Here is a 56,163-nt window from a genome sequence, read left to right on the forward strand (position 1 = left end):
GCGCCCCAACGAGCTGCTGGGGTCCTGGTTCGTGCGCAGCGGCTGGTCGAAGGGCGAGCTGGCCCGTCAGGTCAACCGCCGCGCCCGCCAGCTGGGCGCCAACCACATCTCCACCGACACCTCGCGGGTCCGCCGCTGGCTGGACGGCGAGAACCCCCGCGAGCCCATCCCCAGGATCCTGTCCGAGCTGTTCTCCGAGCGCTTCGGCTGTGTCGTCTCCATCGAGGACCTCGGCCTGCGCACCGTGCGCCCGTCGCCGTCCGCCACGGGTGTCGACCTGCCCTGGACGGGCCCGCAGACCGTCGCCCTGCTGGGCGAGTTCTCGCGCAGCGACCTGATGCTGGCGCGGCGCGGCTTCCTCGGCAGCTCGCTGGGCCTGGCCGCGGGTCCCGCCCTCATCGAGCCGATGCAGCGCTGGCTGGTGCCCACGCCGGCGCTGCCCGGCCAGCGCCTGGAGGCCGATCCGCAGCCGATCCCCACCAGCCGCGCCCGAGGCCGGCTCTCCAAGCCGGAACTGGACCTGCTGGAGTCCACGACCGTGATGTTCCGCCAGTGGGACGCCCAGTGCGGCGGCGGCCTGCGCCGCAAGGCGGTCGTCGGCCAGCTGCACGAGGTCACCGACCTGCTCCAGGAACCCCAGCCCGAGACCACGACCCGGCGCCTGTTCAAGGTCGCCGCCGAGCTGGCCGAGCTGGCCGGCTGGATGTCGTACGACGTCGGGCTCCAGCCGACCGCGCAGAAGTACTTCGTCCTCGCGCTGCACGCCGCGAAGGAGGCCGGCGACAAGCCGCTCGGCTCCTACATCCTGTCCAGCATGAGCCGCCAGATGATCCACCTCGGCCGGCCCGAGGACGCCCTGGAACTCATCCACCTCGCCCAGTACGGCAGCCGCGACTGCGCGAGCCCGCGCACCCAGGCGATGCTGTATGCGATGGAGGCCCGCGCCTACGCCAACATGGGCCAGCCCGGCAAGTGCAAGCGGGCCGTCCGCATGGCCGAGGACACCTTCGCCGACGCCGACGACTGGGACGAGCCGGACCCCGACTGGATCCGCTTCTTCTCCGAGGCCGAGCTGTACGGCGAGAACAGCCACTCCTTCCGCGACCTCGCCTACGTCGCCGGCCGCAGCCCCGCCTACGCCTCGCTGGCCGAGCCGCTGATGCAGCGGGCCGTGGAGCTGTTCGCCGACGACAGCGAGCACCAGCGGTCGTATGCGCTGAATCTCATCGGCATGGCCACCGTCCACCTGCTGCGGCGCGAGCCCGAGCAGAGCACGGTGTACGCCGGGCAGGCCATGCGGATCGCCCGGAAGGTGCGCTCCGAGCGGGTCAACACCCGGATCCGCAAGACCGTCGACACCGCCGCCCGCGACTTCGGCGACCTCGCCGAGATCGTCGACCTCACCGACAAGCTCGCCGCCGAGCTGCCGGAGGCCGCCGAGGCGGTCTGACCCGCACCGTTGCACCCCTGAACCCCGGCCGCGGCCGGCCCTCCCGAACTGCCCGACTCGGCTCCCCCGCCAGGTCATCGGAAGGCCGGCCGCGGCCGGTCCCGTCCCCCCGGCAATTCATCGGGGCGTAACACGCCGGGCGCCTTCGTCACCCCGGCGAAACAACGCGGGGCGCCCACCGAAACGGCGCTGCGTCACTCTCGTCGCCATAACCGGCCCACCCCTCATGCCGCTGAGGCATTCCGCTCAGGCTTCGCCCGCACGGGGCCGTACAACGACGAGGAGACGCCGATGGCACCAGCAGCCATCATGCTTGCGGCGGACGCGCCCAAACTGTCGTCCGCCAACACCGGCTTCATGCTCATCTGTTCCGCCCTGGTGATGCTCATGACCCCGGGCCTGGCCTTCTTCTACGGAGGCATGGTCCGCGTCAAGAGCACCCTGAACATGCTGATGATGAGCTTCATCAGCCTCGGGATCGTCACCATCCTGTGGGTGCTCTACGGCTTCTCCCTCGCCTTCGGCACGGACTCCGGCAGCCTCATCGGATGGAACTCCGACTGGCTGGGCCTGAGCAACATCGGGCTGACCCAGCTGTGGGACGGCTACTCCATCCCCGTCTTCGTGTTCTGCGTGTTCCAGCTGATGTTCGCGATCATCACACCCGCCCTGATCAGCGGCGCGCTCGCCGACCGCGTGAAGTTCAGCGCGTGGGCGCTGTTCATCACGCTGTGGGTGACGATCGTGTACTTCCCCGTCGCGCACTGGGTCTGGGGCGCGGGCGGCTGGGCCTACGAACTGGGCGTCATCGACTTCGCCGGCGGGACGGCCGTGCACATCAACGCCGGTGCCGCGGCGCTCGGCGTGATCCTCGTCATCGGCAAGCGCGTCGGCTTCAAGAAGGACCCGATGCGCCCGCACAGCCTGCCCCTGGTCATGCTGGGCGCGGGGCTGCTGTGGTTCGGCTGGTTCGGCTTCAACGCCGGCTCCTGGCTCGGCAACGACGACGGCGTGGGCGCGCTGATGTTCGTGAACACGCAGGTCGCGACCGCTGCCGCCATGCTGGCCTGGCTGATCTACGAGAAGATCCGGCACGGCGCGTTCACCACGCTGGGCGCCGCCTCCGGCGCGGTCGCCGGCCTGGTCGCCATCACGCCCTCCGGCGGCGCGGTCTCCCCGCTCGGCGCGATCGCCGTCGGCGCCATCGCCGGTGTGCTGTGCGCGATGGCCGTCGGCCTGAAGTACCGGTTCAACTACGACGACTCGCTCGACGTCGTCGGCGTCCACATGGTCGGCGGCATCGCCGGCTCGCTGCTCATCGGCTTCTTCGCCACCGGCAAGGGCCAGTCCACAGCGACCGGCGTCCTCTACGGCGACCACTCCTTCACTCAGCTGTGGAAGCAGTGCGCCGGCGTCGGCGCCGTCCTCGCCTACTCCCTCGTCGTCTCCGCGATCCTCGCCTTCCTCCTCGACAAGACCATCGGGATGCGGGTCACCGAGGACGAGGAGGTCCGCGGCATCGACCAGAGCGAGCACGCCGAGACCGCGTACGACTTCAGCGGCGCCGGAGGCGGAGCCGCCCGCACCAGCGCCGTACAGGCCGCCGTCGAGGCCGCGACCCGAAAGGTGGACGCATGAAGCTCATCACCGCCGTCGTCAAGCCGCACCGGCTCGACGAGATCAAGGAGGCCCTGCAGGCCTTCGGGGTCCACGGGCTGACGGTCACCGAGGCCAGCGGCTACGGTCGGCAGCGGGGCCACACCGAGGTCTACCGCGGCGCCGAGTACACCGTCGACCTGGTCCCGAAGATCCGTATCGAGGTGCTGGCCGAGGACGACGACGCCGAGCAGCTCATCGAGGTCGTCGTGAAGGCGGCCCGTACCGGCAAGATCGGTGACGGCAAGGTCTGGTCGATCCCGGTCGACACGGCCGTCCGGGTCCGCACCGGCGAGCGCGGCCCCGACGCGCTCTGACCGCTTGACGAACAGGAGTCGCTGGGTGACGACGACCAACGCGCGCGACGAAGCAGAGGACTCCGGCCCCAGCGGCTACGTGGCGGCCCGGCTGCACCTCCTCACCGAGGGGGAGCAGTCCGGGCCGCCGCGCCGTGCGGCCCTGTCCCAGCTCACCGACGACTGGCTCGCGGAGCTGTTCGCGGCGGGCTCCGGCGACCTCACGGGTGTCTCCCTGGTCGCGGTCGGCGGGTACGGGCGCGGCGAGCTGTCGCCGCGCAGCGACCTCGACCTGGTCCTGCTGCACGACGGCGCCGACCCCAAGGAGGTCGCCGCGCTCGCCGACCGCCTCTGGTATCCGGTGTGGGACCTCGGCCTCGCCCTCGACCACTCCGTGCGCACCCCGGCGGAGGCCCGCAGGACGGCCGGGGAGGACCTGAAGGTGCAGCTGGGCCTGCTGGACGCCCGCCACCTCGCCGGCGACCCCGCCCTGACCGCTTCCCTGCGCACCGCCGTCCTCGCCGACTGGCGCAACCAGGCCCCGGGGCGCCTGCCCGAACTCCAGGAGCTGTGCGCCGAACGGGCCGAGCGCCACGGCGAGCTGCAGTACCTGCTGGAACCGGACCTCAAGGAGGCCCGCGGCGGACTCAGGGACGCCACCGCCCTGCGCGCCGTCGCCGCCTCCTGGCTCGCCGACGCGCCCCGCGAGGGCCTCGCCGACGCCCGCCGCCGCCTCCTCGACGTCCGCGACGCCCTGCATCTGACCACCGGCCGGGCCGCCGACCGGCTCTCCTTGCAGGAACAGGACCAGGTCGCCGCCGGCCTCGGCCTGCTCGACGCCGACGCCCTGCTCCGGCAGGTCTACGAGGCGGCCCGCGTCATCTCCTACGCCAGTGACGTCACCTGGCGCGAGGTGAGCCGTGTGCTGCGCTCCCGCGCGGTACGGCCCCGGCTGCGCGCCATCCTGGGCGGCGGCAAACCGGTCACCGAGCGCTCGCCGCTGGCCGAGGGCGTCGTCGAGCAGGACGGCGAGGTGGTGCTCGCCCGTGCCGCGCGTCCCGAACGCGACCCCGTGCTGCCGCTGCGCGCCGCGGCCGCCGCCGCCCAGGCGGGCCTGCCGCTGTCCCTGCACGCCGTGCGCCGGATGGCCGCCACCGCGCGCCCGCTGCCGGCGCCCTGGCCCGCCGAGGCCCGGGAGCAGCTGGTCACGCTGCTCGGCTCGGGCCGCCCCACGGTCGAGGTGTGGGAGGCGCTGGAGGCCGAGGGGCTGATCACCCGGCTGCTGCCCGACTGGGAGCGGGTGCGCTGCCGGCCGCAGCGCAACGCCGTCCATGTGTGGACCGTCGACCGGCACCTGATCGAGACGGCCGTGCGCGCCTCGGAGTTCACCCGCCGGGTCGGCCGGCCCGACCTGCTGCTGGTCGCGGCCCTGCTGCACGACATCGGCAAGGGCTGGCCCGGCGACCACGCGGTGGCCGGCGAGATCATCGCCCGCGACGTCGCCGCGCGCATCGGCTTCGACCGCGCGGACGTCGCCGTACTCGCCGCCCTCGTCCGCCATCACCTGCTGCTGATCGAGACCGCCACCCGGCGTGACCTGGACGACCCGGCCACCGTGCGGCTGGTCGCCGAGGCCGTCGGCACGCCGTCCACGCTGGAGCTGCTGCACGCCCTGACCGAGGCGGACGCGCTGGCCACCGGCCCGGCCGCCTGGTCCTCGTGGCGGGGTTCGCTCGTCGCCGACCTGGTGCGGCGGGTGTCGGCCGTGCTCGCCGGCGACGCGCCGGAGGACCCCGAGCCGGCCGCGCCGACCGCCGAGCAGGAACGGCTCGCACTGGAGGCCGTCACCACCGGCGGGCCCGTGCTGGCGCTGCGCGCGCAGGCGGAGCCGCCCGGCGAGGGAGCGGCCGGTGAGGCGCCCGCCGGCGAGGGCGATCCCGAGCCGCTCGGGGTGGAGCTGCTCATCGCCGTACCCGACCAGCCGGGTGTGCTGCCCGCGGTGGCCGGTGTCCTCGCCGTGCACCGGCTCACCGTGCGCACCGCCGAGCTGCGGGCGCTGGACCTGCCGGACGGGGTGGACGGCTCGGTGCTGCTGCTGGACTGGCGGGTCGCGGCCGAGTACGGCTCCCTGCCGCAGGCCGCCCGGCTGCGCGCCGACCTCGTGCGCGCGCTGGACGGCTCGCTGGACATCGCCGCCCGCCTCGCGGAACGCGACGCGGCCTACCCCCGCCGCCGGGGCGTCCTGCCGCCCCCGCCCCGGGTGACCGTCCACCCGGCGGCCTCCCACCTCGCCACGGTGATCGAGGTCCGCGCCCAGGACGCGCCCGGCCTGCTGTTCCGTATCGGGCGCGCCCTGGAGGACGCGGGAGTGCGGGTGCGCAGCGCGCATGTGTCCACGTTGGGCTCCAACGCGGTCGACGCCTTCTACGTGACGAACGCCGAGGGCGCTCCGCTGCCCGAGGAGGAGGCGGCCTCGCAGGCCCGGAAGCTGGAAGAGATGCTGAAGGCGTGACCCCCGTCCGTGATGCAGCGGGCGGGGACGATTGTCTTGCGGAGCCGGATACCCTGGAAGACGCTCATACTGCCCCCGACTCCGAGGACCGACGCCGCCGTGTTCGATACTCTCTCCGATCGCCTCTCAGCGACCTTCAAGAATCTGCGCGGCAAGGGGCGTTTGAGCGAGGCGGACATCGACGCCACCGCGCGCGAGATCCGCATCGCGCTCCTCGAGGCCGACGTGGCCCTGCCCGTCGTCCGCACGTTCATCAAGAACGTCAAGGAGCGCGCGCTCGGCGCCGACGTCTCCCGGGCCCTGAACCCGGCCCAGCAGGTCCTCAAGATCGTCAACGACGAGCTGGTCACGATCCTGGGCGGCGAGACCCGGCGTCTGCGCTTCGCCAAGCAGCCGCCCACCGTGATCATGCTGGCCGGTCTCCAGGGTGCCGGTAAGACCACCCTCGCGGGCAAGCTCGGCCGGTGGCTCAAGGAGCAGGGCCACTCGCCGCTGCTGGTCGCCTGTGACCTCCAGCGCCCCAACGCCGTCAACCAGCTGAGCGTCGTCGCCGAGCGCGCCGGCGTCGCGGTGTACGCGCCGGAGCCGGGCAACGGCGTCGGCGACCCGGTCAAGGTCGCCAAGGACTCCATCGACTTCGCCAAGTCCAAGGTCCACGACATCGTCATCGTGGACACCGCCGGCCGCCTGGGCATCGACCAGGAGATGATGCAGCAGGCCGCGGACATCCGCGACGCGGTCAGCCCCGACGAGATCCTCTTCGTCGTCGACGCGATGATCGGCCAGGACGCGGTCAACACCGCCGAGGCCTTCCGCGACGGCGTCGGCTTCGACGGCGTGGTGCTCTCCAAGCTCGACGGTGACGCCCGCGGTGGCGCCGCCCTGTCGATCCGGCAGATCACCGGCAAGCCGATCATTTTCGCGTCGAACGGCGAGAAGCTCGACGAGTTCGACGCCTTCCACCCCGACCGGATGGCCTCCCGCATCCTCGACATGGGTGACCTGCTCACCCTGATCGAGCAGGCCGAGAAGACGTTCAGCCAGGAAGAGGCCGCCAAGATGGCCTCCAAGCTGGCGTCGAAGAAGGGCCAGGACTTCACCCTGGACGACTTCCTGGCTCAGATGGAGCAGGTCAGGAAGATGGGCTCCATCTCCAAGCTGCTCGGCATGCTGCCCGGCATGGGCCAGATCAAGGAGCAGATCAACAACATCGACGAGCGGGACGTCGACCGCATGGCCGCGATCATCAAGTCGATGACCCCGGCCGAGCGTCAGGACCCGACGATCATCAACGGCTCCCGCCGCGCCCGTGTCGCCAAGGGCTCCGGTGTCGAGGTCAGCGCGGTGAAGGGGCTCGTCGAGCGGTTCTTCGAGGCCCGCAAGATGATGTCCCGCATGGCGCAGGGCGGCGGCATGCCCGGTATGCCGGGCATCCCGGGCATGGGCGGCGGCCCCGGCCGGCAGAAGAAGCAGCAGAAGAAGGCCAAGGGCAAGCAGCGCTCCGGCAACCCGATGAAGCGCAAGCAGCAGGAGCAGGAGGAGGCCGCCCGCCGCGCGGCCGCCGCCGAGAACGGCGGCGCCTTCGGCCTGCCGGGCCAGCAGGCCGGTCAGGACTTCGAGCTGCCGGACGAGTTCAAGAAGTTCATGGGCTGACCAGCCCGTCGTACGTCCGCTGGGGGCGCCCCTCATCAGGGGGCGCCCCCGGCGTCGTACACCCGCATGCCTGCCGGGCTTTCCTGTCGTAACGTCCCGGTATGACCAACCCTGCGCCGCCGCGGAAGTCTCCCGACCAGCCCTGGCGTACCGAGGGCACCCCCGAGGAGCCGCCGAAACCGCCCTCCGGCGGGCGGCGGATGGGGGGCGGCTGGTGGCGGCTGATCGTCGCCGCGCTCGTCGTGTACCTGATCGCCAACCTCATCCTGTCCTTCCAGGACGAGGCGACCGAGCCGACGATCTCCTACACCGAGTTCAGCAAGCAGGTCGACGCCGGCAACGTCAGCAAGATCTACGCCAAGGGCGACGCGATCCAGGGCCAGCTGAAGAAGGCCGAGGACAACCCCGAGGGCTCCGGCACCTACACCAAGTTCAAGACCGAGCGCCCGACCTTCGCCGACGACAAGATCTGGGAGTCCCTGACCAAGCACAACGTCACGGTCACCGCGGAACCCGTCGTCCAGCACCGCAGTTTTCTGGCCAACCTGCTGATCTCGCTGGCGCCGATGCTGGTGCTGGTCGCGGTGTGGGTGTTCGTCGCCCGGCGGTTGCGCTCGGGGCTCGGCGGCGCCGGCGGCATGCTGGGCCGCAAGGCGCCGCCCAAACCGGTCGAGCTGGAACCCGGGCAGCAGCGCACCACCTTCGCGGACGTGGCCGGTATCGACGAGGTCGCGGGCGAGCTCAACGACGTCGTGGACTTCCTGAAGAACCCCGACGCCTATCGCCGCATGGGCGCCAAGATGCCACGCGGTGTGCTGCTCGCGGGACCGCCCGGCACCGGCAAGACACTGCTCGCGCGGGCCGTCGCCGGGGAGGCTGGGGTGCCGTTCTTCTCGGCGTCCGCCTCCGAGTTCATCGAGATGATCGTCGGCGTCGGCGCGTCCCGGGTGCGCGAGCTGTTCGCGGAGGCCCGCAAGGTCGCTCCGTCGATCATCTTCATCGACGAGATCGACACCATCGGCCGGGCCCGCGGCGGCGGCGCGAGCGTCGGCGGGCACGACGAGCGCGAGCAGACCCTCAACCAGATCCTGACCGAAATGGACGGCTTCTCCGGCTCCGAGGGCGTCATCGTCGTCGCCGCCACCAACCGCGCCGACGTCCTCGACCCGGCACTCACCCGGCCCGGCCGCTTCGACCGGGTCGTCCAGGTCTCACCCCCGGACCGCGGCGGGCGCGAGGCCATCCTGCGCATCCACACCCGCGAGATCCCGCTCGCCGCAGACGTCGACCTCGCCCAGGTCGCCAGGACCACCCCGGGCATGACCGGCGCGGAACTCGCCAACCTCGCCAACGAGGCCGCCCTGCTCGCCGTCAAGCGCGGTCGGCGGCAGGTCACCCGGTCCGATGTGTCCGACGCCCTGGAGAAGGTGCAGCTCGGCGCGGAACGCGCACTCGTCATGCCGTACGAGGAGCGGCGGCGGACCGCCTACCACGAGAGCGGGCACGCGCTGCTCGGCATGCTGCAGCCCGGCGCCGACCCGGTCCGCAAGATCACCATCGTGCCGCGCGGCCGGGCCCTCGGCGTCACGCTGTCCACACCGGACGCGGACAAGTACGCGTACACCGAGGAGTACCTGCGCGGCCGGATCATCGGCGCCCTCGGCGGCATGGCGGCCGAGCAGGTGGTGTACGGCATGATCACCACCGGGTCGGAGAGCGACCTGGAGCAGGTCACCCGCATCGCCCGCGGGATGGTCTCCCGGTGGGGCATGAGCGCACGCGTCGGCCGCCTCTCCGCGCTGCCCGACGACGCCCAGCAGGCCTACGGCCTGGCCGCCGCCCCGCAGACCCTCGACGCGATCGACGAGGAGATGCGCCGGGTCGTCGACGAGTGCTACGAGGAGGCGCGCCGCAAGCTGCGCGACCACCGCGGGCAGCTGGACGCCCTGGCCGAGGCGCTGCTGGACCGCGAGACGCTCGAGGAGGCCGACGCCTACCGCATCGCGGGCATCTCGCGGCTGACGAAGGACGAGCCGTGAGGACCGCTCACGGCACCCGGGCTATCAGATAGCGGAAGACGTTCGGCATCCATACCGTGCCGTCGGCCCGCCGGTGCGGGTGCAGCGCCTCGGTGAGCTCCTTGCCGACCTGCTCCTGGTCGGTGGCCGCGGTCGCCGCGTCGAACAGCCCGGTCGACAGCAGCCCGCGCACCGCGCTGTCCACGTCGGCGTACCCGAAGGGGCAGGCGACGCGTCCGGAGCCGTCCGGGCGCAGTCCGGCGCGCTGGGCGACCTCCTCCAGGTCGTCGCGCAGCGCGGGACGCCAGCTGCCCGGGCTGCGCAGCGGATCGGACAGCTTCCCCGCCACCCGCAGCACCGAGGAGGTGGCGCACCGCTCCGGCGGGCCCCAGCCGGCCAGCACCACGGGGGCGCCGCGCTCGGCGACCCGTACCGCCCCGGCGAGCAGTTCGGCGAGCCCGTCGGAATCACCGGCCGTGCACCCGATGGGCTCGAACGCCGTCACCAGGGAGTACGCCGCGGCCGCCCGCTCCGGGGTCTCCCGCACCAGCCGCGCACCGCCACGCGCGCGTGCCCCGGGTGCCTCCGGCTGCAGCCGCTCGTGGGCGAGGGCCAGCCGTTCGGGGGAGTGGCACTCGACGCCGGTGACCTCCGCCCCGCGCACCGCCGCCATCAGCAGGGCCAGGCCGGAGCCGCAGCCCAGGCCCAGCAGGCGGGTGCCGGGCCCCACTTCCAGTCGCTCGTAGACGGTCTCGTAGAGCGGAACCAGCATCCGTTCCTGGATCTCCGACCAGTCACGCGCGCGTGCACACAGGTCCACGCGGGGGGCCGGTCCCGCTTGCGGGAGGTGCTGCCGCACGAGCGTAGGTGTCATAGGTACGCGCCCCAATCCGCCGAGAGAAAAGTCGTGTGCCCGTTTTGCTGGAGTTGCCGGTGTTGCACGGTCCCCGTGCAGTGCGCTCGCACTGACCCCCGTATGCCAGGAAACTCCGGCCTCGCCGGTGCGTCCAGTGGAAAGCGACGACGGGTTGAGAGTTGGCTGCTGGACTGGCTGGATTTCACCTGCGCGCAATATGGCCCGGACGATCTCCGGCCAGCCGCGGCCGGGGCGGTGCCGGAGGCCTGCCGCCGACCCGGTAACGTCGCCGTCGTCGCGTGCGCTGACGAAGGTGAGGCGGCCCGCCGCGGGAGTGACCGAAAGGCCCCTTGCGCACCGGCGGACCCCGTGGAGCGTCGGCGTCGACACGATCTACGCGTGGGTACGTACATGCGCCTACGTCGGGCTACGCACCACCTTGATACGAGGTGTGCGGCATTTCCGCAGATCAGCGCACCCGTCCTCGTCACGACGCATCAGCGGCAACTGACGGGTACGTGCAAATTATTTGGGATGCCCCGGAATCGGAACACAGCGGCACCCCGGCTCGTTGTCATTACGTGAGCACGACACAGACACCACCTGTTCTCGCCGCCGAGCTGGCGCAGGCGTGGGCCGACATTCAGCGGTACCACCCCGAGCTGCCGGACCTCGCCGCGCCGGAGTCACTGATCGGGGAGTCGTCGTCCGCGTGCGGGCACGAACTCTCCTTCGAGCGACTGCTGCACGAGGCAGTCCATGGCGTCGCCGCATCGCGCGGCGTACGCGACACGTCCCGGGCCGGGCGCTACCACAACCGCAGATTCCTCGCGATCGCCGAGGAACTGGGCCTGGACCACCCCGAGGAGCCGCACCCGAGCAGCGGCTTCTCGCTGGTCACGCTCAGTCCCGAGGCCAAGCGGCGCTACCGGCCGACCATCGAACGCCTCCAGCGGGCCCTGAAGGCCCACTCGGCGGCCACCTCCTCGGACGCCACCCGCGCCTTCCGCGGCCCCGCCGCGCGGCACGGGTCCTCGGGCGGCGGCGTCCGCGTCAAGGCGGTGTGCGACTGCGGCCGCAACGTCCGCGTCGTCCCCTCGGTCCTGGCCCAGGCGCCGATCGTCTGCGGCGGCTGCGGCAAGCCGTTCCGCATCCCGGAGGTCGTGGGAGCGGCGTAACCGCGCGTACCGGCATCTCGTGGGTGCCGGAGCGGTCGAACGCAGGTGGGGTGCCGCCGGCCGGCCCAGGCCGGGCGGCGGCACCCCGTCACGCCGGGTTGCGCACCCGACGGCGGTCACGGCGACGCCGGGTGCCTCTCAAGCGTGCCCACGACAAGCAACCCTCGGCCGGAAGCGCCCCGCAGCGTGTGGCACAATGGCTAGCTGTACTCGACAGTCGCACAGGACCCCTCTCTCCTCCGGCTGACGCGTCCATCGGGCACTCGGGTACCGCAACCCCACGCGGCTCTCTCGCCGTGCCCAACCACGTCAAATTCAGGAGAACCCACTCCCGTGGCAGTCAAGATCAAGCTGAAGCGTCTGGGCAAGATCCGTTCGCCTCACTACCGCATCGTCGTCGCCGACTCCCGTACCCGCCGTGACGGCCGGGCCATCGAGGAGATCGGCAAGTACCACCCGACCTACAACCCGTCGGTCATGGAGGTGGACGCCGAGCGCGTGGCGTACTGGCTCTCCGTCGGCGCTCAGCCGACCGAGCCCGTGCTCGCCATCCTGAAGAAGACCGGCGACTGGCAGAAGTTCAAGGGCGAGCCCGCCCCGGCGCCGCTGCTCGTCGCCGAGCCCAAGGCCGCGCGTCCGTCGTTCGAGGCCCTCGGTGGCGACGACGACAACAAGGGTGAGGCGATCACCCAGAAGAAGAAGGCTGAGAAGAAGGACGAGGCTGCGGCTGAGTCCGAGTCGACCGAGGCCTGAGCATGCTCGAGGAGGCTCTCGAGCACCTCGTGAAGGGCATCGTCGACAACCCTGACGATGTGCAGGTGGCCTCTCGCGACCTGCGCCGCGGGCGTGTGCTCGAGGTTCGGGTCCACCCCGACGACCTCGGCAAGGTCATCGGCCGCAACGGCCGTACCGCACGCGCTCTGCGCACCGTCGTGGGCGCCATCGGCGGCCGCGGTGTCCGTGTCGACCTCGTCGACGTGGACCACGTCCGCTGACGCTTCGCAGCACCGGCTCGGGCCGGGGAGGGCCACTGGGCCGTCCCCGGCCCGCAGTCGTATGACAGGAGAATGAACAGGTGCAGTTGGTAGTCGCACGGATCGGCCGTGCCCACGGGATCAAGGGCGAGGTCACCGTCGAGGTACGGACCGACGAGCCGGAACTCAGGCTCGCCCCCGGCGCGGTGCTCGCCACGGATCCCCCCTCCGCCGGCCCGCTGACCATCGCGACGGGACGCGTCCACAGCGGCCGCCTCCTGCTGCGGTTCGAGGGCGTCGCCGACCGCAACGGCGCCGAGGCGCTGCGCAACACCCTGCTGATCGCCGAGATCGACCCCGACCAGCTGCCCGAGGACGAGGACGAGTACTACGACCACCAGCTGATCGACCTGGACGTGGTCACCGAGGACGGCACCGAGGTCGGCCGGATCACCGAGATCTCCCACCTGCCCTCCCAGGACCTGTTCATCGTCGAACGGCCCGACGGCAGCGAGGTGATGATCCCCTTCGTCGAGGAGATCGTCACCGAGATCGACCTGGCCGAGCAGAAGGCCGTCGTCGCGCCCCCGCCCGGCCTCATCGACGACCGCGCCGAGATCGCCTCGTCCCGGGACGAGAGCGAAGAGCGGGACGCGCGCGAGGAGCCCGGGGACGAGCGTGACGAGTCCGGGGACGAGCGCGAGAAGTCCGGGGACGCCGGCGCATGAGGCTCGACGTCGTCACGATCTTCCCCGAGTACCTCGACCCGCTGAACGTCTCCCTGGTCGGCAAGGCACGCGCGCGTGGACAGCTGAACGTGCACGTCCACGACCTGCGGGACTGGACCTACGACCGGCACAACACCGTCGACGACACCCCGTACGGCGGCGGCCCCGGCATGGTCATGAAGACCGACCCCTGGGGCGACGCGCTCGACTCCGTCCTCGCCGACGGCTACGAGAGCGGCTCCGGTGAGCCCGCGCTCATCGTGCCCACGCCCAGCGGCCGGCCGTTCACCCAGGAACTCGCCGTCCACCTCTCCGAACAGCCCTGGCTGATCTTCACCCCGGCCCGCTACGAGGGCATCGACCGCCGCGTCATCGACGAGTACGCCACCCGCATGCCCGTCCACGAGGTGTCCATCGGCGACTACGTCCTCGCCGGCGGGGAAGCCGCCGTCCTCGTCGTCACGGAGGCCGTGGCCCGGCTGCTGCCCGGCGTCCTCGGCAACGCCGAGTCCCACCGCGACGACTCCTTCGCGCCCGGCGCCATGGCCAATCTGCTCGAAGGCCCCGTCTACACCAAGCCGCCCGCCTGGCGCGGCCGGGAGATCCCGGACGTGCTCCTCAGCGGCCATCACGGGAAGATCGCCCGCTGGCGCCGTGACGAGGCCCTGCGGCGCACGACGGCCAACCGGCCCGACCTGATCGAGCGGTGCGACCCGAAGGCGTTCGACAAGAAGGACCGCGAGATGCTGTCCATCCTGGGCTGGGAGCCCGACCCCGAGGGTGAGCCGTACGGCCGATTTTGGCGCCGGGCGGCGGGCGTGGAAGAATAGACCGCTGCTGTCCGTCCGTCCGGCGTGCGCCCCTGCCACAGGGGGACAGGACGTCCGCTCCGACGCGGACAGCTTTCCATTGAAAGATCTAGATGCCGTTGATGACCTGTGGCATCAGCGAAGAAAGCAGACGAAATGTCGCACCTGCTCGACTCCGTCGACTCCGCGTCGCTGCGCAGCGACGTCCCGGCCTTCCGCCCGGGTGACACCGTCAACGTCCACGTCCGCGTCATCGAGGGCAACCGCTCCCGTGTGCAGCAGTTCAAGGGCGTGGTGATCCGCCGCCAGGGTTCCGGCGTGCGCGAGACCTTCACGGTCCGCAAGGTCTCCTTCTCCGTCGGCGTCGAGCGCACCTTCCCGGTGCACACCCCGATCGTGGAGAAGATCGAGCTCGTCACCCGCGGTGACGTGCGTCGCGCCAAGCTGTACTACCTGCGCGACCTGCGCGGCAAGGCCGCGAAGATCAAGGAGAAGCGCGACAGCTGAGCGCTTTCCCGGGGTCACAGCGGGGCCGGATAGCATTCGGCCCCGATGGACACCGAAGCACAGCCGACGGAGCGCGACCGCTCCTCCCAACCCGCAGCGGCGGGTGGGGAGGGACGGTCGCGTTTCGCGTTGGCGGACCGGATCGCCGCGTGGCTCCCCGGCGGTCGTATCAGCCTGACCCTGCTGATCTGCCTGCTCTTCTTGCTGCTCCTCAACCTTTTCGTGGTGCGGCCGTTCCAGATTCCCTCCGGTTCCATGGAATCGGGGTTGAGGATCGGGGACAGGGTTCTCGTAAATGAGTTGGCGTACCGTTTCGGAGCCGAGCCGCGGCGCGGGGACGTCGTCGTGTTCGACGGCAGCGACTCCTTCGGGGACGGCGACTACGTCAAGCGCGTCGTCGGGGTGGGGGGAGACCACGTGGTCTGCTGCGACCAGGAGGGGAGGATCCGGGTGAACGGCCGGTCGGTCGACGAGTCGGCGTTCCTGTACCCCGGGGACAGCCCGTCCACGGTGACCTTCGACGTCGTGGTGCCCGCCGGCCGCCTGTTCGTGCTCGGCGACCACCGCGGCGACTCCAGCGACTCCCGCGACCACCTCGGCTCGCCCGGCGGCGGCATGGTGCCGGTCGGCGACGTCATCGGGCGCGCGGACTGGATCGTATGGCCCCTGGGACACGCCACCCGGCTGCAGCGGCCGGGGGCGTATGCGGCGGTGCCGCAGGCCGCCGGCGGTGCGGCGGGCGACAGCGGTGGCGTGCCCGGCGGTGCGGGGCCCGTCAACGGTGGCGTGCCCGGCGGTGCGGGGAGCGGGCGTGGGTAACCGGGGCAGGCCGCGGGGTGGCGCCGCGGCGGGTGCGGACGATCCGCTGCCCACCGGTGTGCGGCGCGCCTCCGCCCCGGCCGGGGGCCCCTCCGGCGGCCCGTCAGGGGGTTCCTCCGGGGGCCGCCCTGCCGGGGGTCCCTCGGGGGGCGGCCGTACGCGTGCCGAGCGGCGCCGGCTCCAGCGCAAGGTCAAGCGCAAACGCCGCCGCAGTGCCGTGAAGGAGATCCCCCTCCTCGTGGGGGTCGCGGTGCTGATCGCGCTGGTGCTGAAGACCTTCCTCGTCCAGGCGTTCGTGATCCCGTCCGGGTCCATGGAGCAGACGATCCGCATCGGCGACCGGGTACTGGTTGACAAGTTCACCCCGTGGTTCGGTTCCAAGCCGGAGCGCGGGGACGTGGTGGTGTTCAAGGACCCCGGCGGCTGGCTCCAGGACGAGCAGACCACGGTCAAGAAGGACGACCCGGTCGTGGTGAAGCAGGTCAAGGAAGCGCTGATCTTCATCGGCCTGCTGCCCTCCGACAACGAGAAGGACCTCATCAAGCGCGTGGTCGGAGTCGGTGGGGATCATGTGAAGTGCTGCGACGCGCAGGGGCGTATCACCGTCAACGGTGTTCCCCTGAACGAGGACTATCTGAACCCGGGCGACACCCCCTCCGACACGCCCTTCGACGTCACCGTCCCGCAGGGGCGGCTGTGGGTGATGGGCGACCACCGCTCCAACTCCGCGGACTCCCGCTCGCACCAGGACATGGACTACGGCGGTACGGTCTCCGAGGACGAGGTGGTCGGACGGGCGATGGTCATCGCCTGGCCCCTCGGCCACTGGACCACCCTGAAGGAACCGTCGGCGTACGCGTCCGTGCACGACGCTGCCGCCGGGGCCGACGCGGCGGGCGGGGGCGGCGCGGTGGGCGACGGCGACGCGGTGGTGTCCGGGTCGGCCATGGCCGGCTCGCCGTCGCATAGGGTTGCTTCCGGTGATCCGGTGGATCAGAAGGAAATGTTCCAGCTCCCGACCCCTGCGGAACTCCCGCTCGTTATGGGAGTGGTGGGCCTGCGTCGTGCGCGGGGCAGGCAGCGACACGGAGTAAGGAGTTGGCGTGGGGGATGTGGCGGTTGGCGCTCGGTCCGGACACGACGGCGAGGAACACCGCGGACACCCTGTGGAGTCCGCAGCCCCGACCGCGGACGGCGCCGTGACTTCGGGGACCTCAGGGAATGACTCCGACGTGATGGAGGACGGCACGGTGCCGGGCGAGGCAGGGCGGACGGTGTCACAGGGTTCGGCGGCAGGGGCCGCCGGACCGAAGAAGCCGCGCTCCTTCTGGAAGGAGCTGCCGATCCTCATCGGGATCGCGCTCGTGCTGGCGTTGCTGATCAAGACGTTCCTGGTGCAGGCGTTCTCGATCCCCTCCGCTTCGATGGAGAACACGCTGCAGGAGGGTGACCGGGTCCTCGTCGACAAGCTGACGCCGTGGTTCGGCTCCGAGCCCGAGCGCGGCGAGGTCGTCGTCTTCCACGACCCGGACAACTGGCTGGCCGGGGAGGCGACCACCAACCCCAACGCGGCGCAGAAGGTGCTCAGCTGGATCGGCCTGATGCCGTCGGCCGAGGAGAAGGACCTGATCAAGCGGGTCATCGGGGTCGGCGGTGACACCATCGAGTGCAAGGGCACCGGGCCGCTCACGGTCAACGGCCACGCGCTGAACGAGCAGGACTACGTCTACGCCGGGAACACGCCGTGCTCCGACGACCCGGGCGGCGGGACGTTCAAGGTCAAGGTGCCCAAGGGCTACATCTGGGTCATGGGTGACCACCGGCAGGACTCCAAGGACTCGCGGTACAACCAGAACGACAGGCACCACGGCATGGTCCCGGTGAAGGACGTCGTGGGGCGCGCGATCGTCAAGGCGTGGCCGATCAACCGGTGGGGGACGCTGCCGGTGCCGGACACGTTCGATCAGGCGGGGCTGGATCAGCCGTCCGCTGCGGCCGGGGTCCTGCCCGCGGCGCCGGGTGCGGTCGTGCTGGCGGGTGTGGTGCCGCTGGCTCTGTGGCGTCGGCGTCGGCGGTGAGGATTTTCCGGCCGTCGCTCGTCTGCGGGTGAGTGGGGGCGGGTCGCGCGATTCCCCGCCGGCCCCCAGGGTGCGGTGGGATCTCCCCGGCCGGCGGAGCCCAGGGTAGGGTGCGGGGCCATGGGTGAGCGCATACGTCGTGGTGGCAAGGTGGGGCAACGGGTCTCCGGGCTTGCCGTCGCGCTGGGGATGGTGTTGTTCCTGGGCGGGTTCGTCTGGGGCGCGGTCGTGTATCGGCCGTACACCGTGCCGACCCCCTCGATGACGCCGACGATCGACGTCGGTGACCGGGTGCTGGCCCACCGTGTCGACGGCAGCGATGTGCGCCGCGGTGACGTCGTCGTGTTCACCGACAAGACCTGGGTGTCGAACGCCCCCGTGGTCAAGCGGGTGGTCGCGGTCGGCGGGGACACCGTCGCCTGCTGCACCGACGGCAAGCTGACCGTCGACGGCAGGGAGATCGACGAGCCGTACCTGGCCGAGGGCACCCCTGCCGAGCTCATGAACTTCCCGAAGGTGACGGTCCCCAAGGGCCGTCTGTTCCTGCTCGGTGACGAGCGCCAGGGCTCGCTGGACTCCACCGCGCACCTCACCGACGCGGCACGCGGCACGGTCGACGCGAGCGCCGTGAGCGCGCGGGTCGACGCCGTCGTATGGCCCATGAAGGGCATGCTGGCCCGCCCCACCGGTTTCGCGCCGCTCGGTGCGCTGTCCGAGCCGGGGCCCCTGCGCTCCGTCGTCACCGTGATCGTCGCCGGTGCGGTGCTGGTGCTCGCGGGCGGTGCGTACGGGCCGATCGCCAAGCGGGCGGCGCGCCGCTCCGGCACCGCCGCGCGGACGGAGCCCGCCGGTGTCCGTTGACGGGGCCCTGCGCAAGGTGGCGCGGGTGGTGCTGCTCGACCCCGAGGACCGGGTTCTGCTGCTGCACGGCCATGAGCCGGACGACCCGGCCGACGACTGGTGGTTCACGCCCGGCGGCGGCCTGGAGGGCGACGAGACCCGTGAGGAGGCCGCCCTGCGGGAACTCGCCGAGGAGACGGGCATCACCGAGGTCGACCTGGGGCCGGTGCTGTGGCGGCGGACGTGCTCGTTCCCGTTCGCCGGCCGTCGCTGGGACCAGGACGAGTGGTACTACCTGGCCCGTACGACGACGACGGCGACCCGGGCGCTGGCGCTGACGGAGCTGGAACGGCGCAGCGTCGCGGGAGCGAGGTGGTGGTCCTGTGCGGAACTGACCGGGACGCATGAGACGGTGTATCCGACCAGACTCGCCGAGCTGTTGCGCACTCTGCTCGACGAAGGCCCCCCGGGCCGGCCCGTGACCCTGGAGACGGAAATCGTCTAGGGGCGCGCGCGACTGGCGCACAATGGTGGGACCGCACGGCTGAAGGGGAACATGCCATGAGCGCCGAGGACCTCGAGAAGTACGAGACCGAGATGGAGCTCAAGCTCTACCGGGAGTACCGCGATGTCGTCGGTCTGTTCAAATACGTGATCGAGACCGAGCGGCGCTTCTACCTGACCAATGACTACGAGATGCAGGTGCACTCGGTTCAAGGTGAGGTTTTCTTCGAGGTGAGCATGGCCGATGCCTGGGTGTGGGACATGTACCGGCCGGCCCGCTTCGTCAAGCAGGTCCGTGTGCTCACGTTCAAGGACGTGAACATCGAGGAGCTGAACAAGAGCGACCTGGAGCTGCCCGGCGGCTGATGCCGCGGGTTGCGTCACCCGTGTGGGTGGCCGAGTTGTCCACAAGCGGTCAGCCGTCCACCAAGATCCACTTCTTGGTGGCGGCTGCGTGATCGTTGGCACCGGAGGTGGTGCCGACATGAACGCACGCAGTGCCCTCGGCAGGTACGGAGAGACCCTGGCCGCACGGCGGCTGACCGAGACCGGACTGAGCGTCCTGGAACGCAACTGGCGGGCCGGACGCTCCGGAGAGATCGACATCGTGGCGCGGGACGGCGACGTCCTGGTCGTCTGCGAGGTGAAGACCCGCAGGGACGGCTCCTTCGAGCATCCGATGGCCGCCGTCACCCCGGAGAAGGCCGAGCGGCTGCGCGCGCTGGCCCAGCGGTGGATCCAGGCCCACGGCGGGGCCCCGCCGGGCGGCGTCCGCATCGACGTCGTCGGCGTGGTCCTGCCACGGCGGGGCGCACCGGTCGTCGAGCATGTGCGGGGGGTGGCCTGACATGGGCTTCGCGCGTACGTGTTCCGTGGCCCTGGTCGGTGTCGAGGGCGTCGTCGTGGAGGTCCAGGCCGACCTCGAACCGGGCGTCGCCGCGTTCACCCTGGTCGGCCTCCCGGACAAGAGCCTGACGGAGAGCCGCGACCGGGTGCGGGCGGCGGTGGTGAACTCGGGCGCCGAGTGGCCGCAGAAGAAGCTGACCGTGGGGCTCTCGCCCGCCTCGGTGCCGAAGGCGGGCAGCGGGTTCGACCTGGCCGTGGCCTGCGCGGTGCTGGGCGCCGCCGAGCGGATCGATCCCCGGGTGCTCGCCGACATCGTCATGATCGGCGAGGTGGGGCTGGACGGGCGGGTGCGGCCGGTGCGGGGCATCCTGCCGGCCGTCCTCGCCGCCGCCGACGCCGGCTACGAACAGGTGGTCGTCCCGGAGTGCGCCGCCGCCGAGGCTTCGCTGGTCCCGGGGGTGTCGGTGCTCGGCGTGCGCAGCCTGCGCCAGCTGATCGCCGTCCTGACCGACGAACCCGTCCCGGAGGAGGAGCCCGACGAGGCGGGCCGTCCCGACCCGCTGCTGGCCGGGCTGCGGATGCCCGGAACCGGTGCGGCCACCGGCATGCACAGCCTCGGAGCCGCCCAGCAGGACGCCGGTCACGACCTCGCCGACGTCGTCGGCCAGATCTCGGCGCGTACGGCGGTGGAGGTGGCCGCGGCCGGCGGACACCACCTGTTCCTCGAGGGGCCGCCCGGAGCGGGCAAGACCATGCTCGCCGAGCGGCTGCCGGCCGTCCTGCCGCAGCTGACCCGGGAGGAGTCGCTGGAGGTCACGGCCGTGCACTCGGTGGCGGGGCTGCTGCCGCCGGGCAAGCCGCTGATCGACGTTCCGCCCTACTGCGCCCCGCACCACTCGGCCACCATGCAGTCCCTGGTCGGCGGTGGCGCGAACATCGCCCGGCCCGGCGCGGTGTCCCTGGCCCACCGGGGCGTGCTGTTCCTGGACGAGACACCCGAGTTCAGCGGCCAGGCGCTCGACGCGCTGCGGCAGCCGCTGGAGTCGGGGCACGTCGTGATCGCGCGGAGCGCCGGAGTGGTGCGCTTCCCGGCGCGGTTCCTGATGATCCTCGCGGCCAACCCCTGCCCCTGCGGCCGCTTCTCGCTCAGGGACAGCCTGTGCGACTGCCCGCCCTCGCTGATCCGCCGCTACCAGGCGAGGATCTCCGGCCCACTGCTCGACCGGGTCGACCTGCGGGTGGAGGTGGACCCGGTGGGCCGTGCCGAACTCGCCCAGCGCGGTCCCGGCGGCGAGTCGACGGCGACGGTCGCCGCGCGGGTCCGGGCGGCCCGGGAGCGTGCGGCGGCCCGGCTGACGGGCACCCCCTGGCGCACCAACAGCGAGGTCCCCGGCCGGGAGCTCCGGACCCGCTGGCACGCCGCGCCGGGGGCCATGGACGACGCCGAACGCAGCCTGGAACGCGGGGTCCTCACGGCCCGCGGGCTGGACCGGGTCCTGCGCGTCGCCTGGACGGTCGCCGACCTCGTCGGCCACGACCGGCCCGACGCGACCGACGTGGCCCTGGCGCTGCAACTGCGCACCGGCGTTCCGCGCGGGGTGCCGATGGCCATCGGAGCGCTCGTATGACCGGCGGGGGAGGACCGGCCGAGGAACTGCTCGGCCGGGTCTTCCTCACCCGGGTCGTCGAGCCGGGGGACGAGGCCGGCGGGCGGTGGGTGCGGGAGTTCGGGGTGTGCGAGGTCGTGCGGCGGCTGCGGGCCGGGGGACCGGCGCTGCCCGGGGTGAGCGCCCAGCGGTGGGCCGGGCTGCTGGCCCGCGCCGGGCGGGCCGAGCCGGAGGCGGACCTCGCCGCCGCGCAGGCCGCCGGCGTGCGGTTCGTGGCGCCCGGCAGCTCCGAGTGGCCCGGACAGCTCGACGACCTCGGCGACGCCCGCCCGCTCGGGCTGTGGGCGCGCGGCCGGCCCAGCCTGCGCATGTGGGCGCTGAAGTCCGTCGCCGTCGTCGGCGCCCGCGCCTGCACCGAGTACGGAGCCCATATGGCGGCCACCCTCTCCGCCGGTCTCGCCGAGCGCGGCTGGGTCGTCGTCTCCGGCGGCGCGTACGGCATCGACGGCGCCGCCCACCGCGGGGCGCTCGGCGCGGGTGGCGCCACCGTCGCCGTCCTGGCCTGCGGCGTCGACCAGCCCTACCCGCGCGGACACACCGCGCTGATCAACCGGATCGCCGACCAGGGGCTGGTCGTCGGCGAGCTGCCGCCCGGAGATCATCCGACGCCGAGCCGGTTCATCCTGCGCAACCGGGTCATCGCCGCGCTGACCCGGGGCAGCGTGGTCGTCGAGGCGGCGTACCGCAGCGGCTCCCTGGTCACCGCGCGGGCCGCCCAGCGTCTCGGCCGTCACACGATAGGAGTACCCGGACCCGCGACCAGTGGCCTGTCGGCCGGAGTGCACGAGCTGCTGCGCGGCGGCGCGACCCTGGTCACCGACGCGGCGGAGGTCGTCGAACTGGTCGGCGACATCGGGGAGCTGGCCCCGGAGCGGCGCGGGCCGGTACTCCCGCGCGACCTGCTGGGCCCCGGCGCCCGCCGGATCCTGGCGGCGCTGCCCGGCCGGTGCGCCGCCTCCGCGTCCGCCATCGCGCGCGGCGCGCAGACCACCCAGGACGACGCCATCGCGAGACTGTACGAACTGCGAGCCCTCGGTTACGTCGAACGACACGGCGACGACTGGAAGTTGACACGCCAGGCCGTGGTGTCCACCAGAGGCGCTCGCGGACCGGTCTGACGCGGGCCGTTCGGCCGTCCGGGGGAAGGGCGAAGCCCGGGGAAATCGCGGCGAGTTGGCGCCTCGCGGAGAGCGTGCGCGGGGACCGCCGCACTCCGCCGGGGCGTCCAGCGGAACGTATCTGCGGATCCCTCGGGACGCTCTCTTCGCACACCGCGATCCTTCAGTCACGCTACGCTCACGAGGATCGGCGACGACATCCCCACCTTCACGCGTACGGCACAGCAGAACGGCACAAGGCGACGAATGCCCCAGCACACTTCCGGGTCCGACCGGGCGGCGATCCCCGCAGCCGCCCGTGACGGTGGCAGCGTGCGGCCGCCCGCTCCCTCGACGCTCGACGAGCTCTGGCGGTCCTACAAGGCGACGGGAGACGAACGGCTGCGGGAGCAGCTGATCCTGCACTACTCGCCGCTGGTCAAGTACGTGGCGGGCCGGGTGAGCGTGGGCCTGCCGCCCAACGTGGAGCAGGCCGACTTCGTCTCCTCCGGGGTGTTCGGGCTGATCGACGCGATCGAGAAGTTCGACATCGACCGGGAGATCAAGTTCGAGACGTACGCGATCACCCGGATTCGCGGCGCCATGATCGACGAGCTGCGGGCGCTGGACTGGATCCCGCGCTCGGTGCGGCAGAAGGCCCGCAATGTCGAGCGGGCCTACGCCACGCTGGAGGCACGGCTGCGGCGCACCCCCAGCGAGCTGGAGGTCGCCGCCGAGCTGGGCATCCCGGTGGAGGAACTGCACGCGGTGTTCAGCCAGTTGTCGCTGGCCAACGTCGTGGCGCTGGAGGAACTGCTGCACGTCGGCGGCGAGAGCGGCGACCGGCTGAGCCTGATGGACACGCTGGAGGACACCCACGCCGACAACCCGGTGGAGGTCGCCGAGGACCGCGAGCTGCGGCGCTTCCTCGCGCGGGCGATCAACACGCTGCCCGAGCGGGAGAAGACCGTCGTCACGCTGTACTACTACGAGGGCCTCACGCTGGCGGAGATCGGCAACGTGCTCGGGGTGACCGAGAGCCGGGTCAGTCAGATCCACACCAAGTCGGTGCTGCAGCTGCGTGCGAAGCTGGCCAGTTTCGGGCGCTGAGGCGCCGGTGAGCGACCGCTGCCGGTGAGTGACTCCCGTCGTGCGTGGCGCGTCCGTACAGTGGTTGACGTGCCAAGGATTCGAGCGGCCTCCGTGGCCGAGCACCGGTCGATGCAGCGTGCCGCCCTGCTGGACGCGGCCCGTTCCCTGCTGTCCGAGGGCGGCACCGAAGCGCTGACGTTCCCGGCCCTGGCCGAGCGGACGGGGCTCGCGCGGTCGTCCGTGTACGAGTACTTCCGCTCGCGGGCGGCCGTGGTCGAGGAGCTGTGCGCGGTCGACTTCCCCGTGTGGGCGGCCGAGGTCTCGGCGGCGATGGACGCGGCGAACGGGCCGCAGGACAAGGTCGAGGCGTATGTGCGCGCGCAGCTGGAGCTGGTGGGGGACCGGCGCCACCGGGCCGTGGTCGCCATCTCCGCGAGCGAGCTGGACGCGGGTGCCAGGGAGAAGATCCGGGCCGCCCACGGGGGACTCGTCGCGATGATCGTCGAGGCCCTGGAGGAGATGGGCCACGGGGAGGCCCGGCTGGCGGCGATGCTCGTGCAGGGCGTCGTGGACGCGGCCGTGCGGAGGCTGGAGCTGGGCGCGGCGGAGGAACCCACGGTGATCGCGGAAGCGGCCGTGGCGATGGTCCTGCGGGGCGTACGGGGGTGACCCCGGCCGGTGCGGGGTGCTCGCCCCGTAGCCGACCCGGCCCCCGTAGCCGACCCGGCCGGTCGCGGCGGTAGCGGCCCGGGCCGGTGCAGGGGCGCTCGCGCCGTAGCCGACCAGCCGGTCGCGGCGGTAGCGGCTCCGGCGGGTGCAGGCGTGCTCGCCCGTAGCCGACCCAGCCGGTCGTGGCGGTAGCGGCTCCGGCCGGTGCAGGGGTGCTCGCCCCGCAGTCGACCAGCCGGTCGTGGCGGTAGCGGCTCCGGCGGGCGCAGGGGTGCTCGCCCCGCAGTCGACCAGCCGTTCGCGGGGGTAGCGGCGCGGGCCGGCTCAGGCGTGCTTGCCCGTAGCCGATCCGGCCGGTCTCGGCGCTAGCGGTACTCCCAGCACCGGCAGGAGCCTCGACGGCCCCCCGTTCCGCAGGTGGGGCGGGAGCAGCAGGAGTGGGTTCAGATAGGTCTCCCCGCTCCGCAGCCCCCAGTGCACGCAGGTGAGCGTGCAGTGGGAGCCCGTCGGCTCCACCGTGCCGATCACCGCGCCCGCCGCAACCTCGTCGCCCTTCTTCACCGACGCCCCTACCGGCTCGTACGTCGTCCGTAAGGGTGGCGTCCCCGTGCCCGGCAGTTCCACCGACACCACCCCCTTCCCCGCCACCCGCCCCGCGAAGGTCACCCGGCCCGCGGCCACCGACCGGACGGGCGCGCCGGGCGCGGCCGCGAGGTCGACGCCTCGGTGGCCCGGGCCGTACGGGGTCGCAGGTGGGGACCAGGGCCGCAGGATCCGGGGACGTACCCCGACCGGCCACGTCGTCGCCACGGCCGGCACCCCCGCCGTGGCCACGGCCGGCACCCCGGGAGTCGCGTGCCGAGGTTCAGGAGCGGCGTGCCGAGGTCCGGGAGCCGTGTCCCGAGGCCCCGGCGTCGGTCCCTGGGCCCACGCCAGCGGGGCCAGGGCCGTCACCACCAGCCCCAGCAGCGCCGCCCACATCACGCCTGCGTATCGCTGTGTCCGCATGCGTCAGACGGTCCCGCACTCCACGCGACCCCGCCGGAGCCTGTGGACCACTCCCCGGTTGTGGACAGCGGCGTCACCCGGCGCCCCGCCGGTCCCGTACACTTCTTCTGGCGATCCGGGTCACCGGGTCGACTTCGCACGCCCCGCTACGGCCACCGGAAACGGTCCGTATCCGCGCCCCTCGGTCCTTCGTGGCACGGCGCACCGCGGGCGTCAGGCGCGACCGCCGTCCGGCGGACGCGGCACAACCGAGAATCAAGGAGATACGGCCATGGCCGTCGTCACGATGCGGGAGCTGCTGGAGAGCGGCGTCCACTTCGGTCACCAGACCCGTCGCTGGAACCCGAAGATGAAGCGCTTCATCTTCACCGAGCGCAACGGCATCTACATCATCGACCTGCTCCAGTCGCTGTCGTACATCGACCGCGCCTACGAGTTCGTCAAGGAGACCGTCGCCCACGGCGGCACGGTCATGTTCGTCGGCACGAAGAAGCAGGCGCAGGAGGCCATCGCGGAGCAGGCCACCCGCGTCGGCATGCCCTTCGTCAACCAGCGCTGGCTGGGCGGCATGCTCACCAACTTCTCGACCGTCTACAAGCGTCTGCAGCGCCTCAAGGAGCTCGAGCAGATCGACTTCGAGGACGTCGCCGCGTCCGGTCTGACCAAGAAGGAGCTTCTCGTGCTCTCGCGCGAGAAGGCCAAGCTGGAGAAGACCCTCGGTGGTATCCGCGAGATGTCCAAGGTGCCCAGCGCCGTCTGGATCGTGGACACCAAGAAGGAGCACATCGCCGTCGGTGAGGCCCGGAAGCTCAACATTCCGGTCGTCGCGATCCTCGACACCAACTGCGACCCCGACGAGGTCGACTACAAGATCCCGGGCAACGACGACGCGATCCGCTCCGTCACCCTGCTCACCCGCGTGATCGCCGACGCCGTCGCCGAGGGCCTCATCGCCCGCTCCGGCGCCGCCACCGGCGACAAGGGCGAGAAGGCCGCGGGCGAGCCGCTCGCCGAGTGGGAGCGCGACCTGCTCGAGGGTGAGAAGAAGGCCGACGAGGCCGCTCCGGCCGCCGAGGCCCCCGCCGCCGAGGCTCCGGCTGAGGAGGCCCCCGCTGAGGAGGCCCCCGCCGCCGAGGCTCCGGCCGCCGAGGCCGCGCCGGCCGCCGAGGACGAGAAGGCCGCCGAGGGCGAGCAGGCCTGACCCGTCAGCGTCAGCGTTGACGGCGGGAGCGGCGACATCCAGTCCGCTCCCGCCGTTCACCCGTAGGTCAGCGGCAGGACAGCGGCCTCCGACCACATGGAGTCCGCACCCCGCAGATCGTCGATCCTCCAGACTTCGAGAAAGACTCACAGACTCATGGCGAACTACACCGCCGCCGACGTCAAGAAGCTCCGCGAGCTCACGGGCGCCGGCATGATGGACTGCAAGAAGGCGCTGGACGAGGCCGAGGGCAACGTCGAGAAGGCCGTCGAGGCGCTGCGCATCAAGGGCCAGAAGGGCGTCGCCAAGCGCGAGGGCCGCTCCGCCGAGAACGGCGCCGTGGTCTCGATCATCGCCGACGACAACTCCTCCGGTGTCCTGGTCGAGCTGAAGTGCGAGACGGACTTCGTCGCCAAGGGTGACAAGTTCCAGGCCGTCGCCAACGCGATCGCCGAGCACGTCGCCAAGTCCAACCCGGCCGACATCGAGGCCCTGCTGGCCTCCGAGATCGAGCCCGGCAAGACCGTTCAGGCGTTCGTGGACGAGGCCAACGCCAACCTCGGCGAGAAGATCGTCTTGGACCGCTTCGCGCAGTTCACCGACGGCTTCGTCCTCGCCTACATGCACCGCACGATGCCCGACCTGCCCCCGCAGATCGGTGTCCTCGTCGAGCTGGACAAGCCGAACGCCGAGATCGCCAAGGGCGTCGCGCAGCACATCGCCGCCTTCGCGCCCAAGTACCTCTCCAAGGACGAGGTCCCGGCCGAGGTCATCGCGTCCGAGCGCCGCATCGCCGAGGAGACCACCCGCGCCGAGGGCAAGCCCGAGGCCGCGATCGCCAAGATCGTCGAGGGTCGCCTCAACGGCTTCTTCAAGGACGCCACGCTCCTCGGCCAGCCGTACGCGCTGGACAACAAGAAGAGCGTCGAGAAGGTTCTGCAGGAGGCCGGTGTCACCCTGAAGCGCTTCGCGCGCATCAAGGTCGGCATCTGAGTCCGTACGGCGATCGACGCTCGACCCCGATAGGGTCGACATCAGTCGTCCCTGCCGTCCGCGCACGGCGTCACACGCGCGCGTGACGGACGGCAGCAGATCTGACGAGGAGGCCATTGCCGCATGGGATGTGAACCACGCCCCGCCGGCAATGGCCTTCTTCGCATGTGCACCACGTTGAAAGAGGCGGGATCCCCATGACCACCAAGCCCGACAAGAGCGACGACGGCAAAGTACGCGGCCGGTTTCTGCTGAAGCTGTCCGGAGAGGCCTTCTCCGGCGGCGGTGGGCTGGGCGTCGACCCGGACGTGGTGCACGCGATCGCCCGCGAGATCGCCGCCGTCGTGCGTGACGGTGCGCAGGTCGCGGTCGTCATCGGCGGTGGCAACTTCTTCCGCGGGGCCGAGCTCCAGCAGCGTGGCATGGACCGCGCCCGCTCGGACTACATGGGCATGCTCGGCACCGTGATGAACTGCCTCGCCCTCCAGGACTTCCTGGAGAAGGAGGGCATCGTCTCCCGTGTCCAGACCGCCATCACCATGGGCCAGGTCGCGGAGCCGTACATCCCGCTGCGCGCCGTGCGGCACCTGGAGAAGGGCCGCGTGGTGATCTTCGGCGCCGGTATGGGCATGCCGTACTTCTCCACCGACACCACCGCCGCCCAGCGCGCCCTGGAGATCGACGCCGAGGCGCTGCTCATGGGCAAGAACGGCGTGGACGGGGTCTACGACTCCGACCCGAAGGCCAACCCGGACGCCGTGAAGTTCGACTCGCTCGGCTACGGCGAGGTCATCACCCGCGACCTGAAGGTCGCCGATGCCACGGCCATCACGCTCTGCCGCGACAACAAGCTCCCGATCGTGGTCTTCGAGCTCCTGAAGGAGGGCAACATCGCCCGCGCCGTCAAGGGTGAGAAGATCGGCACGCTCGTGGGCGAGCAGGGCAGCCGGGACTGACCGGAGATTCACCCGGACCCTGACCGGGGGATGGACAATGTCCTGCAGGTCGGGAACCGTGCAGGAACAAGACGCGACGCAGCCGGCCGCCGACCACAGCCAGGAACCGCAGCCGGGCCTACTCAAGACACGCAGGAGCAAGTGGTGATCGAAGAGACCCTCCTCGAGGCCGAGGAGAAGATGGAGAAGGCCGTCGTGGTCGCCAAGGAGGACTTCGCCGCGATCCGCACCGGCCGTGCGCACCCGGCGATGTTCAACAAGATCGTGGCCGACTACTACGGCGCGCCGACGCCGATCAACCAGCTGGCCTCGTTCTCCGTGCCGGAGCCGCGCATGGCCGTCGTGACCCCGTTCGACAAGACCGCGCTGCGCAACATCGAGCAGGCGATCCGCGACTCCGACCTCGGCGTCAACCCGAGCAACGACGGCAACATCATCCGTGTGGTGTTCCCGGACCTGACCGAGGAGCGCCGCCGCGAGTACATCAAGGTCGCCCGCAGCAAGGGCGAGGACGCCAAGGTCTCCATCCGCTCCGTGCGCCGCAAGGCCAAGGACGCCATCGACAAGCTGATCAAGGACGGCGAGGTCGGCGAGGACGAGGGCCGCCGTGCGGAGAAGGAACTCGACGACCTGACGTCGAAGTACGTCGCCCAGGTGGACGAGCTTCTCAAGCACAAGGAAGCGGAACTGCTCGAGGTCTGATGAACGACTCTTCCTGGGGGGCACCGCCCCACGCCGGGCGGACCGGGTACTGGGGCCCCTCCGGCCAGGGGCCCGTCCCGGGCACCGGTCCGGCGGGTCCCGCGTACGATGCGCACGAAGCGCAGCAGACTCGCCCCATGCCCATCGTGCCCGACGGACCCGCACACGGCGGAGACCAGGATGACGACCGGGGGGCCGCTCGGCTGAGCGGCCCCTTGTTCCGCGACGAGGACGCGCGCGGCGGGAACGTCCGCGCCGAGACCGTCCGGGACGACGACCTGCGCGACCACCGCGTCCGTACCGACACCTTCCGCGAGCAGAATCCGGAGCCCATGCCCGACGCCCCGCAGCCGGCGCCCGCCCCGCAGAAGAAGAGCGCGGGCCGCGACCTGAGCTCCGCCATAGGGGTCGGCGTCGGGCTCGGTGCGGTCATCATCGCCTCCCTGTTCATCGTCAAGGCCGTGTTCGTCGGCGTGATCGCCGTCGCCGTCGTCGTCGGCCTGTGGGAACTGACCAGCAGGCTGCAGGAGCGCAAGGAGATCCGCGCGCCCCTGGTGCCGCTCGCGGTCGGCGGCGCCGCCATGGTGGTCGCCGGGTATGTGCGCGGGGCCGAGGGCGCGTGGGTCGCCATGGCGCTCACCGCGCTCGCGGTCTTGGTCTGGCGGATGACCGAGCCGCCGGAGGGCTACCTCAAGGACGTCACGGCGGGCGTCTTCGCCGCGTTCTACGTGCCCTTCCTCGCCACGTTCGTGGCGATGATGCTCACCGCCGACGACGGGCCGTGGCGGGTGCTGACGTTCCTGCTCCTGACCGTGGTCAGCGACACCGGCGCGTACGCCGTCGGCTGGCGCTTCGGCAGACACAAGCTCGCCCCGCGGATCAGCCCCGGCAAGACCCGCGAGGGCCTGCTCGGCGCCGTGACCTTCGCGATGGTGGCCGGTGCGCTGTGTCTGCAGTTCCTGATCGACGACGGCGCCTGGTGGCAGGGGCTGCTGCTGGGCCTCGCGGTCGCGGCCAGCGCCACGCTGGGCGACCTCGGCGAGTCGATGATCAAGCGGGACCTGGGCATCAAGGACATGGGCACGCTGCTCCCCGGGCACGGCGGCATCATGGACCGCCTGGACTCGCTGCTGCCGACGGCTCCTGTCGTGTGGCTGCTGCTGGTGGTGTTCGTCGGCGCCGGCTGACCGGCGTCAGCGGCTGTGCGGCCCCGTCCTCCCGCGCGGAGGGCGGGGCTCGTCGTATGGGTGGCCCTCTGGATGGCCGCGCTGAAGGTGCGGTGGGACGATGTCCGGTATAAGCCCCGAACCGGCTCGCCCTGGAAAGGGGGCCACCATGTCCGGTTTCCACGATGAGATCGTTCTCGACTGCCGGCCCGACGAGGTGTGGACCTACGTCACCGACCCCGCCCACCTGCCGGAGTGGCAGGCGAGCGCGGTGTCCGCCGAGCAGCTCGACGACGGCCCGTTCGGACTCGGCTCACGGGTCCGGGTCACCCGGCACCTCGGCCGCCGCGAGGTGCCCATGACGATGCAGTGCACCGAGTACGAGCCGGGGCGTTCCTGGAGCGTCCACGGGATCGACGGGGCGGTGCGCGGCAACTTCCACGGCGAGATCACCCCCCTCGACGAGGGCCGGCGCACCCGCCTGACCATGGACCTCGACTTCGAGGGCCACGGCCTCGGCAAGGTCCTCATCCCCCTCGTCGTCCGCCCCCAGGCCCGCAAGGAGTTCCCCCGCAACGAGCAGCTGCTCAAGCAGCGCCTGGAACACACGGCCGCATAGACGTTCCCCGGGCCGAAGGCGACCGGACCGGCCACACCAGTGGATCTGCGACACTGGTAGCACCATGCCCAAGCCCGGAGAACTTACTTTTGTCGCGCCGCGCGGAGCCAAGACGCCGCCGCGGCATCTTGCCGATCTCTCGCCCGCCGAGCGCAAGGCGGCTGTGGCCGAGATCGGGGAGAAGCCGTTTCGCGCCAAGCAGCTGTCGCAGCACTACTTCGCGCGGTACGCGCACGCCCCCGAGCAGTGGACCGACATCCCCGCCGGTGCGCGTGACAAGCTGCGGGAGGCGCTGTTCCCCGAGCTGATGACCGTCGTACGGCATCTGTCGACCGACGAGGGGACCACGCGCAAGACGCTGTGGCGGCTGTTCGACGGGACGCTGGTGGAGTCCGTGCTCATGCGCTACCCGGACCGGGTGACCATGTGCATCAGCTCCCAGGCGGGCTGCGGCATGAACTGCCCGTTCTGTGCGACCGGGCAGGCCGGACTCGACCGGAACCTGTCCACCGCCGAGATCGTGCACCAGATCGTCGAGGGCATGCGGGCGCTCAGGGACGGGGAGATCCCCGGTGGTCCCTCCCGGCTGTCCAACATCGTGTTCATGGGCATGGGCGAGCCGCTCGCCAACTACAAGCGGGTCGTCGGGGCCGTCCGCGCGCTCACCGATCCCGCGCCCGACGGCCTCGGGCTGTCCCAGCGCGGTATCACCGTCTCGACGGTCGGGCTCGTGCCGGCCATCCACCGGTTCGCCGACGAGGGCTTCAAGTGCCGGCTGGCGATCTCGCTGCACGCCCCCGACGACGAGCTGCGCGACACCCTCGTCCCTGTGAACACGCGGTGGAAGGTGCGCGAGGTGCTCGACGCCGGGTTCGAGTACACCGAGAAGTCGGGCCGCCGGCTGTCCATCGAGTACGCGCTGATCCGGGACATCAACGACCAGGCGTGGCGCGGGGACCGGCTGGGGCGGCTGCTCAAGGGCAAGCCTGTGCACGTCAACCTCATCCCGCTGAACCCCACGCCGGGCTCCAAGTGGACCGCGTCCCGGCCCGAGGACGAGAAGGCGTTCGTCGAGGCCATCGCCGCCCATGGTGTACCGGTGACGATCCGGGACACCCGAGGTCAGGAGATCGACGGGGCGTGTGGTCAGCTCGCCGCCACCGAGCGGTAATCTGACTGTCGTAACGACAACTTCATAGCCGGAACATCTTTCCGACAGGGGAGCGCCACAGCGCTGAGAGTGCGGCACCGGCCGCAGACCCTCTGAACCTCGCCCAGGTCATTCTGGGTAGGGAGATCGGTCATCACTCGAGCTGTTGCGCCCTGCCCGGGACACCCTGAGGCGTCCCGGGCAGGGCCGCGTCTCTTCCTGGTCACTCCAGGAGGAATGTCAGTGAGCATCACCAAGAAGGCCACGGTCGTGGTGGTCGGCCTCGGCCTCGTCACGCTGTCCGCGTGCGGGTCGTCGGGGAGCGAGAAGACCGCCGCCGAGTCCAAGACCGTCACGCTCGTCAGCCACGACTCGTGGGCCGTGTCCAAGAACGTCCTCGCGGACTTCGAGAAGCAGTCCGGGTACAAGGTCCGCGTCCTGCCCAGCGGTGACGCCGGGCAGGCCGTCAACAAGGCCATCCTCACCAAGGACAACCCGCAGGGTGACGTCTTCTTCGGCGTCGACAACACCCTGCTCTCCCGCGCCCTGGACAACGGCCTCTTCCAGCCGTACCAGGCCAAGGGGCTCGGCACCATCGGCGCCCAGTACCAGCTGGACCAGGGCAAGCACCGGGTCACCCCGATCGACTTCGGCGACATCTGCGTCAACTACGACAAGAAGTACTTCGCCGATCACAAGCTGACCCCGCCGGCTTCCTTCGACGACCTGGTCAAGCCGGAGTACAAGAACCTCCTCGTCACCGAGAACGCCGCCACCTCCTCACCCGGCCTCGGCTTCGTCCTCGGCACCGCCGCCAAGTACGGCGACGGGGGCTGGCAGGACTACTGGAAGAAGCTCAAGGCCAACGGCGTCAAGGTGGTCGACGGCTGGGAGCAGGCCTACGACCAGGAGTTCTCCGGCTCCTCCGGCGGCAAGAAGGCGCACGGCGACCGGCCGCTGGTGGTCTCCTACGCCTCCTCCCCGCCCGCCGAGGTCGTCTTCGCCAAGCCGCAGCCCAAGACCGCGCCCACCGGCGTCGCGGCCGGCACCTGCTTCCGGCAGATCGAGTTCGCCGGGCTGCTCAGCAACGCGAAGAACACCAAGGGCGGCAAGGCGCTGATCGACTTCCTGGTCTCCAAGGAGTTCCAGCAGGACATGCCGCTGAACATGTTCGTCTACCCGGTCGTCGACGGCGCCAAGGTGCCCGCCGAGTTCACCCAGTACGGCCCCGCGGCCAAGAACCCCGAGACCCTCGCCCCCGGCAAGATCGCCGACCACCGCGACCAGTGGGTCAAGCAGTGGACCTCGCTCGTACTGAAGTAGCCCGCCGCCCGGACCGCGCGGGGAGCGCGGCGCGGCTCGGCCTGATGGCCCTGCCCGTCGCGTTCTTCGCCGTGTTCTTCGCCTACCCCGTGGCCGCGATCGTCGCCCGCGGGCTCAAGGTCGACGGCGCCTGGCGGTTCGGCCGGCTCACCGATGTGCTCGGTCAGTCCGACATCCGGCACGTGCTGTGGTTCACCACCTGGCAGGCGCTGGTCTCCGCCGGGCTCACCCTGCTGCTCGCGCTGCCCGGCGCCTATGTCTTCGCCCGTTTCGACTTCCCCGGCAAGCGGCTGCTGCGGGCGGTGGTGACGGTGCCGTTCGTGCTGCCGACCGTCGTCGTCGGCACCGCCTTCCTCGCGCTGGTCGGCCGCGGCGGTCTCCTCGACCAGCTGTGGGGCGTACGGCTGGACACCACCGTGTGGGCGATCCTGCTCGCGCACGTCTTCTTCAACTACGCCGTCGTCGTGCGGACCGTCGGCGGCCTGTGGGCGCAGCTCGACCCGCGCCAGGAGGACGCGGCGCGGATGCTCGGCGCGTCCCGCTTCACCGCCTGGCGCACGGTCACCCTGCCCGCGCTGGCACCGGCGGTCGCGGCGGCCGCGCTGATGGTGTTCATGTTCTGCTTCACCTCCTTCGGCATCGTCCAGATCCTCGGCGGCCCCGGCTTCTCCACCCTGGAGGTGGAGATCTACCGGCAGACCGCCGACATCTTCGACCTGTCCACGGCCGCCGTCCTCACGATCGTCCAGTTCGTCGCCGTCGGCGCGATCCTCGCCGTACACGCCCGGACGGTACGGCGCCGGGAGAGCGCCCTGAAGCTGGTGGACGCGGCGACGACGGCACGCCGGCCGCGCGGCGCCGGACAGTGGGCGCTGCTCGCCGGGGTGCTGCTCACCATCGCCGCGCTGCTGGTGCTGCCGCCCGCGGTGCTGGTGCAGCGCTCCCTCGACGGCGGCCTGCATTACTTCAGGGCGCTGAGCAGCCAGGACGGCAACACCTTCCTCGTCCCGCCGATCGAGGCCATCGGCAACTCGCTGCAGTACGCCGTCGCCGCCACCGCGATCGCGCTGCTGATCGGCGCTCTCGCCGCCGCCGCGCTGACCCGACGCGACGCCGGGCGTCTGGTGCGCGGCTTCGACGCGCTGCTGATGCTGCCGCTCGGCGTGTCCGCGGTGACCGTCGGCTTCGGCTTCCTGATCACGCTGGACAAGCCGCCGCTGGACCTGCGCAGCTCCTGGATCCTGGTGCCGCTCGCCCAGGCGCTCGTCGGCGTGCCCTTCGTGATCCGGACGATGCTGCCGGTGCTGCGCGCGGTCGACGGACGGCTGCGGGAGGCGGCGGCCGTGCTCGGGGCGTCGCCGTGGCGGGTGTGGCGCGAGGTCGACCTGCCGATGGTGCGCCGGGCGCTGCTGATCGCCGCCGGGTTCGCCTTCGCCGTGTCGCTGGGCGAGTTCGGGGCGACCGTGTTCATCGCCCGGCCCGACACGCCGACGCTGCCGGTGGCCGTGGCCCGGCTGCTGGCGCGGCCCGGTGACCTTAACTACGGGCAGGCGATGGCCCTGTCGACGATTTTGATGGTGGTGTGCGCCGTGGCGCTGCTGATCCTGGAGAGCCTGCGGGTGCCCGGCCGGACGGGGGAGTTCTAGATGTTGCTCAGCCTCGACGCCGCGACCGTCCGCTTCGGCGAGCGGGCCGTCCTCGACGCCGTCGACCTCGAGGTCGCCGAGCACGAGGTGGTGTGCGTGCTCGGCCCCAGCGGCAGCGGCAAGTCGACGCTGCTGCGGGCGGTCGCCGGGCTGCAGCCGCTGGACGCGGGCCGGATCGCGCTGGACGGCCACGACCAGGCGAAGGTGCCCGCGCACAAGCGGGGCGTCGGGCTGATGTTCCAGGACCACCAGCTCTTCCCGCAGCGGGACGTGGCCAAGAACGTCGCCTTCGGACTGCGCATGCGCGGCGCGACGAAGAGCGAACAGGGCGAGCGGGTGCGGGAGTTGCTGGACCTGGTGGGCCTGCCCGGCGCCGGGCGGCGGGCCGTCGGCGCGCTGTCCGGCGGTGAGCAGCAGCGGGTCGCGCTCGCCCGGGCGCTCGCGCCGAGGCCCCGGCTGCTGATGCTGGACGAGCCGCTCGGTCAGCTCGACCGCTCGCTGCGTGAACGCCTGGTGGTCGAACTGCGCGAGCTGTTCGGCCGGTTGGGCACGACCGTGCTCGCCGTCACGCACGACCAGGGTGAGGCGTTCGCGCTCGCCGACCGGGTCGTGGTGATGCGCGACGGGCGGATCGCCCAGTCGGGCACGCCCCTCGAGGTGTGGCTCCACCCGGCGGACGCGTTCGTCGCCCGTTTCCTCGGCTTCGACAACGTGGTGCCGGGGACCGTCGTCGGTGAGGCCGCCGACACGCCCTGGGGGAAGCTGCCGGTGCCCGACGGCTCCCCGCAGGGCCCGTGCGACCTGCTGGTCCGCCCGGCCGGAGTCCGGCTGACCGAGGTGTCGCAGGGCCTGCGCTGCACGGTGACCGCCCGCACCTTCCGGGGCACGCATGTCGCCGTCCGCCTCCAGCCCGAGGACGCCCCGCGCCTGGAGGCCGCCTGCGCGCTGCGCGAGGCACCTGAGACCGGCGCGGAGGTGGGCGTCGCCTTCGACGCGGCGGAGGTCGTCGTCCTCGGCTGAGGGCCGCCGACGTCACAGAACGGCCCGCCCCTTGCCTACCGGGGCGGGCCGTCGTGTGCGCGCGAGGTCAGCCGTTGCTCTTGGCCCCGCGGCGGCGCATGCCGAGGAAGACGGCGCCGCCGCCGACCACGACCAGGGCGCCCGCGACGCCGGCGATCAGACCGGTGTTGGAGTTCGCACCGGTCTCGGCGAGGTTGGAGTCACCGGCCGCCGGGGACGGCGCGTTGCTCGTGGTGCCCGCGGGGGCGGTGCTCGCCGGGGCCGACGGGCTCGGCGTGTCCTCGGCCGGGGTGGACTGCGACGGCTTCGGCGCCGGGCTGCTCGGCGTGGCCGGCGGCGTCGTCGGGGTGTCCTTCTTGCAGCCGGCGTCCGGCGTGGTGAGGTTCGGCGTGATGTCCTCGTCCACGCGGGGGTTCTTCGCGTCGCCGGCCAGGACGTGGACGCGGTAGGTCGCGTTCGGCTTCCAGTCCTCGGCGAAGGTGATGGTCACACCCTCGCGCGAGCCGGTGACGGTCTGCTCGCCGACCTTGTGGTCGTCGCTGCCGTTGTTCTCCAGGAAGACGGAGACGACGGCCTGGGTGCCGGAGGCGTCGACGTCGGTGACGGTGATGACGCCCTTGTCACCCTCGCACGAGGCCTTGGCGGAGAATTCGCTGATGTTGCAGGCGAGCGCGTTGCCGGCGACACCGAGCGCGAGCGCCGCCGCGGCGGAGGCGACCCCGAGGGCGCGCGCGGAACGGGCGGCAGTACGACGGGATATGGACACGTTTGTCCTTTACAGGATGCAACTGCGGGGGGTTGAAGGGGAGATGGTGAGCCGAAGGAATGCGATCACACCCACCCGGTACCACCGCCCCCATGAGGCTCACCTGTTTATAAGCGCTTCGTAAGCAGTGTCAACGCATATGCCCGCCAAGGGCGTTGCCTTTGCCCTCTTATTAACCGGCGAGACGTTTCAGTGCCTCCGGCGCCTCCTCGATCCGGTCGACGAGCGCGATGCGGGAGGCCATCGAACGGTCCCGGGCGAGCGACCGCAGCAGCGGCCAGGCCGGCAGCCGCTCCGTCCAGTGCGCCCGGTCCACCAGCACCATCGGCGTCGCCTCGCCCCGGGACTCGTAGTAGTTCGGCGTCGCGTTGTCGAATATCTCCTGTACGGTCCCGGCGGCGCCCGGCAGGAACACCACACCGGCGGTGCAGCGGGCCAGCAGACCGTCCTCGCGTGTGGCGTTGGCGAAGTACTTGGCGATGTGCGTGGCGAACGGGTTCGGCGGCTCGTGCCCGTAGAACCAGGTCGGGATGCCGATCGACGTGCCGCCGCGCGGCCAGCGGGCGCGCACCTGAAACGCCGCCCGCGCCCAGTCGGTGACCGAGGGCCTGAACGACGGTACGGGCGCGAGGAGTTCCAGCGCCTGCTCCAGCATCTCGTCGTCGAAGGGCGCCGCGTACGCGCCCAGGTTCGCCGCCTCCATCGCGCCGGGCCCGCCGCCCGTCGCCACGGTCAGGCCGGCCCCGGTCAGGGCGCGGCCGAGGCGCGCGGCACCGGCGTACTCCCGGCTGCCGCGCGCCATGGCGTGGCCGCCCATGACGCCCACGACCCGGGCGCCGACGAGGACTTCGTCGAGGGCGTCGGAGACCGCGTCGTCGTGGATCGAGCGGAGCATGGAGGCGAATATGTCGCCGTCGGCCCTGGTCTGCTGGAACCAGGCGTGGGCGAGCGCGTCCGGGGTGGCCTCGTAGCCGAGGTCGAGGCCGGCGAAGAGTTCCTCGGCGGAGTAGACGAACCCGCGGTACGGGTCGAAGGGCAGGCCGGGGACGGGCGGGAAGACCAGGGCGTCGGACGCCCGGACGCGGGCGGCGGCCTCGGGCGCCATGGGGCAGCCGAGGAAGACGGCGCCGGCGGTGTCCACGGACAGCAGCGCGTCCGTACGGCCCGTCAGATCCACGGCCTGGACGCGGAAACCGGCGAGGGAGCCGCGCCGCGCGACCACCTCGTCGAACTGGGCGAGGGACTCGATCTCACGGTCGCGGGAGCCGTCGTACGGCTGGGCGGGTGTCGGATGCACCCGCCCATGCTAGGCACCGCGTTGCTGTCAGCCCTGCACGGCCGCCGGGTCCATCCACATGATCTCCCAGGTGTGGCCGTCGAGGTCGTCGAAGGCCCGGCCGTACATGAAGCCCATGTCCTGGGTCTTGCCGGTCGCCGTGCCGCCGAGCGCGATCGCGCGGTCGACCAGCTCGTCGACCTTCTCGCGGCTCTCGGCGCTCAGACAGATCAGCACCTCGCTGGTCGTCTTCGTGTCGGCGATCCCCTTGTCGGTGAAGGTCGCGTAAAAGGGCTTGGTGAGCAGCATCGCCACGATCGTGTCGCTGATCACGACCGACGCGGCGTTCTCGTCGCTGAACTGCGCGTTGAGCGTGTAGCCGAGGCCGGTGAAGAACTTCTTCGAGGCCTCGAGGTCGTTCACGGGCAGGTTCACGAAGATCATCTGCTGGTACATGGGGCCTCTCCCGTAAGTGGTGCGGTGTTGTCGTGGGGGTAGACCGGGCCGCCGCGCGGAACTCATCGGTGGGCCGAGGGGTTCTTCCGGTGGCTGTTCAGCGGGCGAGGGGCAGCGCGGCCAGTTCCGCCACCAGCAGCGTCAGCGGGCCGAACACAGCCAGCAGGGCGGCCGCGCGCAGGGCCGCCGCCGAGCGCAGCATCGTGGCGGGGGCGCCGAGACGGAGCAGGGCCGCGGTGGTGTCGGCGCGGTTCTGGCGTGCCTCCACGGCGGCGGTGAACAGGGTCGCCACCGCGCAGCCGACGACGACGAGGGCGCCGAGCGTGGTCAGCGGGCCGAGCCCGGGGGAGCCGGCTCCGCGCAGGGCGGTCGTGGCGAACGCCGCCGACGCGACGGCGCAGACGACACCGAGGGGGCGGCCGACACGGGTCGCCTCCGCCATCAGCACGCGCCCGGCGAGCAGGCGCAGGGCGCCCGGGCGGACGGCCTGCAGCAGCCGGCCGGTGAGGTGGGTGAGGCCGGGCCCGGCGAGCGCGAGGCCGACAGCGGTGAGGAGCCAGCCGAGGAGGACGGTGACGGGTCCGGTGCTCAGACCGCCGGGCATGGGCAGGGTCGTCGGGTCGGTGGCGCGGGTGGCGTACGCCTCGGTGGCCAGGCCGGCGGCGAGGAGGGTGACGCCCCAGGGGAGGAGGGCGGTGGGGTCGGGCTCGGTGGGCGGCACGGGCCGGGCGCCGTCGCCCAGGGTCTCTTGCGTGCTCTGCGGGTCGGTGGCGTCGCCCGGGGTCTCCTGCGTGCCCTGTGGGTCGGTGGCGTCGTCCGGCGCCCGCGTGAGGACGTCCGTGTCCACCTGCGCGGCGGGGCCGGCCGCGGGCTGGGGCCTGCTCACCGGTTCGCTGCCGCGCAGGCGCGCGCCGAACCTGCCGTACGCCCCGAACGTCTCGCGGACCGCCGTCCTGCCGTACGCCCCGAAGCGGCCGTACGGGTGCGCAGTGGGCCGGGGGTGGGTCTCGCGCGGGCGCAGTGCCAGGGCGACCAGGGCGGAGGCCGTGACCGGGAGCACGGCGAGCAGGGTCAGCGCCGCCGGTACCGGCAGGGGCTGGTCCGCCGCGAGGAACTGGGAGGCCGCGCCGTCGAACGGCGTGCCGGTGAGGTCGCCGCGCAGGTGCAGGAAGACCAGCAGGGCCAGCACCGAGCCGAGCGCGGTGGACAACGCCGTCGTCAGGGCCGCGATGGCCATCAGACGGGCCGGGCCCAGCCCTACGGCGGACAGGCCGGGGCGGGGCTTGGTCGCGGGGTCGGTGCGGGCGACCGCCAGCGCGAACCACACCGTGGCGGCCAGCGGTACGACGCACCACGCCAGGCGCAGCAGCAGGGACCCCGGGGAGACGCCGGGGTGGCCTAGCGCGTAGCCGAGGGTGCACAGGAGCAGGAAGCCCGTGCCGGCCGACGCCGTCGCCACCAGCAGACGGCGCAGGTGGACGGCAGGGTGGGCGCCGCGGGTCAGACGGAGAGCGACCACGCGGTCCGGCCTTCCGTCTCGGTGGCCGGCGGCAGGTGCACCGTCTTGACGCGGCGCCCGTCGAGCAGCGACACCGTGCGGTCGGTGAGCGCGGCCGTCTCCGGGTCGGCGGTGGCCAGGACCACGGTGATGCCGTGCGAGCGGGCGGCCGTGGTGAGGGTGCGCAGGACGTGGGCGCGGTCGGCCCGGTACAGGGGCGCGGTGGGCTCGTCGGCGAAGAGGACGGTGGGCGCCGGGGCGAGGGCGCGGGCGATGCAGGCGCGCTGCCGCTCGGCCTGGGTCAGCTCGTGCGGGCGCCGGCGGGCCTTGTCGCCGATGTCGACGCGTTCCAGCCACTCGGTGGCGGCGACCTTGGCGCGGCGGCGGCTGACGCCGCGCAGCATCAGCGGGAGGGCGGCGTTCTCCCACACGTTCAGTTCGGGGACCAGCAGCGGGGCCGGGTCGATCCAGCCGAAGCGCTCGCGGCGCAGGCGTTCGCGGGCGACCGGGCCCATGGTGTGCAGCGGAACGCTGTTGAACCACACCTCGCCGCGCTGGGCCGGGGCGAGTCCGGACAGGCAGCGCAGCAGTGTCGTCTTGCCGCTGCCGCGCGGGCCGCCGACGGCGAGGATCTCGCCCTCGCGCACGCCGAGCGAGACTCCTTGAAGTGCGGGGGAGCCGTCGCTGTGCGTGAAGTGCAGGGAGCGTGCCCAGAGCACGTCGTTGTCCGGCGGGGCCTCCATGGGCGTACACCTCGTGTCAGATCCGTAGTTCCCGTGCCGTTCCCCCGTGCGGGGGAACGAAGGCAGGGCCGATCGGTCACTGGCACGCTAGGCAGGCGACCCCGGCAGCCCGGACAGCACGCGGCCCCGGGCCCCCGTTTCTCACTCGAACGGGTGGCACCGGGGCCGGGGTGATCATCCAGACGGAAGATCGGCCGGGGGATGACCGATCAGGACGCCGGGATGATCGGTGACGCCGGGACGGTGAGGGCCGTCCGGACGGTCACAGCTTCGTCCACGCCTCCGTCAGCGTCGCGCGCAGGATCTGCTCGATCTCGTCGAACGTCTCCTGGTTGGAGATCAGCGGCGGCGCGAGCTGGATGACCGGGTCGCCACGGTCGTCGGCACGGCAGTACAGACCGTTGTCGAACAGCGCCTTGGAGAGGTAGCCGTACAGGACGCGCTCGGTCTCCTCGTCGTTGAAGGACTCCTTGGTGTTCTTGTCCTTCACCAGCTCGATGCCGTAGAAGAAGCCGTTGCCGCGGACGTCGCCGACGATCGGCAGGTCGTGCAGCTTCTGCAGGGTGGAGAGGAAGTTGCCCTCGTTGTCCAGCACGTGCTGGTTGAGCTTCTCCTTCTCGAAGATGTCGAGGTTGGCGAGGCCCACGGCCGCGGAGACCGGGTGGCCGCCGAAGGTGTAGCCGTGCAGGAAGGTGTTGTCACCCTTGTAGAACGGCTCCGCCAGGCGGTCGGAGACGATGCAGGCGCCGATCGGGGAGTAGCCCGAGGTCATGCCCTTGGCGCAGGTGATCATGTCCGGGACGTAGCCGAACTTGTCACAGGCGAAGGTCGTGCCGAGGCGGCCGAAGGCGCAGATGACCTCGTCCGACACGAGCAGCACGTCGTACTGGTCACAGATCTCGCGCACGCGCTGGAAGTAGCCGGGGGGCGGCGGGAAGCAGCCACCGGCGTTCTGCACCGGCTCCAGGAACACCGCGGCGACGGTCTCGGGGCCCTCGAAGAGGATCTCCTGCTCGATCTGGTCGGCGGCCCAGCGGCCGAAGGCCTCGGGGTCGTCGCCGAAGAGCGGGGCGCGGTAGATGTTGGTGTTCGGCACCTTGTGCGCGCCCGGCACCAGCGGCTCGAAGGGGGCCTTCAGGCCCGGCAGGCCGGTGATGGACAGGGCGCCCTGCGGGGTGCCGTGGTAGGCGACCGCACGCGAGATGACCTTGTACTTGGTGGGCTTGCCGACCAGCTTGAAGTACTGCTTGGCGAGCTTCCAGGCGGTCTCGACGGCCTCGCCGCCGCCGGTGGTGAAGAAGACCTTGTTCAGGTCGCCCGGGGCCTCGTTCGCCAGGCGCTCGGCCAGCTCGACGGCCTTGGGGTGGGCGTAGGACCACACCGGGAAGAAGGCCAGTTCCTTGGCCTGCTTGGCGGCCGTCTCGGCGAGTTCCGTGCGGCCGTGACCGGCCTGGACCACGAACAGGCCGGCGAGACCGTCGAGGTAGCGCTTGCCCTTGTCGTCGTAGATGTAGGTGCCCTCGCCCCGGACGATCGTCGGGACGGGGGAGTTCTCGTACGAGGACATGCGGGTGAAGTGCATCCACAGGTGGTCGTACGCGGACTTGCTGAGGTCCTTTGTGCTCACGGTTATCGGGTTCCCCACATGTAGGTCTGCTTCTTGAGCTTGAGGTAGACGAAGCTCTCGGTGGAGCGCACCCCGGGCATCGCCCGGATGCGTTTGTTGATGACGTCCAGCAGGTGGTCGTCGTCCTCGCAGACGATCTCCGCGAGGATGTCGAACGAGCCCGCGGTCATCACCACGTACTCGACTTCCGACATGGCGGTCAGCGCGTCGGCCACCGCTTCGACGTCGCCCTCGACGTGCAGACCGACCATCGCCTGCCGGCGGAAGCCCACGGTGAGCGGGTCCGTGACGGCGACGATCTGCATCACGCCCTGGTCGAGCAGCTTCTGGACGCGCTGGCGCACGGCCGCCTCGGAGAGGCCGACGGCCTTGCCGATGGCGGCGTACGGCCGGCGGCCGTCCTCCTGAAGCTGCTGGATGATGGCGAGGGAGACGGCGTCCAGGTTCGGATTGCTGCCGTTCCTGGATTCGCGAGGGGTGTCGCGGAGGGACTCGCGGGAGTCCCGTGCGTCCCTGGGGTCTGCGCTTCGACTGGCCACGACTTCACTGTGCACGACGTCTCGGCAGTTGTGCAAGCCCGGATCGATGAAATTCGTTGTTTGAGAGATCGAGACCGACGGATTTCGCAGATCCGAGGGGACCGGGGGTGTTGAAAACGTGGGAGCAGCGATTACTCTGGGCCTCTCAGTGATGGGACACCCGAATCTTGGAGGGCCGGCAGTGAGCACCGAACTGCGTCGTCTGCGCAACTACATCGACGGTGAGTTCCGGGACGCCGCCGACGGACGGACCACCGAGGTGGTCAACCCCGCGACGGGCGAGGCGTACGCCACCGCGCCGCTGTCCGGTCAGGCGGACGTCGACGCGGCCATGGAGGCCGCCGCGCGCGCCTTCCCGGCCTGGCGCGACACCACCCCGGCCGAGCGCCAGAAGGCCCTGCTGAAGATCGCGGACGCGTTCGAGGAGCGCGCCGAGGAACTGATCGCGGCCGAGGTGGAGAACACGGGCAAGCCGACCGGGCTGACCCGCTCCGAGGAGGTCCCCCCGATGGTCGACCAGATCCGCTTCTTCGCGGGTGCGGCGCGACTGCTGGAGGGCCGCTCGGCCGGCGAGTACATGGAGGGCCTGACCTCGATCATCCGCCGTGAGCCGGTCGGCGTCTGCGCGCAGGTCGCGCCGTGGAACTACCCGATGATGATGGCCGTGTGGAAGTTCGCCCCGGCGATCGCCGCGGGCAACACCGTCGTGCTGAAGCCGTCGGACACCACCCCGGCGTCCACCGTGCTGATCGCCGAGATCCTCGGTGGGATCCTGCCCAAGGGCGTCTTCAACGTCATCTGCGGCGACCGTGAGACCGGCCGGGCGATGGTCGAGCACCCGACCCCGGCGATGGCCTCCATCACCGGCTCGGTCCGCGCGGGCATGGCGGTGGCCGAGTCCGCCGCCAAGGACGTCAAGCGGGTCCACCTGGAGCTGGGCGGCAAGGCCCCGGTCGTCGTCTTCGAGGACACCGACATCGCCAAGGCCGTCGAGGACATCTCCATGGCGGGCTTCTTCAACGCCGGCCAGGACTGTACGGCCGCCACGCGCGTGCTCGTGCACGAGTCGATCCACGACGAGTTCGTCTCCGCGCTCGCCAAGGCCGCGTCCGAGACCAAGACCGGTCAGCCGGACGACGAGGAAGTGCTCTTCGGCCCGCTGAACAACCCCAACCAGCTCAAGCAGGTCGAGGGCTTCATCGAGCGGCTGCCCGCCCACGCGCGCGTGGAGGCCGGCGGCAAGCGCGTCGGCGACCAGGGCTACTTCTTCGCGCCGACCGTCGTCTCCGGCCTGAAGCAGGACGACGAGATCATCCAGAACGAGGTCTTCGGCCCGGTCATCACCGTCCAGTCCTTCGCGGACGAGGAGCAGGCCCTCGAGTGGGCCAACGGCGTCGAGTACGCGCTGGCCTCCTCGGTGTGGACCAAGGACCACTCCCGCGCCATGCGGATGTCCAAGAAGCTCGACTTCGGCTGCGTGTGGATCAACACCCACATCCCGCTGGTCGCCGAGATGCCGCACGGCGGCTTCAAGAAGTCCGGCTACGGCAAGGACCTCTCCGCGTACGGCTTCGAGGACTACACCCGCATCAAGCACGTCATGACGTCCCTGGACGCGTGACGCCACCCCTGCGGGTGCGCTGAGGCCGGCGGCCTCGCCCACGACTCGCGGCCCCGGACGGAGGACGGACCGTCCGGGGCCGCGGTGTGTCCGGGGGCGGGAGCGTGTGTCCGGGGCGGGGAGCGGTGTGTCCGGGGCGGGGAGCCCTCCAGGTCGTGGCGGGCGGGACGGGCCGCGCGGTGGGCGGGCTCGGTGATCGACAAGGTGTCGGGCAGGCGTCGTTTCGCTCGACGTGGCGTCAATTGCTCACGCGTGTCACCGGGCGGCATGCTGCGCCCATGGCCCTCCCACACCAGACCGCCTCCCGCCGTTCCCTGCTGCGCGCCCTCGGCGGCACCGCCGCGCTCGGAGCGCTGGCCGGCTGCGGCGTGCCCGCGGCGTACGTCCAGCCCGGCGACCGCGCCGCAGTCGACGCCTCGGCCCGCGACAGACGGCTGACGTGGGCGAACTGGCCGCTGTACATCGACACCGACGACGCCCACCCCAACCGGCGGCCCACGCTGGAGGCCTTCCAGAAGCACTCCGGCATCGCCGTCGACTACGTCGAGGAGATCAACGACAACGACGAGTTCTTCGGCAAGATCAGCCCGGCGCTGATGAACCACCAGTCCACCGGCCGCGACCTCGTCGTCGTCAGCGACTGGATGTGCGCGCGGTTCGTGCGGCTGGGCTGGGTGCAGGAGATGGACCGCGCCCGGCAGCCCAACGTCGCCCGGTACCTCGACCCGCTGCTGCGCTCCCCGGCCTTCGATCCGGGCCGCAAGTACACCGTGCCGTGGCAGTCCGGCATCACCGGCATCGCCTACAACCGCCGCAAGCTCGGCCGTGAGATACGGCACGTCTCCGACCTGTGGGCCGACGACCTGCGCGGCCGGGTCACGCTGCTCTCCGGCCTGGACGAGTCCTTCGCGCTGCTGATGCTGGGCAACGGCGTCGACATCACCCGGTGGACGGCGGACGACTTCCACCGCGTCTGCGACCAGGTCCAGGCCCAGGTGCGGCGCGGCCAGATCCGCCGCTTCACCGGCAACGACTACACCAAGGACCTGGTCAGCGGGGACGTCCTGGCCTGCCAGGCCTACTCCGGCGACGTGATCCAGCTGCGCGCGGACAACCCCGACATCGAGTTCGTCGTACCTCAGGAGGGCGCCGAACTGTGGGCGGAGTCGCTCATGGTCCCGAACCTCGCCCGGCACAAGGCCAACGCCGAGCGGCTGATCGACTACTACTACCAGCCCGAGGTCGCCGCCGAGCTGGCCTCCTGGGTGAACTACGTCTGCCCGGTCCCGGCGGCCCAGCACGTCCTGGCCTCCTCCGGCGACAAGGACACCGCGGCCCTGGCGGAGGACCCGCTGATCTTCCCGGACGCGGGCATGCGCCGCCGGCTCGCGATCGCCCGGGACATCACGGCCGAGGAGCGGGTGGATTTCGCGAAGCGGTGGAACAAGATCGCCGGGTTGTAGAAGAATCACCCGGGTGGATAATTCATCGAGCGGTGAAAACCTGTCCGCCGGGGTGACCTTCGGCCTGCTCGCGGCCTGGGCGCTCCACGACCTCGAGGAGCTGACGGCCGGCCCGCGCTGGGTGCGGCGCGACCTGCCCCGGCTCCGTGAGCGGTTCCCGGCCGTGCCCGAGCGGGTGTGGCGGCGGACGGAAGCCCTGGGCGGGCGGGATTTCCCGCCGGCGGTCGCGTTCGTCGGCGTGTTCGTCGCCGCCGCGTCCGCGGCCGGGCACGCCACCGGCGGCCGGTCGGCGTTCTACCAGGCCACTGTGAACGGCTTCGGTCTGCACGGCCTGGTCCACATGGCGCAGGCCGCAGCCGTACGCGGCTACACCCCCGGCGTCGCCACCTCCCCGCTCGTCGTCGTGCCCTTCACCCTCTGGGCCCGCGGCCGCCTGCGCCGCGCCGGCGTCCTGCGCCCGGCCCGCCCCCGCGATCTCGCCGTCGGCCTGGCCACGGCCGGCGCCGTCGCGGCCGTGGCGCACGCGGCGGCGCGGTGGGCGGTCGGCCGCGGCGCGCCGGACCGGCGGGCCACGACGGCTACCTGATCGCGGCCGCGACGATCCGCTCGGCGACCGGGTCCGGGTCGTCGTCCTTGGCGCGGCGGCGAAGGGGCATGGGCTTGCCATGGGCTGCTCCAGGACCCGGGCGACGACGATGCGTGATCATCCGCTTCGTCTGCGCCACCGCCCGGATCGTCACCGCGGAGGGCGAGCCCGTTCCTCGGCCGTCAATCCACCGCCTCGGCATACGTCGTTCTCCCGGCATAGCGCAGTCCACGACGGCGGTCACGACCCGATGCAACCCGCACCGTTGAAGCTCTCTAGCAAGTTGGACGAGGGGACCGCGGGTCAGGAGTGCATGCTGCTTCCTGGGCGGCCATAACCTCATCGCCGTACTCGAAGGCCCAGGCGCCGACGGCGTCGATGGGCGTCAGCAAGGTCCGGCCCAGAGCGGTGAGCTGGTACTCGACCCGTGAGGGTGCGTCGGGGTCTGCCAGCCGGTCGACCAGTCCGTCGAACTGCAGCCGGCGCAGCGTCTCGGTGAGGACCTTGGAGCTGATGCCCCCGATCCGCTCCCGTAGTTCGACGGTGTGAACGGTCGAAGCAGGCACGGAGAGGGAACGTGTGATGAGAATCGGCGTACTGGGAACGGGCAACATGGCCGACGCGCTCGCCACCCACTGGGTGCGGGCTGGGCACCAGGTGACCATCGGGGGACGGGACGCACACAGGGCGGAGCGGCTCGCGACGCGCATCGGAGGCGGCGTGAAAGCTGCCAGTCTGCGCGCGGCGGCCGAGTTCGGTCAGGAGGCGGTGCTGGCCGCGCTGCCCTTCGGGGCGGGAGTGGACGTGGCACGGAATCTGCACGCGGCCCTGGACGGCAAGGTGCTGATCGACTGCTCCAATCCGGTCGGGCCGGGCTTCCGGCTGCTGACGGAAGGGGACCCCTCAGCCGCACAGCAACTGGCTGCGGCGGCGCCGGGAGCCCACGTGGTCAAGGCTTTCAACCTCTGCCACGAGGAGGTGTGGCGCATGCGGCCGCCCGTCTTCGATGGGCGGCCACTGGCCGTGCCGGTCTGCGGGGACGACGAGACGGCCCTCGCGCGTGTACGCGCATTGGTGCGGGACGTGGGCTGCGAACCCGTGGCCGGCGGCGGTCTCGAACGTGCGGGACTCCTGGAAGCGACCGCCGCGCTGTTCATCGCCCTGTGGGTCGGCGAGGGAGCGGATGCGCAGGCAATCGCACCTCCGCTGGCCTATGCGGCCGGACCGGGCTACCAGGAAACGGAAGGCGGCACGGGGGCTCTCCGTTAGGAGTTCTCAGGGAAGCCCGGCTCCCGGTCCCGGCGCAGGGTGTTCAGGACGTCGATGCGGTTCGTGGTGATCGAGTCGACGCCCGCGTCGATCAGGCGGCGCATGGCACGGCGGGTGTCGGGGGTCCAGACGGACAGCAGGTAGCCGGCGTGATGGACCCGCTCGGCCAGGGCGTCGTCCACCAGGGAGAAGCGGTAGTTCAGCCAGCGCGGCCGCACCGCCTCCAGCACCGCGGGGCGCGGCGGCGCGAGGCTCGTCCAGGTGAGCGCGATCTCCGCGGACGGATCGGCGGCACGCACCGCCAGCATGGCCTGGGCGCCCGCGCAGTAGTACACGCGGTCCTGCGCCCCCGCCTCCCGGACCACGTCCACGACCCGGCGCGCCGCCCTCACGTCCGGGGTGCCGGGCAGATCGACCATCACCCGGCTCCCGTCCGCCGCCGCCAGCGCCGCCGCCAGCGTCGGCACCCCGCCGCCGGTCAGCCCCTCCACCTCGGCCAGGGAGAGGCCGAGCAGCGGGCGGTCCTGCTCCCACAGCCGTTTCAGCGTCTCGTCGTGCAGGAGGACGGGGACGCCGTCCCGGGTGAGCCGTACGTCGATCTCCACGGCGTCCGCGCCCGCGGCGAGCGCGGAACGCAGGGAGGCGATCGTGTTCTCCCGGACGCGGTACGGGTCGCCGCGGTGCGCCACGGCCGTCAGGGTCTCCATGCGGGCCATTGTGACGGCAGTCGGTCCGTGCCCGTCGAGCGAAGGGGGTGCCGTGATCGTCAGGTGGTGAGCCACCGCGCGGTGTACGTGTCGATCTCCTCGCGGATACGGGTCTTGCCGACGCCGTCCAGGAAGGAGGCGTCGACGGCGTTCTTCGCCAGCTCGGCCAGACCCCGCTCGTCGAGGTCCAGCAGCCGGGCGGCGACCGCGTACTCGTTGTTCAGGTCGGTGCCGAACATCGGGGGGTCGTCGGAGTTGATCGTCACCAGGACGCCCGCCTGCACGAACTCCTTGATCGGGTGCTCGTCGAGCGTGGCCACCGCGCGCGTGGCGATGTTCGACGTCGGGCACACCTCCAGCGGGACGCGGTGCTCGGCCAGGTGCGCGAGCAGCTTGGGGTCCTGCGCGGAACTCGTGCCGTGCCCGATCCGCTGCGCGCCCAGGTACGTCAGCGCGTCCCACACCGTCTCGGGCCCGGTGGTCTCACCGGCGTGCGGCACCGAGTGCAGCCCGGCCGCGATCGCCCGGTCGAAGTACGGCTTGAACTGCGGGCGCGGCACACCGATCTCCGGCCCGCCGAGACCGAAGGAGACCAGGCCCTCGGGGCGCACCGCGTCGTCCGTGGCGAGCCGGGCCGTCACCTCGGCCGACTCCAGGCCGGCCTCGCCGGGAATGTCGAAGCACCAGCGCAGCACCGTGCCGAACTCGGCCTCGGCCGCCTTGCGCGCGTCCTCGACCGCCTCCATGAACGCCCGCTCGTCGATCCCGCGGCGCACGGAGGAGTACGGCGTGATGGTCAGCTCGGCGTAGCGCACCTGCTGGCGGGCCATGTCGCGGGCCACCTCGTAGGTGAGCAGGCGGACGTCCTCCGGCGTGCGGATCAGGTCGACGACGGACAGGTACACCTCGATGAAGTGGGCGAAGTCCGTGAACGTGAAGTAGTCGGCCAGCGCCTCGGGGTCGGCCGGGACCTTGGAGTCGGGGTGGCGGGCGGCCAGCTCGGAGACGATGCGGGGGGAGGCTGAGCCGACGTGGTGCACGTGCAGTTCTGCCTTGGGCAGTCCGGCGATGAAGGCGTGCAGATCGCGCGGAACGGGCGCGACGGCTGCGTCGAGATGCTCGGTCAAGGGCCCTCCCCGGGACGGCGCCCCCGGCCGGCGGTGCCGGGCGCCGGGGCGCGGTGATCGGCTGATCGGTGACTCGGGCTCATCGTAGGCGGCCGCCGCCGGGGCCGGCCGGGGGGCTTGCGACGGGGTGCGCGACCGGGCCGTAGCATGGCGTGACGTTCGCAGAGGGGGATGCACGCATGGCCGACGAGACGGGGACGCCGGGTATACCGGGGACGCCGGTGACGCCCGAGGGCGGGACCGTGGACCGGCCCGGTCCGGGCGAGGGCCCGAAGGTGTCGCTCGGCAAGGGCCCTGCGGACGGGGTCACGTCCGGGTCCGCCGGCTCGCAGGTGCCCGCCACCGGCGGTGCGTCCGATTCCGGCGGCGGGCCCGCCCCTTGGACCGCTCCCGGCGTGGCGGACGGTCCCGGGCACACGGTCGCGTCCTCCGGGCCGGTCGCCCCGTCGCCCCCGCACGACCAGCAGACGTTCGCCTCCGCCCCGGGCGGCACGGACACCCCGCGGCCGTCCCACTCCTGGCCGGAGCCGAACCCCTTCGCCGCGCCGTCGCACGACACCGCCGCGGGTGCCAATCCGTTCCCCCCGTCGTCACACGACCACGCCGCCGGGCGCAACCCCTTCGCCGCGCCGTCGCACAACCACGCAGCGGGTGCCAACCCCTTCGCCCCGCCGCAGCCGGGTCAGGCCACCGGTGCCGACCCCTTCGCCCCGCCGCAGCCGGGTCAGGCCACCGGTGCCGACCCCTTCGCGCCCCCGGTCGCGTCGCCGTCGCACGGTGAGCCGGTCCCGCCGCCGCCCATCGCGCCGGACGGTCCCGGCCAGACCCCTTACGGCTACCCCGGCCCGGGCGGTCCCGGCCAGGCCCTTTACGGCTACTCCGGCGGGTACGGCTACTCCGGCGGGTACGGCTACCCGGGCAGCGCCGGCCCCGGCGGCGCCCACGATCCGCAGGCCCACGGATACCCCGCCGGCTACTACGGCTGGCCCGGCATGCAGCCCCTGCCCAGCAACGGCATGGGGACGGCGGGGCTGGTGCTCGGCATCATCGCCGCGGTCATCTTCTGCGCGTGGCCGCTGGCCGTCATCGCGGGCGCCCTCGGCGTGATCTTCGGTGCGATCGGCCGCAGCAAGGCCAAGCGGGGAGAGGCCACCAACCCCGGTCAGGCCCTGGCCGGCATCATCTGCGGCGCCACCGGCATCGCCCTCGGCGTCGGCTTCCTGATCCTGGTGGTCTTCGCGCCCTGACACCGGCTCACGTGAGCCGCCCCACCCGCTCCCGCGCCTCCATCAGCGCGAAGCCCAGCAGGTTCGGCCCCCGCCACCGCTCCGGGTCCGTCGCCGCCTCGTCGTCCGCCGCCAGGCCGATGCCCCAGACGCGGTCGACGGGGCTCGCCTCGACCAGCACCCGGTCCCCGGTGTCCAGCAGGAACTCCCGCAGCCCGGGGTCGGCCGAGAACTTGTGCACGCTGCCCTCGACGACGATTCCAAACCGCTCGCGCTCCCAGACCGCCTCGTCGAAGCCGCGCACCAGGCGCCCCGCCTTCTTCGCCTGGGACGGATGACCGGCGGCCAGGACCTGCCGCTCCGCCTCCGCGTCGCCGAACAGCCTGGCCTTGCCGGCCATCATCCAGTGCTCGGCCGTGGCGTACCGCACGCCGTCGACCACGAACGGTGACGGCCACCACTGGCTCAGACAGCTCGCGCCGATGCGGCCGTCGGGTCGCGGCCGGTGTCCCCAGAAGCAGAGGTACTTGATCCTCGCCCCTGCGCGGACCGCCCTGACCAGGGCCTCCCGAGAATCGATCTTCGTCATGCACGGGAGTCTGGCACGCACCACTGACACTGCGTCCGTCCTTTTCCCGCTTCACTCGACACCTGGTCGACCGATTCCGTCGCGTAACCGAAAGGCAACAACGGAATCCCTTGTCCACCTCCCGGGCCTCTGTCAGGATCGGCACTCAAATCGAGCTGGAGCTACGCCACCCACCCCCATGGGACAGCCACCCACCCCCCTCATGGGACGACAGGGGGACGACGGCGGAGGAGAGCGACATGCACAACCCGGGCACCACCCCGGAGAGGTCCGCGGGATTCCCGGCACAGGAACGTTTCGCGGACGGCGCGCAGTACATCGCGGGACGCTTCACCCGGGGCACCTCGGGCCACACCCACGCGGTCGTCGACCCGGCCACCGGCGAGGACGTCTACACATACGAGCTGGCCGGTGCCGACGACGTCGACGCGGCCGTGGCCGCCGCCCGCGCGGCCTTCCCCGGCTGGGCCGGCGCGACGCCCGGCGAGCGGTCCGACGCCCTGCACCGCTTCGCCGCGGTCCTCGCCGAGCGGGCGGAGGACTTCGCCCGCGCGGAGTCCCTGCAGTGCGGCAAGCCGCTCAAGCTCAGCCGCGAGTTCGACGTGCCGGGGACGGTCGACAACGCCGCCTTCTTCGCCGGCGCCGCCCGGCACCTGCAGGGGCAGTCGGCCGGCGAGTACTCCGGCGACCACACCTCGTACGTCCGCCGTGAGCCGATCGGTGTCGTCGGGTCCATCGCGCCCTGGAACTACCCGTTGCAGATGGCCGCCTGGAAGATCCTCCCGGCGATCGCCGCGGGCAACACCATCGTGCTCAAGCCCGCCGAGCTGACCCCGCTGACCTCGCTGCTGTTCGCCGAGGCCGCCACCGCGGCCGGTATCCCCGACGGTGTGATCAACGTCGTCACCGGGACCGGGAGGGAGGCCGGTGAGCGTCTGGTGGGTCATCCGGACGTGGCGATGACCTCCTTCACCGGCTCCACCGCCGTCGGCAAGCGGGTCGCCGAGGTCGCCACGGCCACCGTCAAGCGCCTGCACCTGGAGCTCGGCGGCAAGGCGCCCTTCGTGGTCTTCGACGACGCCGACCTGGACGCGGCCGTCAACGGCGCGGTCGCGGGCGCGCTCATCAACACCGGGCAGGACTGCACGGCCGCCACGCGCGCGTACGTGCAGCGCCCGCTGTACGACGAGTTCGTCGCCCGGACCGCCGCGCTGATGGAGACGGTACGGCTCGGCGATCCCTTCGCCCCCGGCACCGACCTCGGACCGCTGATCTCGCACGCCCAGCGCGACCGCGTGGCAGGCTTCGTCGACCGGGCGCGTGCCTACGCGCGCGTGGTCACCGGCGGCGAGGCGCCCGGTGGGGAACTGGCCAAGGGCGCCTACTACCGGCCCACCCTGGTCGCCGGCGCCCCGCAGGACAGCGAGATCGTCCAGGCGGAGATCTTCGGCCCCGTGTTGGTCGTCCTGCCGTTCGACAGCGACGATGAAGGCATCCGGCTGGCCAACGACACCCCCTACGGCCTCGCCGCCTCCGCGTGGAGCCGGGACGTGTACCGGGCGAACCGGGCGACACGCGAGATCAAGGCGGGGTGCGTGTGGATCAACGACCACATCCCGATCATCAGCGAGATGCCCCACGGCGGCTACAAGGCGTCCGGCTTCGGCAAGGACATGTCATCGTACTCGTTCGAGGAGTACACGCAGATCAAGCACGTCATGTTCGACAACACGGCGGTCGTCAGGAAGGACTGGCACCGCACCGTCTTCGGGGACCGATAGCCACACCCGGCCGCACCCCGCGGCCGGTCCTTGCGAAAGGGCAACCACGCGCATGGAGAGTTACGAGCCCGACCGCCTGACCCCGGCCCAAGCGGCCGCCATGCGGCGCAGTTTCCGGGGCGGACGGGCCGCCCTCACCCGCCGTTCGCTGCTGCGCGCCTCCGCGGGCGGCGCGCTCGCGGTCGGCGGACTCGGGGCGCTGAGCGCCTGCGGGATCCCCGCGGCCGGCAAGACGGCGGGCGGCACGTCCGCCGAGGACCACTCGGCCCAGGAGAAGACCGTCAACTTCTCCAACTGGACCGAGTACATGGACGTCGACGACGCCGGCAAACGCCACCCGACACTCGACGAGTTCACCCGCCGCACCGGCATCACGGTCCGCTACACCGAGGACATCAACGACAACAACGAGTTCTTCGGCAAGATCCAGCCGCAGCTCGCCGCGGGCCAGGACACCGGCCGCGACCTGATCGTCCTCACCGACTGGATGGCCGCCCGCCTGATCCGCCTGGGCTGGGTGCAGAAGCTGGACCCGGCGCACCTGCCGCACGCCTACGCCAACCTCTCGCAGCAGTTCCGCAATCCCGACTGGGACCCGGGGCGGGCGTACTCCTACCCCTGGCAGGGCATCTCCACGGTGATCGCCTACAACAAGAAGGCGCTCGGCGGCGTCGAGGTGAAGTCGGTCTCCGACCTGCTCGACAACCGCAAGCTCAAGGGCCGCGTCGGCTTCCTCACCGAGATGCGCGACAGCATCGGCATGACGCTGCTGGACATGGGCAAGGACCCGGCGAAGTTCACCGACGACGACTTCGACGCGGCGATCGCCCGCCTCCAGAAGGGCGTGGACAGCGGCCAGATCCGCCGCTTCACCGGCAACGACTACACCTCCGACCTCACCAAGGGCGACCTCGCCGCCTGTCTGGCCTGGGCCGGTGACGTCGTACAGCTGAAGGCGGACAGCCCTGACGTCGACTTCGTCATCCCGGACAGCGGGTACATCACCTCGACCGACGTGATGCTGATCCCGAACAAGGCGCGTCACAAGACCAACGCCGAGCGGCTCATGGACTACTACTACGAGCCGCAGCCGGCCGCCGAGCTCGCCGCCTACATCAACTACGTCTGTCCCGTCGACGGCGTGAAGGCCGAGCTTGCGAAGATCGACAAGGATGCGGCGAACAACCCGCTGATCATCCCCGACAAGGCCATGCAGGCGAGGTCTCACCCCTTCCGCTCCCTGACGCAGAAGGAAGAGACCGCCTACGAACAGAAATTCGCGAAGCTCACTGGGGCGTGACGACCATGACGACAGACCACAGCGGCGACGTCCGCCTCTCCGGGATCAGCAAGACCTACGACAACGGCTTCACCGCCGTACAGCCGCTCGACCTGACCGTGCCGCAGGGTTCCTTCTTCGCCCTGCTCGGCGCCTCCGGCTGCGGCAAGACCACCACCCTGCGCATGATCGCCGGCCTGGAGGAGCCCACCACGGGCACCGTCCGCCTCGGCGACCAGGACGTGACCCACCTGCCGCCCTACAAGCGGCCCGTCAACACCGTCTTCCAGTCCTACGCCCTCTTCCCGCACCTCGACATCTTCGAGAACGTCGCCTTCGGTCTGCGCCGGCGCGGCGTCAAGAGCGTGAAGAAGCAGGTCGAGGACATGCTGGAGCTGGTCCAGCTCGGCGAGCAGGCACGCAAGAAGCCGCACCAGCTCTCCGGCGGCCAGCAGCAGCGCGTCGCAGTGGCCCGCGCGCTGATCAACCACCCGAAGGTGCTGCTCCTGGACGAGCCGCTCGGCGCGCTCGACCTGAAGCTGCGCCGCCAGATGCAGCTCGAGCTCAAGCGCATCCAGATGGAGGTCGGCATCACCTTCGTGCACGTCACGCACGACCAGGAGGAGGCCATGACCATGGCCGACACGGTCGCCGTGATGAACGCCGGCCGCGTCGAACAGCTCGGCGCGCCCAGCGACCTGTACGAGAACCCGCGGACCACGTTCGTCGCGAACTTCCTCGGCACCTCCAACCTGATCGAGGCCGAGGTCGACACCAAGAGCGGCGACGACATCGTCCTGAAGGCGGGCGGCGGCAAGCTGGTGCTGCCGCAGGCGCGATGTTCCGCGCCCGCCACCGCCGGCGGCAAGGTCCTGGTCGGCATCCGCCCCGAGAAGATCGCGCTCACGCACGCCGACGACGCGGGCTCGATCCCCGAGGGCCGCAACCGCGTCACCGGGAAGATCGCCGACGCCAGCTTCATCGGCGTCTCCACGCAGTACGTCATCGACAGCCCGGTCTGCGACGAGCTGGCGGTGTACGTGCAGAACGTCGAGCGCGACGGCCGGCTGGTCCCCGGCGCCGACGTCGTCCTGCACTGGAGCCCGGCGCACACCTTCGGCATGGACGCCACCCAGGACCGCGACGCGGGCACCGAGGAAGAGGCGGCGGCCTGATGTCGACGCTCACCGAGGCGCCCCCGCCGCTCACCCCGACCGCACCGCAGAAGAAGCCGCCGCGCAGGCGGGGCCGTCTCACGCCGTACTGGCTGCTGCTGCCCGGCATCCTGTGGCTGATCGTCTTCTTCGCGCTGCCGATGATCTACCAGGGCTCCACGTCCGTGCAGACCGGCTCCCTGGAGACCGGCTACAAGGTCACCTGGCACTTCGCCACCTACTGGGACGCGCTGGCCGAGTACTGGCCGCAGTTCCTGCGCTCGGTCGCCTACGCGGCCGCCGCGACCGTGCTGTGCCTGCTGCTCGGCTACCCGCTGGCGTATCTGATCGCCTTCCGCGCGGGCCGCTGGAAGAACCTGGTCATGATCCTGGTGATCGCGCCGTTCTTCACCAGCTTCCTCA

The 56,163-nt window shown here is 71.6% G+C and carries 56 protein-coding genes (2 of these 56 only partly in view); 42 read left to right on the plus strand and 14 right to left on the minus strand.

Going from position 1 to position 56,163, the window contains the following annotated elements; genetic code table 11:
• From nsdA to ftsH, 6 genes are all read left to right on the plus strand, one after another.
• Positions 1-1,450, plus strand: partial view of a transcriptional repressor NsdA gene (nsdA, locus tag AC0B9F_RS30465; RefSeq protein ID WP_472007943.1) — the 3' portion only. Its footprint begins 38 nt before the window's first position; the window shows 1,450 of its 1,488 coding nt (coding positions 39-1,488); its start codon lies beyond the left edge, outside the window; its stop codon occupies positions 1,448-1,450.
• Positions 1,451-1,741: 291 nt separating this feature from the next.
• Positions 1,742-3,088, plus strand: a complete 1,347-nt coding sequence (locus AC0B9F_RS30470) for an ammonium transporter (protein WP_472007944.1) — start codon at positions 1,742-1,744, stop codon at positions 3,086-3,088.
• Positions 3,085-3,423: a P-II family nitrogen regulator gene (locus AC0B9F_RS30475; protein WP_028802442.1), complete on the plus strand. Its 339-nt coding sequence runs from the start codon at positions 3,085-3,087 to the stop codon at positions 3,421-3,423. The genes AC0B9F_RS30470 and AC0B9F_RS30475 overlap by 4 nt, the downstream gene beginning before the upstream one ends.
• 25 nt (positions 3,424-3,448) lie before the next feature.
• On the plus strand, positions 3,449-5,914 hold the full coding sequence (locus tag AC0B9F_RS30480) for a [protein-PII] uridylyltransferase (protein WP_472007946.1): 2,466 nt from the start codon (positions 3,449-3,451) through the stop codon (positions 5,912-5,914).
• Positions 5,915-6,013: 99 nt separating this feature from the next.
• A complete protein-coding gene (ffh, locus tag AC0B9F_RS30485; protein ID WP_472007948.1) occupies positions 6,014-7,567 on the plus strand; it encodes a signal recognition particle protein in 1,554 nt (517 codons plus the stop codon).
• Positions 7,568-7,668: 101 nt separating this feature from the next.
• Positions 7,669-9,606: an ATP-dependent zinc metalloprotease FtsH gene (gene ftsH / locus AC0B9F_RS30490; protein ID WP_472007950.1), complete on the plus strand. Its 1,938-nt coding sequence runs from the start codon at positions 7,669-7,671 to the stop codon at positions 9,604-9,606.
• A gap of 7 nt (positions 9,607-9,613) precedes the next feature.
• Here ftsH and AC0B9F_RS30495 read toward each other — a convergent pair whose 3' ends face one another.
• Positions 9,614-10,459: an SAM-dependent methyltransferase gene (locus tag AC0B9F_RS30495; protein ID WP_472007951.1), complete on the minus strand. Its 846-nt coding sequence runs from the start codon at positions 10,457-10,459 to the stop codon at positions 9,614-9,616.
• A 563-nt stretch (positions 10,460-11,022) separates the two neighbouring features.
• Between AC0B9F_RS30495 and AC0B9F_RS30500 the strand changes: the two genes are divergently transcribed.
• The 17 genes from AC0B9F_RS30500 (at position 11,023) to AC0B9F_RS30580 (ending at position 24,249) form a co-directional block, all read left to right on the plus strand.
• Positions 11,023-11,619: a hypothetical protein gene (locus tag AC0B9F_RS30500; RefSeq protein WP_472007952.1), complete on the plus strand. Its 597-nt coding sequence runs from the start codon at positions 11,023-11,025 to the stop codon at positions 11,617-11,619.
• Between the two features lie 333 nt (positions 11,620-11,952).
• Complete coding sequence (gene rpsP, locus AC0B9F_RS30505) at positions 11,953-12,372, plus strand: 30S ribosomal protein S16 (protein ID WP_472007954.1); 420 nt, start codon at positions 11,953-11,955, stop codon at positions 12,370-12,372.
• Positions 12,373-12,374: 2 nt separating this feature from the next.
• The gene (locus AC0B9F_RS30510; protein ID WP_005479813.1) at positions 12,375-12,614 is read left to right on the plus strand and encodes an RNA-binding protein; all 240 of its coding nucleotides are present in this window, start codon (positions 12,375-12,377) and stop codon (positions 12,612-12,614) included.
• A gap of 80 nt (positions 12,615-12,694) precedes the next feature.
• Positions 12,695-13,321: a ribosome maturation factor RimM gene (gene rimM / locus AC0B9F_RS30515; RefSeq protein ID WP_472007956.1), complete on the plus strand. Its 627-nt coding sequence runs from the start codon at positions 12,695-12,697 to the stop codon at positions 13,319-13,321.
• The gene (trmD, locus tag AC0B9F_RS30520) at positions 13,318-14,151 is read left to right on the plus strand and encodes a tRNA (guanosine(37)-N1)-methyltransferase TrmD (RefSeq protein WP_472007958.1); all 834 of its coding nucleotides are present in this window, start codon (positions 13,318-13,320) and stop codon (positions 14,149-14,151) included. The genes rimM and trmD overlap by 4 nt, the downstream gene beginning before the upstream one ends.
• A gap of 135 nt (positions 14,152-14,286) precedes the next feature.
• On the plus strand, positions 14,287-14,637 hold the full coding sequence (gene rplS, locus AC0B9F_RS30525) for a 50S ribosomal protein L19 (protein WP_472007960.1): 351 nt from the start codon (positions 14,287-14,289) through the stop codon (positions 14,635-14,637).
• 45 nt (positions 14,638-14,682) lie between these two features.
• Entirely contained in the window at positions 14,683-15,456 is a 774-nt protein-coding gene (gene lepB / locus AC0B9F_RS30530; RefSeq protein WP_472007962.1) for a signal peptidase I, read from the plus strand.
• Entirely contained in the window at positions 15,449-16,681 is a 1,233-nt protein-coding gene (gene lepB, locus AC0B9F_RS30535) for a signal peptidase I (protein ID WP_472007964.1), read from the plus strand. The genes lepB (AC0B9F_RS30530) and lepB (AC0B9F_RS30535) overlap by 8 nt, the downstream gene beginning before the upstream one ends.
• Complete coding sequence (gene lepB / locus AC0B9F_RS30540; RefSeq protein WP_472007966.1) at positions 16,623-17,534, plus strand: signal peptidase I; 912 nt, start codon at positions 16,623-16,625, stop codon at positions 17,532-17,534. Before lepB (AC0B9F_RS30535) ends, lepB (AC0B9F_RS30540) begins: the two co-directional genes overlap by 59 nt.
• Positions 17,535-17,654: 120 nt before the next feature.
• Complete coding sequence (lepB, locus tag AC0B9F_RS30545; protein WP_472007968.1) at positions 17,655-18,395, plus strand: signal peptidase I; 741 nt, start codon at positions 17,655-17,657, stop codon at positions 18,393-18,395.
• Positions 18,385-18,879 carry an NUDIX hydrolase gene (locus AC0B9F_RS30550; protein ID WP_472007969.1) on the plus strand — a complete coding sequence of 165 codons (495 nt, stop codon included), beginning with the start codon at positions 18,385-18,387 and terminating at the stop codon, positions 18,877-18,879. Before lepB (AC0B9F_RS30545) ends, AC0B9F_RS30550 begins: the two co-directional genes overlap by 11 nt.
• 56 nt (positions 18,880-18,935) lie before the next feature.
• Positions 18,936-19,244, plus strand: a complete 309-nt coding sequence (locus AC0B9F_RS30555; protein WP_003965949.1) for a DUF2469 domain-containing protein — start codon at positions 18,936-18,938, stop codon at positions 19,242-19,244.
• Positions 19,245-19,362: 118 nt separating this feature from the next.
• Positions 19,363-19,725, plus strand: coding sequence for a YraN family protein (locus AC0B9F_RS30560; RefSeq protein ID WP_472007970.1), 363 nt, complete (start codon positions 19,363-19,365; stop codon positions 19,723-19,725).
• Between the two features lies 1 nt (position 19,726).
• Positions 19,727-21,352, plus strand: a complete 1,626-nt coding sequence (locus AC0B9F_RS30565) for a YifB family Mg chelatase-like AAA ATPase (protein WP_472007972.1) — start codon at positions 19,727-19,729, stop codon at positions 21,350-21,352.
• The gene (gene dprA, locus AC0B9F_RS30570) at positions 21,349-22,509 is read left to right on the plus strand and encodes a DNA-processing protein DprA (RefSeq protein WP_472007973.1); all 1,161 of its coding nucleotides are present in this window, start codon (positions 21,349-21,351) and stop codon (positions 22,507-22,509) included. Before AC0B9F_RS30565 ends, dprA begins: the two co-directional genes overlap by 4 nt.
• Before the next feature lie 246 nt (positions 22,510-22,755).
• Positions 22,756-23,598, plus strand: coding sequence for an RNA polymerase sigma factor WhiG (gene whiG, locus AC0B9F_RS30575; RefSeq protein WP_472007975.1), 843 nt, complete (start codon positions 22,756-22,758; stop codon positions 23,596-23,598).
• A gap of 93 nt (positions 23,599-23,691) precedes the next feature.
• Positions 23,692-24,249, plus strand: coding sequence for a TetR/AcrR family transcriptional regulator (locus AC0B9F_RS30580; protein ID WP_472008118.1), 558 nt, complete (start codon positions 23,692-23,694; stop codon positions 24,247-24,249).
• A 324-nt stretch (positions 24,250-24,573) separates the two neighbouring features.
• Here the strand turns inward: AC0B9F_RS30580 and AC0B9F_RS30585 are convergent, their stop codons facing one another.
• Positions 24,574-25,257: a murein hydrolase activator EnvC family protein gene (locus AC0B9F_RS30585; RefSeq protein WP_472007976.1), complete on the minus strand. Its 684-nt coding sequence runs from the start codon at positions 25,255-25,257 to the stop codon at positions 24,574-24,576.
• 271 nt (positions 25,258-25,528) lie between these two features.
• On the opposite strand from AC0B9F_RS30585, the gene rpsB reads away from it, so the two are divergent.
• From rpsB to AC0B9F_RS30635, 10 genes are all read left to right on the plus strand, one after another.
• On the plus strand, positions 25,529-26,458 hold the full coding sequence (gene rpsB / locus AC0B9F_RS30590; protein WP_472007978.1) for a 30S ribosomal protein S2: 930 nt from the start codon (positions 25,529-25,531) through the stop codon (positions 26,456-26,458).
• A 156-nt stretch (positions 26,459-26,614) separates the two neighbouring features.
• Complete coding sequence (tsf, locus tag AC0B9F_RS30595; protein ID WP_472007979.1) at positions 26,615-27,451, plus strand: translation elongation factor Ts; 837 nt, start codon at positions 26,615-26,617, stop codon at positions 27,449-27,451.
• A 197-nt stretch (positions 27,452-27,648) separates the two neighbouring features.
• Positions 27,649-28,407: a UMP kinase gene (gene pyrH, locus AC0B9F_RS30600; protein ID WP_361627557.1), complete on the plus strand. Its 759-nt coding sequence runs from the start codon at positions 27,649-27,651 to the stop codon at positions 28,405-28,407.
• Between the two features lie 144 nt (positions 28,408-28,551).
• Positions 28,552-29,109: a ribosome recycling factor gene (frr, locus tag AC0B9F_RS30605; protein ID WP_472007981.1), complete on the plus strand. Its 558-nt coding sequence runs from the start codon at positions 28,552-28,554 to the stop codon at positions 29,107-29,109.
• Positions 29,109-30,296: a phosphatidate cytidylyltransferase gene (locus AC0B9F_RS30610; RefSeq protein WP_472007983.1), complete on the plus strand. Its 1,188-nt coding sequence runs from the start codon at positions 29,109-29,111 to the stop codon at positions 30,294-30,296. Before frr ends, AC0B9F_RS30610 begins: the two co-directional genes overlap by 1 nt.
• A gap of 148 nt (positions 30,297-30,444) precedes the next feature.
• A complete protein-coding gene (locus AC0B9F_RS30615; protein ID WP_472007985.1) occupies positions 30,445-30,894 on the plus strand; it encodes an SRPBCC family protein in 450 nt (149 codons plus the stop codon).
• A gap of 64 nt (positions 30,895-30,958) precedes the next feature.
• Entirely contained in the window at positions 30,959-32,065 is a 1,107-nt protein-coding gene (gene rlmN, locus AC0B9F_RS30620; protein WP_472007986.1) for a dual-specificity RNA methyltransferase RlmN, read from the plus strand.
• Between the two features lie 216 nt (positions 32,066-32,281).
• Complete coding sequence (locus AC0B9F_RS30625; protein WP_472007988.1) at positions 32,282-33,367, plus strand: thiamine ABC transporter substrate-binding protein; 1,086 nt, start codon at positions 32,282-32,284, stop codon at positions 33,365-33,367.
• Between the two features lie 44 nt (positions 33,368-33,411).
• On the plus strand, positions 33,412-35,013 hold the full coding sequence (locus AC0B9F_RS30630; RefSeq protein ID WP_472007989.1) for an ABC transporter permease: 1,602 nt from the start codon (positions 33,412-33,414) through the stop codon (positions 35,011-35,013).
• A complete protein-coding gene (locus AC0B9F_RS30635) occupies positions 35,014-36,033 on the plus strand; it encodes an ABC transporter ATP-binding protein (RefSeq protein WP_472007990.1) in 1,020 nt (339 codons plus the stop codon). It begins immediately after the preceding gene.
• A gap of 67 nt (positions 36,034-36,100) precedes the next feature.
• Here AC0B9F_RS30635 and AC0B9F_RS30640 read toward each other — a convergent pair whose 3' ends face one another.
• The 7 genes from AC0B9F_RS30640 to AC0B9F_RS30670 form a co-directional block, all read right to left on the minus strand.
• Positions 36,101-36,799, minus strand: a complete 699-nt coding sequence (locus AC0B9F_RS30640) for an LAETG motif-containing sortase-dependent surface protein (protein WP_472007992.1) — start codon at positions 36,797-36,799, stop codon at positions 36,101-36,103.
• 172 nt (positions 36,800-36,971) lie between these two features.
• Entirely contained in the window at positions 36,972-38,096 is a 1,125-nt protein-coding gene (locus AC0B9F_RS30645; protein ID WP_472007993.1) for an LOG family protein, read from the minus strand.
• Between the two features lie 27 nt (positions 38,097-38,123).
• Positions 38,124-38,531 carry a VOC family protein gene (locus AC0B9F_RS30650; RefSeq protein ID WP_472007994.1) on the minus strand — a complete coding sequence of 136 codons (408 nt, stop codon included), beginning with the start codon at positions 38,529-38,531 and terminating at the stop codon, positions 38,124-38,126.
• Between the two features lie 97 nt (positions 38,532-38,628).
• Positions 38,629-40,050: a hypothetical protein gene (locus tag AC0B9F_RS30655; RefSeq protein ID WP_472007996.1), complete on the minus strand. Its 1,422-nt coding sequence runs from the start codon at positions 40,048-40,050 to the stop codon at positions 38,629-38,631.
• Positions 40,032-40,772 (minus strand): ABC transporter ATP-binding protein, encoded by a 741-nt coding sequence (locus tag AC0B9F_RS30660; protein WP_472007997.1) that lies wholly within the window; start codon positions 40,770-40,772, stop codon positions 40,032-40,034. The genes AC0B9F_RS30655 and AC0B9F_RS30660 overlap by 19 nt, the downstream gene beginning before the upstream one ends.
• A gap of 262 nt (positions 40,773-41,034) precedes the next feature.
• Complete coding sequence (locus AC0B9F_RS30665; RefSeq protein ID WP_472007999.1) at positions 41,035-42,399, minus strand: aspartate aminotransferase family protein; 1,365 nt, start codon at positions 42,397-42,399, stop codon at positions 41,035-41,037.
• 2 nt (positions 42,400-42,401) lie between these two features.
• Entirely contained in the window at positions 42,402-42,953 is a 552-nt protein-coding gene (locus tag AC0B9F_RS30670) for an Lrp/AsnC family transcriptional regulator (protein ID WP_472008001.1), read from the minus strand.
• Between the two features lie 166 nt (positions 42,954-43,119).
• Here AC0B9F_RS30670 and AC0B9F_RS30675 point away from each other — a divergent pair, with 166 nt between their 5' ends.
• From AC0B9F_RS30675 to AC0B9F_RS30685, 3 genes are all read left to right on the plus strand, one after another.
• Complete coding sequence (locus tag AC0B9F_RS30675) at positions 43,120-44,559, plus strand: gamma-aminobutyraldehyde dehydrogenase (RefSeq protein ID WP_472008002.1); 1,440 nt, start codon at positions 43,120-43,122, stop codon at positions 44,557-44,559.
• 278 nt (positions 44,560-44,837) lie between these two features.
• Positions 44,838-46,022: an extracellular solute-binding protein gene (locus tag AC0B9F_RS30680; protein ID WP_472008003.1), complete on the plus strand. Its 1,185-nt coding sequence runs from the start codon at positions 44,838-44,840 to the stop codon at positions 46,020-46,022.
• 13 nt (positions 46,023-46,035) lie between these two features.
• Positions 46,036-46,608, plus strand: a complete 573-nt coding sequence (locus AC0B9F_RS30685; protein ID WP_472008005.1) for an HXXEE domain-containing protein — start codon at positions 46,036-46,038, stop codon at positions 46,606-46,608.
• Here the strand turns inward: AC0B9F_RS30685 and AC0B9F_RS30690 are convergent.
• Entirely contained in the window at positions 46,601-46,747 is a 147-nt protein-coding gene (locus AC0B9F_RS30690; RefSeq protein ID WP_472008007.1) for a hypothetical protein, read from the minus strand. The two genes, AC0B9F_RS30685 and AC0B9F_RS30690, sit on opposite strands and share 8 nt — an antisense overlap.
• A gap of 136 nt (positions 46,748-46,883) precedes the next feature.
• Complete coding sequence (locus AC0B9F_RS30695) at positions 46,884-47,273, minus strand: winged helix-turn-helix transcriptional regulator (RefSeq protein ID WP_472008009.1); 390 nt, start codon at positions 47,271-47,273, stop codon at positions 46,884-46,886.
• Here AC0B9F_RS30695 and AC0B9F_RS30700 point away from each other — a divergent pair.
• On the plus strand, positions 47,191-47,877 hold the full coding sequence (locus AC0B9F_RS30700) for an NADPH-dependent F420 reductase (RefSeq protein ID WP_472008011.1): 687 nt from the start codon (positions 47,191-47,193) through the stop codon (positions 47,875-47,877). The two genes, AC0B9F_RS30695 and AC0B9F_RS30700, sit on opposite strands and share 83 nt — an antisense overlap.
• Here the strand turns inward: AC0B9F_RS30700 and AC0B9F_RS30705 are convergent.
• Both AC0B9F_RS30705 and AC0B9F_RS30710 read right to left on the minus strand, forming a co-directional pair.
• Positions 47,874-48,584, minus strand: coding sequence for a glycerophosphodiester phosphodiesterase (locus AC0B9F_RS30705; protein WP_472008013.1), 711 nt, complete (start codon positions 48,582-48,584; stop codon positions 47,874-47,876). The genes AC0B9F_RS30700 and AC0B9F_RS30705 overlap by 4 nt on opposite strands.
• A 59-nt stretch (positions 48,585-48,643) precedes the next feature.
• Positions 48,644-49,711, minus strand: coding sequence for an adenosine deaminase (locus AC0B9F_RS30710; RefSeq protein WP_472008015.1), 1,068 nt, complete (start codon positions 49,709-49,711; stop codon positions 48,644-48,646).
• 179 nt (positions 49,712-49,890) lie between these two features.
• Here AC0B9F_RS30710 and AC0B9F_RS30715 point away from each other — a divergent pair, with 179 nt between their 5' ends.
• Positions 49,891-50,958 (plus strand): DUF4190 domain-containing protein, encoded by a 1,068-nt coding sequence (locus AC0B9F_RS30715; RefSeq protein WP_472008016.1) that lies wholly within the window; start codon positions 49,891-49,893, stop codon positions 50,956-50,958.
• 7 nt (positions 50,959-50,965) lie between these two features.
• On the opposite strand, the gene AC0B9F_RS30720 is transcribed toward AC0B9F_RS30715, so the two are convergent.
• On the minus strand, positions 50,966-51,526 hold the full coding sequence (locus AC0B9F_RS30720; protein ID WP_472008018.1) for an NADAR family protein: 561 nt from the start codon (positions 51,524-51,526) through the stop codon (positions 50,966-50,968).
• Positions 51,527-51,765: 239 nt separating this feature from the next.
• Between AC0B9F_RS30720 and AC0B9F_RS30725 the strand changes: the two genes are divergently transcribed.
• The 4 genes in view from AC0B9F_RS30725 to AC0B9F_RS30740 are tightly spaced (at most 52 nt apart) and all read left to right on the plus strand, a layout consistent with a single transcriptional unit that may run on beyond the window.
• The gene (locus AC0B9F_RS30725) at positions 51,766-53,307 is read left to right on the plus strand and encodes a gamma-aminobutyraldehyde dehydrogenase (RefSeq protein WP_472008020.1); all 1,542 of its coding nucleotides are present in this window, start codon (positions 51,766-51,768) and stop codon (positions 53,305-53,307) included.
• 52 nt (positions 53,308-53,359) lie between these two features.
• Positions 53,360-54,607, plus strand: a complete 1,248-nt coding sequence (locus AC0B9F_RS30730; RefSeq protein ID WP_472008022.1) for a polyamine ABC transporter substrate-binding protein — start codon at positions 53,360-53,362, stop codon at positions 54,605-54,607.
• Between the two features lie 5 nt (positions 54,608-54,612).
• Positions 54,613-55,761 carry an ABC transporter ATP-binding protein gene (locus AC0B9F_RS30735; protein ID WP_472008023.1) on the plus strand — a complete coding sequence of 383 codons (1,149 nt, stop codon included), beginning with the start codon at positions 54,613-54,615 and terminating at the stop codon, positions 55,759-55,761.
• A protein-coding gene (locus AC0B9F_RS30740) for an ABC transporter permease (RefSeq protein WP_472008025.1) crosses the window boundary here: on the plus strand, positions 55,761-56,163 show its 5' end (the start). 527 nt of this gene lie beyond the right edge of the window; only the first 403 of its 930 coding nucleotides appear in the window; it begins with the start codon at positions 55,761-55,763; the stop codon falls past the right edge of the window. Before AC0B9F_RS30735 ends, AC0B9F_RS30740 begins: the two co-directional genes overlap by 1 nt.

The sequence above is a fragment of the Streptomyces sp. NPDC097129 genome (genome assembly GCF_055668065.1).

Bases quoted from the DNA above. Each gene is read 5' to 3' on its own strand.
- AC0B9F_RS30470 (WP_472007944.1), top strand. From the start codon at position 1,742: ATGGCACCAGCAGCCATCATGCTTGCGGCGGACGCGCCCAAACTGTCG.
- AC0B9F_RS30475 (WP_028802442.1), top strand. From the start codon at position 3,085: ATGAAGCTCATCACCGCCGTCGTCAAGCCGCACCGGCTCGACGAGATC.
- ftsH (WP_472007950.1), top strand. From the start codon at position 7,669: ATGACCAACCCTGCGCCGCCGCGGAAGTCTCCCGACCAGCCCTGGCGT.
- AC0B9F_RS30495 (WP_472007951.1), bottom strand. From the start codon at position 10,459: ATGACACCTACGCTCGTGCGGCAGCACCTCCCGCAAGCGGGACCGGCC.
- AC0B9F_RS30510 (WP_005479813.1), top strand. From the start codon at position 12,375: ATGCTCGAGGAGGCTCTCGAGCACCTCGTGAAGGGCATCGTCGACAAC.
- trmD (WP_472007958.1), top strand. From the start codon at position 13,318: ATGAGGCTCGACGTCGTCACGATCTTCCCCGAGTACCTCGACCCGCTG.
- rplS (WP_472007960.1), top strand. From the start codon at position 14,287: ATGTCGCACCTGCTCGACTCCGTCGACTCCGCGTCGCTGCGCAGCGAC.
- lepB (WP_472007962.1), top strand. From the start codon at position 14,683: ATGGACACCGAAGCACAGCCGACGGAGCGCGACCGCTCCTCCCAACCC.
- lepB (WP_472007968.1), top strand. From the start codon at position 17,655: ATGGGTGAGCGCATACGTCGTGGTGGCAAGGTGGGGCAACGGGTCTCC.
- AC0B9F_RS30555 (WP_003965949.1), top strand. From the start codon at position 18,936: ATGAGCGCCGAGGACCTCGAGAAGTACGAGACCGAGATGGAGCTCAAG.
- AC0B9F_RS30560 (WP_472007970.1), top strand. From the start codon at position 19,363: ATGAACGCACGCAGTGCCCTCGGCAGGTACGGAGAGACCCTGGCCGCA.
- AC0B9F_RS30565 (WP_472007972.1), top strand. From the start codon at position 19,727: ATGGGCTTCGCGCGTACGTGTTCCGTGGCCCTGGTCGGTGTCGAGGGC.
- dprA (WP_472007973.1), top strand. From the start codon at position 21,349: ATGACCGGCGGGGGAGGACCGGCCGAGGAACTGCTCGGCCGGGTCTTC.
- whiG (WP_472007975.1), top strand. From the start codon at position 22,756: ATGCCCCAGCACACTTCCGGGTCCGACCGGGCGGCGATCCCCGCAGCC.
- AC0B9F_RS30585 (WP_472007976.1), bottom strand. From the start codon at position 25,257: ATGCGGACACAGCGATACGCAGGCGTGATGTGGGCGGCGCTGCTGGGG.
- rpsB (WP_472007978.1), top strand. From the start codon at position 25,529: ATGGCCGTCGTCACGATGCGGGAGCTGCTGGAGAGCGGCGTCCACTTC.
- tsf (WP_472007979.1), top strand. From the start codon at position 26,615: ATGGCGAACTACACCGCCGCCGACGTCAAGAAGCTCCGCGAGCTCACG.
- pyrH (WP_361627557.1), top strand. From the start codon at position 27,649: ATGACCACCAAGCCCGACAAGAGCGACGACGGCAAAGTACGCGGCCGG.
- AC0B9F_RS30610 (WP_472007983.1), top strand. From the start codon at position 29,109: ATGAACGACTCTTCCTGGGGGGCACCGCCCCACGCCGGGCGGACCGGG.
- AC0B9F_RS30615 (WP_472007985.1), top strand. From the start codon at position 30,445: ATGTCCGGTTTCCACGATGAGATCGTTCTCGACTGCCGGCCCGACGAG.
- rlmN (WP_472007986.1), top strand. From the start codon at position 30,959: ATGCCCAAGCCCGGAGAACTTACTTTTGTCGCGCCGCGCGGAGCCAAG.
- AC0B9F_RS30625 (WP_472007988.1), top strand. From the start codon at position 32,282: ATGTCAGTGAGCATCACCAAGAAGGCCACGGTCGTGGTGGTCGGCCTC.
- AC0B9F_RS30630 (WP_472007989.1), top strand. From the start codon at position 33,412: ATGGCCCTGCCCGTCGCGTTCTTCGCCGTGTTCTTCGCCTACCCCGTG.
- AC0B9F_RS30635 (WP_472007990.1), top strand. From the start codon at position 35,014: ATGTTGCTCAGCCTCGACGCCGCGACCGTCCGCTTCGGCGAGCGGGCC.
- AC0B9F_RS30650 (WP_472007994.1), bottom strand. From the start codon at position 38,531: ATGTACCAGCAGATGATCTTCGTGAACCTGCCCGTGAACGACCTCGAG.
- AC0B9F_RS30660 (WP_472007997.1), bottom strand. From the start codon at position 40,772: ATGGAGGCCCCGCCGGACAACGACGTGCTCTGGGCACGCTCCCTGCAC.
- AC0B9F_RS30680 (WP_472008003.1), top strand. From the start codon at position 44,838: ATGGCCCTCCCACACCAGACCGCCTCCCGCCGTTCCCTGCTGCGCGCC.
- AC0B9F_RS30700 (WP_472008011.1), top strand. From the start codon at position 47,191: ATGAGAATCGGCGTACTGGGAACGGGCAACATGGCCGACGCGCTCGCC.
- AC0B9F_RS30695 (WP_472008009.1), bottom strand. From the start codon at position 47,273: ATGGTCACCTGGTGCCCAGCCCGCACCCAGTGGGTGGCGAGCGCGTCG.
- AC0B9F_RS30705 (WP_472008013.1), bottom strand. From the start codon at position 48,584: ATGGAGACCCTGACGGCCGTGGCGCACCGCGGCGACCCGTACCGCGTC.
- AC0B9F_RS30715 (WP_472008016.1), top strand. From the start codon at position 49,891: ATGGCCGACGAGACGGGGACGCCGGGTATACCGGGGACGCCGGTGACG.
- AC0B9F_RS30720 (WP_472008018.1), bottom strand. From the start codon at position 51,526: ATGACGAAGATCGATTCTCGGGAGGCCCTGGTCAGGGCGGTCCGCGCA.
- AC0B9F_RS30725 (WP_472008020.1), top strand. From the start codon at position 51,766: ATGCACAACCCGGGCACCACCCCGGAGAGGTCCGCGGGATTCCCGGCA.
- AC0B9F_RS30730 (WP_472008022.1), top strand. From the start codon at position 53,360: ATGGAGAGTTACGAGCCCGACCGCCTGACCCCGGCCCAAGCGGCCGCC.
- AC0B9F_RS30735 (WP_472008023.1), top strand. From the start codon at position 54,613: ATGACGACAGACCACAGCGGCGACGTCCGCCTCTCCGGGATCAGCAAG.